Source organism: Mycolicibacterium sp. XJ662 (assembly GCF_053484035.1).
The window spans coordinates 282,115-338,825 of the sequence record NZ_JBEFTL010000004.1; the positions used below are offsets into that span (position 1 = coordinate 282,115).

57 protein-coding genes (2 of these 57 only partly in view) are annotated in these 56,711 nt (G+C 68.4%); 44 read left to right on the forward strand and 13 right to left on the reverse strand.

The window, feature by feature from the left end; genetic code table 11:
- Nucleotides 1-1,050, forward strand: partial view of an AfsR/SARP family transcriptional regulator gene (locus tag ABQE93_RS14840; protein ID WP_448408289.1) — the 3' portion only. 1,806 nt of this gene lie to the left of the window's left edge; 1,050 of the gene's 2,856 nt are visible here — the last part of the coding sequence; its start codon lies off the left edge, out of view; it ends in the stop codon at nt 1,048-1,050.
- Nucleotides 1,051-1,106: 56 nt separating this feature from the next.
- Here the strand turns inward: ABQE93_RS14840 and ABQE93_RS14845 are convergent, their stop codons facing one another.
- Nucleotides 1,107-1,634 (reverse strand): hypothetical protein, encoded by a 528-nt coding sequence (locus tag ABQE93_RS14845; RefSeq protein WP_448438066.1) that lies wholly within the window; start codon nt 1,632-1,634, stop codon nt 1,107-1,109.
- 203 nt (nt 1,635-1,837) lie between these two features.
- On the opposite strand from ABQE93_RS14845, the gene ABQE93_RS14850 reads away from it, so the two are divergent.
- Genes ABQE93_RS14850 through ABQE93_RS14870 form a run of 5 tightly spaced genes read left to right on the forward strand, consistent with a single transcriptional unit; the run spans nt 1,838 to nt 5,269 of the window.
- The gene (locus ABQE93_RS14850; RefSeq protein WP_448408286.1) at nt 1,838-2,689 is read left to right on the forward strand and encodes a class I SAM-dependent methyltransferase; all 852 of its coding nucleotides are present in this window, start codon (nt 1,838-1,840) and stop codon (nt 2,687-2,689) included.
- 48 nt (nt 2,690-2,737) lie between these two features.
- The gene (locus tag ABQE93_RS14855; RefSeq protein ID WP_448408285.1) at nt 2,738-3,436 is read left to right on the forward strand and encodes an energy-coupling factor ABC transporter permease; all 699 of its coding nucleotides are present in this window, start codon (nt 2,738-2,740) and stop codon (nt 3,434-3,436) included.
- Nucleotides 3,433-3,765 carry a PDGLE domain-containing protein gene (locus ABQE93_RS14860; protein WP_448408284.1) on the forward strand — a complete coding sequence of 111 codons (333 nt, stop codon included), beginning with the start codon at nt 3,433-3,435 and terminating at the stop codon, nt 3,763-3,765. Before ABQE93_RS14855 ends, ABQE93_RS14860 begins: the two co-directional genes overlap by 4 nt.
- 2 nt (nt 3,766-3,767) lie before the next feature.
- Nucleotides 3,768-4,541, forward strand: coding sequence for a cobalt ECF transporter T component CbiQ (cbiQ, locus tag ABQE93_RS14865; protein WP_448408282.1), 774 nt, complete (start codon nt 3,768-3,770; stop codon nt 4,539-4,541).
- The gene (locus tag ABQE93_RS14870; protein WP_448408281.1) at nt 4,526-5,269 is read left to right on the forward strand and encodes an energy-coupling factor ABC transporter ATP-binding protein; all 744 of its coding nucleotides are present in this window, start codon (nt 4,526-4,528) and stop codon (nt 5,267-5,269) included. The genes cbiQ and ABQE93_RS14870 overlap by 16 nt, the downstream gene beginning before the upstream one ends.
- 82 nt (nt 5,270-5,351) lie before the next feature.
- On the opposite strand, the gene mtr is transcribed toward ABQE93_RS14870, so the two are convergent.
- Nucleotides 5,352-6,767: a mycothione reductase gene (mtr, locus tag ABQE93_RS14875; protein ID WP_448408280.1), complete on the reverse strand. Its 1,416-nt coding sequence runs from the start codon at nt 6,765-6,767 to the stop codon at nt 5,352-5,354.
- Nucleotides 6,764-7,789 (reverse strand): alpha/beta hydrolase, encoded by a 1,026-nt coding sequence (locus ABQE93_RS14880; RefSeq protein WP_448408279.1) that lies wholly within the window; start codon nt 7,787-7,789, stop codon nt 6,764-6,766. Before ABQE93_RS14880 ends, mtr begins: the two co-directional genes overlap by 4 nt.
- Before the next feature lie 142 nt (nt 7,790-7,931).
- On the opposite strand from ABQE93_RS14880, the gene ABQE93_RS14885 reads away from it, so the two are divergent.
- The 6 genes from ABQE93_RS14885 (at nt 7,932) to ABQE93_RS14910 (ending at nt 15,169) form a co-directional block, all read left to right on the forward strand.
- Nucleotides 7,932-8,378 (forward strand): GNAT family N-acetyltransferase, encoded by a 447-nt coding sequence (locus tag ABQE93_RS14885; protein ID WP_448408277.1) that lies wholly within the window; start codon nt 7,932-7,934, stop codon nt 8,376-8,378.
- Nucleotides 8,375-10,213, forward strand: coding sequence for a magnesium chelatase subunit D family protein (locus ABQE93_RS14890; protein WP_448408275.1), 1,839 nt, complete (start codon nt 8,375-8,377; stop codon nt 10,211-10,213). The genes ABQE93_RS14885 and ABQE93_RS14890 overlap by 4 nt, the downstream gene beginning before the upstream one ends.
- 33 nt (nt 10,214-10,246) lie before the next feature.
- Nucleotides 10,247-10,861 (forward strand): cob(I)yrinic acid a,c-diamide adenosyltransferase, encoded by a 615-nt coding sequence (gene cobO / locus ABQE93_RS14895; RefSeq protein ID WP_448408274.1) that lies wholly within the window; start codon nt 10,247-10,249, stop codon nt 10,859-10,861.
- 109 nt (nt 10,862-10,970) lie between these two features.
- Nucleotides 10,971-12,347, forward strand: coding sequence for a cobyrinic acid a,c-diamide synthase CobB (locus ABQE93_RS14900; protein WP_448408272.1), 1,377 nt, complete (start codon nt 10,971-10,973; stop codon nt 12,345-12,347).
- Nucleotides 12,344-13,555, forward strand: a complete 1,212-nt coding sequence (cobA, locus tag ABQE93_RS14905) for a uroporphyrinogen-III C-methyltransferase (RefSeq protein ID WP_448408271.1) — start codon at nt 12,344-12,346, stop codon at nt 13,553-13,555. The genes ABQE93_RS14900 and cobA overlap by 4 nt, the downstream gene beginning before the upstream one ends.
- 33 nt (nt 13,556-13,588) lie before the next feature.
- The gene (locus ABQE93_RS14910; RefSeq protein WP_448408269.1) at nt 13,589-15,169 is read left to right on the forward strand and encodes an MFS transporter; all 1,581 of its coding nucleotides are present in this window, start codon (nt 13,589-13,591) and stop codon (nt 15,167-15,169) included.
- 23 nt (nt 15,170-15,192) lie between these two features.
- Here ABQE93_RS14910 and ABQE93_RS14915 read toward each other — a convergent pair whose 3' ends face one another.
- Nucleotides 15,193-16,101 (reverse strand): LysR family transcriptional regulator, encoded by a 909-nt coding sequence (locus ABQE93_RS14915; RefSeq protein ID WP_448408267.1) that lies wholly within the window; start codon nt 16,099-16,101, stop codon nt 15,193-15,195.
- Nucleotides 16,102-16,221: 120 nt separating this feature from the next.
- On the opposite strand from ABQE93_RS14915, the gene ABQE93_RS14920 reads away from it, so the two are divergent.
- From ABQE93_RS14920 to ABQE93_RS14945, 6 genes are read left to right on the forward strand one after another with little or no spacing between them, the layout of a single operon-like run.
- The gene (locus ABQE93_RS14920) at nt 16,222-17,034 is read left to right on the forward strand and encodes an SDR family oxidoreductase (protein WP_448408265.1); all 813 of its coding nucleotides are present in this window, start codon (nt 16,222-16,224) and stop codon (nt 17,032-17,034) included.
- A 59-nt stretch (nt 17,035-17,093) separates the two neighbouring features.
- Nucleotides 17,094-18,593, forward strand: a complete 1,500-nt coding sequence (locus ABQE93_RS14925) for an MFS transporter (RefSeq protein WP_448408263.1) — start codon at nt 17,094-17,096, stop codon at nt 18,591-18,593.
- A 50-nt stretch (nt 18,594-18,643) separates the two neighbouring features.
- Nucleotides 18,644-20,383 (forward strand): proline--tRNA ligase, encoded by a 1,740-nt coding sequence (locus tag ABQE93_RS14930; RefSeq protein ID WP_448408262.1) that lies wholly within the window; start codon nt 18,644-18,646, stop codon nt 20,381-20,383.
- Nucleotides 20,384-20,395: 12 nt separating this feature from the next.
- On the forward strand, nt 20,396-21,040 hold the full coding sequence (locus tag ABQE93_RS14935) for a TetR/AcrR family transcriptional regulator (protein ID WP_448408260.1): 645 nt from the start codon (nt 20,396-20,398) through the stop codon (nt 21,038-21,040).
- A 46-nt stretch (nt 21,041-21,086) separates the two neighbouring features.
- Nucleotides 21,087-22,118, forward strand: a complete 1,032-nt coding sequence (locus tag ABQE93_RS14940) for a zinc-binding dehydrogenase (RefSeq protein ID WP_448408259.1) — start codon at nt 21,087-21,089, stop codon at nt 22,116-22,118.
- 8 nt (nt 22,119-22,126) lie between these two features.
- Nucleotides 22,127-23,278: a sulfotransferase family protein gene (locus tag ABQE93_RS14945; protein ID WP_448408257.1), complete on the forward strand. Its 1,152-nt coding sequence runs from the start codon at nt 22,127-22,129 to the stop codon at nt 23,276-23,278.
- Between the two features lie 79 nt (nt 23,279-23,357).
- On the opposite strand, the gene ABQE93_RS14950 is transcribed toward ABQE93_RS14945, so the two are convergent.
- Entirely contained in the window at nt 23,358-23,822 is a 465-nt protein-coding gene (locus ABQE93_RS14950; RefSeq protein WP_448408256.1) for a ferritin-like domain-containing protein, read from the reverse strand.
- Nucleotides 23,819-24,331 (reverse strand): hypothetical protein, encoded by a 513-nt coding sequence (locus ABQE93_RS14955; RefSeq protein WP_448408255.1) that lies wholly within the window; start codon nt 24,329-24,331, stop codon nt 23,819-23,821. Before ABQE93_RS14955 ends, ABQE93_RS14950 begins: the two co-directional genes overlap by 4 nt.
- A gap of 142 nt (nt 24,332-24,473) precedes the next feature.
- Here ABQE93_RS14955 and rimP point away from each other — a divergent pair, with 142 nt between their 5' ends.
- The 7 genes from rimP (at nt 24,474) to ABQE93_RS14990 (ending at nt 32,041) form a co-directional block, all read left to right on the forward strand.
- Nucleotides 24,474-25,013: a ribosome maturation factor RimP gene (rimP, locus tag ABQE93_RS14960; RefSeq protein WP_448408253.1), complete on the forward strand. Its 540-nt coding sequence runs from the start codon at nt 24,474-24,476 to the stop codon at nt 25,011-25,013.
- On the forward strand, nt 25,010-26,053 hold the full coding sequence (gene nusA / locus ABQE93_RS14965; RefSeq protein ID WP_448408251.1) for a transcription termination factor NusA: 1,044 nt from the start codon (nt 25,010-25,012) through the stop codon (nt 26,051-26,053). Before rimP ends, nusA begins: the two co-directional genes overlap by 4 nt.
- Nucleotides 26,054-26,241: 188 nt before the next feature.
- Nucleotides 26,242-26,502 carry a YlxR family protein gene (locus ABQE93_RS14970; protein WP_448438067.1) on the forward strand — a complete coding sequence of 87 codons (261 nt, stop codon included), beginning with the start codon at nt 26,242-26,244 and terminating at the stop codon, nt 26,500-26,502.
- 78 nt (nt 26,503-26,580) lie between these two features.
- Nucleotides 26,581-29,253, forward strand: coding sequence for a translation initiation factor IF-2 (infB, locus tag ABQE93_RS14975; protein ID WP_448408248.1), 2,673 nt, complete (start codon nt 26,581-26,583; stop codon nt 29,251-29,253).
- Nucleotides 29,250-29,726, forward strand: coding sequence for a 30S ribosome-binding factor RbfA (rbfA, locus tag ABQE93_RS14980; RefSeq protein WP_448408247.1), 477 nt, complete (start codon nt 29,250-29,252; stop codon nt 29,724-29,726). The genes infB and rbfA overlap by 4 nt, the downstream gene beginning before the upstream one ends.
- Entirely contained in the window at nt 29,701-30,702 is a 1,002-nt protein-coding gene (locus tag ABQE93_RS14985) for a DHH family phosphoesterase (protein ID WP_448408246.1), read from the forward strand. The genes rbfA and ABQE93_RS14985 overlap by 26 nt, the downstream gene beginning before the upstream one ends.
- Nucleotides 30,695-32,041 carry an MATE family efflux transporter gene (locus ABQE93_RS14990; RefSeq protein WP_448408245.1) on the forward strand — a complete coding sequence of 449 codons (1,347 nt, stop codon included), beginning with the start codon at nt 30,695-30,697 and terminating at the stop codon, nt 32,039-32,041. The genes ABQE93_RS14985 and ABQE93_RS14990 overlap by 8 nt, the downstream gene beginning before the upstream one ends.
- 66 nt (nt 32,042-32,107) lie before the next feature.
- Here the strand turns inward: ABQE93_RS14990 and ABQE93_RS14995 are convergent, their stop codons facing one another.
- Both ABQE93_RS14995 and ABQE93_RS15000 read right to left on the reverse strand, forming a co-directional pair.
- Complete coding sequence (locus ABQE93_RS14995) at nt 32,108-32,671, reverse strand: class I SAM-dependent methyltransferase (RefSeq protein WP_448408244.1); 564 nt, start codon at nt 32,669-32,671, stop codon at nt 32,108-32,110.
- An 82-nt stretch (nt 32,672-32,753) separates the two neighbouring features.
- Complete coding sequence (locus ABQE93_RS15000; RefSeq protein ID WP_448408242.1) at nt 32,754-33,521, reverse strand: enoyl-CoA hydratase; 768 nt, start codon at nt 33,519-33,521, stop codon at nt 32,754-32,756.
- A 23-nt stretch (nt 33,522-33,544) separates the two neighbouring features.
- On the opposite strand from ABQE93_RS15000, the gene ABQE93_RS15005 reads away from it, so the two are divergent.
- Entirely contained in the window at nt 33,545-33,817 is a 273-nt protein-coding gene (locus ABQE93_RS15005) for a DUF2277 domain-containing protein (protein ID WP_448408241.1), read from the forward strand.
- Nucleotides 33,814-34,362 (forward strand): DUF1802 family protein, encoded by a 549-nt coding sequence (locus tag ABQE93_RS15010; protein ID WP_448408239.1) that lies wholly within the window; start codon nt 33,814-33,816, stop codon nt 34,360-34,362. Before ABQE93_RS15005 ends, ABQE93_RS15010 begins: the two co-directional genes overlap by 4 nt.
- On the opposite strand, the gene ABQE93_RS15015 is transcribed toward ABQE93_RS15010, so the two are convergent.
- On the reverse strand, nt 34,351-36,024 hold the full coding sequence (locus ABQE93_RS15015) for a CocE/NonD family hydrolase (protein WP_448408237.1): 1,674 nt from the start codon (nt 36,022-36,024) through the stop codon (nt 34,351-34,353). The two genes, ABQE93_RS15010 and ABQE93_RS15015, sit on opposite strands and share 12 nt — an antisense overlap.
- Complete coding sequence (locus ABQE93_RS15020; protein ID WP_448408236.1) at nt 36,021-36,653, reverse strand: TetR/AcrR family transcriptional regulator; 633 nt, start codon at nt 36,651-36,653, stop codon at nt 36,021-36,023. The genes ABQE93_RS15015 and ABQE93_RS15020 overlap by 4 nt, the downstream gene beginning before the upstream one ends.
- Nucleotides 36,654-36,797: 144 nt before the next feature.
- Here ABQE93_RS15020 and ABQE93_RS15025 point away from each other — a divergent pair, with 144 nt between their 5' ends.
- Nucleotides 36,798-37,934, forward strand: a complete 1,137-nt coding sequence (locus ABQE93_RS15025) for a sulfotransferase family protein (protein ID WP_448408234.1) — start codon at nt 36,798-36,800, stop codon at nt 37,932-37,934.
- Nucleotides 37,931-39,016, forward strand: a complete 1,086-nt coding sequence (locus ABQE93_RS15030) for a DUF7064 domain-containing protein (protein ID WP_448408232.1) — start codon at nt 37,931-37,933, stop codon at nt 39,014-39,016. Before ABQE93_RS15025 ends, ABQE93_RS15030 begins: the two co-directional genes overlap by 4 nt.
- Here ABQE93_RS15030 and ABQE93_RS15035 read toward each other — a convergent pair.
- Entirely contained in the window at nt 39,004-39,576 is a 573-nt protein-coding gene (locus ABQE93_RS15035) for a DUF3558 domain-containing protein (protein ID WP_448408230.1), read from the reverse strand. The genes ABQE93_RS15030 and ABQE93_RS15035 overlap by 13 nt on opposite strands.
- 164 nt (nt 39,577-39,740) lie before the next feature.
- Here ABQE93_RS15035 and ABQE93_RS15040 point away from each other — a divergent pair, with 164 nt between their 5' ends.
- Genes ABQE93_RS15040 through ABQE93_RS15055 form a run of 4 tightly spaced genes read left to right on the forward strand, consistent with a single transcriptional unit; the run spans nt 39,741 to nt 42,705 of the window.
- The gene (locus ABQE93_RS15040) at nt 39,741-40,691 is read left to right on the forward strand and encodes an ACP phosphodiesterase PptH (RefSeq protein ID WP_448408228.1); all 951 of its coding nucleotides are present in this window, start codon (nt 39,741-39,743) and stop codon (nt 40,689-40,691) included.
- 2 nt (nt 40,692-40,693) lie between these two features.
- Nucleotides 40,694-41,368: a 4'-phosphopantetheinyl transferase PptT gene (gene pptT, locus ABQE93_RS15045; protein WP_448408227.1), complete on the forward strand. Its 675-nt coding sequence runs from the start codon at nt 40,694-40,696 to the stop codon at nt 41,366-41,368.
- Complete coding sequence (truB, locus tag ABQE93_RS15050; protein WP_448408225.1) at nt 41,365-42,249, forward strand: tRNA pseudouridine(55) synthase TruB; 885 nt, start codon at nt 41,365-41,367, stop codon at nt 42,247-42,249. The genes pptT and truB overlap by 4 nt, the downstream gene beginning before the upstream one ends.
- 48 nt (nt 42,250-42,297) lie before the next feature.
- Nucleotides 42,298-42,705: a DUF6632 domain-containing protein gene (locus tag ABQE93_RS15055; protein ID WP_448408223.1), complete on the forward strand. Its 408-nt coding sequence runs from the start codon at nt 42,298-42,300 to the stop codon at nt 42,703-42,705.
- Here the strand turns inward: ABQE93_RS15055 and mntR are convergent.
- Nucleotides 42,702-43,406, reverse strand: a complete 705-nt coding sequence (gene mntR / locus ABQE93_RS15060) for a manganese-binding transcriptional regulator MntR (protein ID WP_448408222.1) — start codon at nt 43,404-43,406, stop codon at nt 42,702-42,704. The genes ABQE93_RS15055 and mntR overlap by 4 nt on opposite strands.
- 80 nt (nt 43,407-43,486) lie before the next feature.
- Here mntR and ABQE93_RS15065 point away from each other — a divergent pair, with 80 nt between their 5' ends.
- The 11 genes from ABQE93_RS15065 to ABQE93_RS15115 all read left to right on the forward strand — a co-directional run bounded on the left by ABQE93_RS15065 (nt 43,487) and on the right by ABQE93_RS15115 (nt 55,659).
- Nucleotides 43,487-44,467 carry a bifunctional riboflavin kinase/FAD synthetase gene (locus ABQE93_RS15065; RefSeq protein ID WP_448408220.1) on the forward strand — a complete coding sequence of 327 codons (981 nt, stop codon included), beginning with the start codon at nt 43,487-43,489 and terminating at the stop codon, nt 44,465-44,467.
- Nucleotides 44,468-44,679: 212 nt separating this feature from the next.
- Nucleotides 44,680-44,949 carry a 30S ribosomal protein S15 gene (gene rpsO / locus ABQE93_RS15070; protein ID WP_448390980.1) on the forward strand — a complete coding sequence of 90 codons (270 nt, stop codon included), beginning with the start codon at nt 44,680-44,682 and terminating at the stop codon, nt 44,947-44,949.
- Nucleotides 44,950-45,248: 299 nt separating this feature from the next.
- Nucleotides 45,249-47,519, forward strand: a complete 2,271-nt coding sequence (locus ABQE93_RS15075; protein ID WP_448408219.1) for a polyribonucleotide nucleotidyltransferase — start codon at nt 45,249-45,251, stop codon at nt 47,517-47,519.
- Complete coding sequence (locus tag ABQE93_RS15080; RefSeq protein ID WP_448408217.1) at nt 47,497-48,849, forward strand: M16 family metallopeptidase; 1,353 nt, start codon at nt 47,497-47,499, stop codon at nt 48,847-48,849. Before ABQE93_RS15075 ends, ABQE93_RS15080 begins: the two co-directional genes overlap by 23 nt.
- A 179-nt stretch (nt 48,850-49,028) precedes the next feature.
- Nucleotides 49,029-50,213, forward strand: a complete 1,185-nt coding sequence (locus tag ABQE93_RS15085; RefSeq protein ID WP_448408215.1) for a lipid-transfer protein — start codon at nt 49,029-49,031, stop codon at nt 50,211-50,213.
- A gap of 1 nt (nt 50,214) precedes the next feature.
- Entirely contained in the window at nt 50,215-50,673 is a 459-nt protein-coding gene (locus ABQE93_RS15090) for a MaoC family dehydratase N-terminal domain-containing protein (RefSeq protein WP_448408213.1), read from the forward strand.
- On the forward strand, nt 50,670-51,083 hold the full coding sequence (locus ABQE93_RS15095; protein WP_448408212.1) for a MaoC/PaaZ C-terminal domain-containing protein: 414 nt from the start codon (nt 50,670-50,672) through the stop codon (nt 51,081-51,083). Before ABQE93_RS15090 ends, ABQE93_RS15095 begins: the two co-directional genes overlap by 4 nt.
- 15 nt (nt 51,084-51,098) lie before the next feature.
- On the forward strand, nt 51,099-51,929 hold the full coding sequence (locus ABQE93_RS15100; protein ID WP_448408211.1) for an SDR family NAD(P)-dependent oxidoreductase: 831 nt from the start codon (nt 51,099-51,101) through the stop codon (nt 51,927-51,929).
- A 2-nt stretch (nt 51,930-51,931) separates the two neighbouring features.
- Nucleotides 51,932-52,690, forward strand: a complete 759-nt coding sequence (locus ABQE93_RS15105) for an enoyl-CoA hydratase/isomerase family protein (protein WP_448408209.1) — start codon at nt 51,932-51,934, stop codon at nt 52,688-52,690.
- A 122-nt stretch (nt 52,691-52,812) separates the two neighbouring features.
- On the forward strand, nt 52,813-53,970 hold the full coding sequence (locus tag ABQE93_RS15110; RefSeq protein WP_448408207.1) for a TetR/AcrR family transcriptional regulator: 1,158 nt from the start codon (nt 52,813-52,815) through the stop codon (nt 53,968-53,970).
- Between the two features lie 135 nt (nt 53,971-54,105).
- Nucleotides 54,106-55,659 (forward strand): acyl-CoA synthetase, encoded by a 1,554-nt coding sequence (locus ABQE93_RS15115; protein ID WP_448408206.1) that lies wholly within the window; start codon nt 54,106-54,108, stop codon nt 55,657-55,659.
- On the opposite strand, the gene ABQE93_RS15120 is transcribed toward ABQE93_RS15115, so the two are convergent.
- Nucleotides 55,653-56,711 carry the 3' portion of a PucR family transcriptional regulator gene (locus ABQE93_RS15120; RefSeq protein WP_448408205.1) on the reverse strand. 198 nt of this gene lie beyond the right edge of the window, so 1,059 of the gene's 1,257 nt are visible here — the last part of the coding sequence; its start codon lies off the right edge, out of view; it ends in the stop codon at nt 55,653-55,655. The two genes, ABQE93_RS15115 and ABQE93_RS15120, sit on opposite strands and share 7 nt — an antisense overlap.

The following is a 56,711-nucleotide window of genomic DNA, read 5'->3' on the forward strand; positions in this document are numbered from 1 at the left end:
GAGCTCGGCGAGCGCGCGGCTGTCGGAATGCATGGCGCCGACGAGAAAGCGTGGGTGGAGCGGACGCTGCCGGACTACGACAACTTTCGCGTGGCCTTCGAGCGCGCGATGCACGACGGCGACGTCGACCTCGCGCTCCGGCTCATCGCGTCGTCGGCCGAACTCATACATCTGCGGGTCGGTTACGAGGCGGCGGCCTGGGCCCAACGGGTTCTCCCACTGGCCAAACCCGACCACCGCCTCTACGCCGCTGCGGTGGGCCTAGCCGCCCGGGGCGCCTGGAACCGCGGCGATTACCCGCGGGCGCGAGCGCTGGCGGCGCTTGCGGAGGGGCGTGTCCCCGGTGCAGGAAGCGGTCGGGTGGCGTACCCAGCCGACGTGCTCGCCGACGTCGCCATGTACGAGGGGGACGTCGCCTCGGTGCTGGCGTACTACACGTCAGAATTGGAACGAGCCCGTGGTGATAGCGATCCGATCCGCTTGGTGTGGACCCTGTACTACGTAGCGATATGCCACGCGCTGTTGCATACCCCGCACGCCGGCCTGCCTTTCGCCGAGGAATCAGCACGGGTCGCGGACGCCACGGCGAATCCGACGGCACAGTCGATGGCTCGCTACGCGCTGGGCCAAGTGCTCAAGAAGGCCGACCCCCACCGGGCGCAAGCGCTGTTTGATGAGGCGGCAGAACTTGCCGCATCGGTGCAGAACTTCGGGTGGCACGGCCTCGCGTTGAGGGAGGCCGCCGCCATCCGTGCCGTGCACGCTGATCCAGCGACCGCTGCGCGGATGTTCGTTGAAGTGCTGGATATTTGGGACCGGGTTGGCGACTGGAGCAATCAGTGGCCAAGCCTGCAGTACGTGGCAAAGTTGCTGGTCCGCCTCGGTGCCGAAGATGATGTGCGAGCACTGCACCGTGTTCTCGTCGACGCCGGCAAGGCGTCGCCGACGATCCTCGCGCAGATGGCCACCGTGTCCCAGGACCCCGGCGATGTGCTGACCGCCGCCGCAGCGGTCACACGCGCGCGTACCGCACTGCTGCGCTACTTCTGAAACAACACCCTTCGCTGCAACGGATTTCGCGGTACGGCGGCCCGTCGTACGTCGGATCAGAAGAGGCGGGTGATGACCTGCGAGGTCTGAATCCTGATGTTGCAGTCGGAGTCCTTGAAGTGCGCTTGGGCATAGATCTCGTCGTTGTCGTCGAGAACGCCGCTGTCCTCGTTCAAGAAACTCTTCCTCAGCTGGATCTGGGTTCGGTACTCCAAGCCTTGCGAAGTCGCCTTCAGGTAGCCATCGGGATTGTTGTGGGCACCGAGGACCGGCTTGAAGTGTATGTATCGGGCGTCTTCATTTCCCTCGTCGTCGCCGAAGACGTAGTAGTTCATACCGCCTTGGCAGTCACCGTTGTTGATGTTGTTGAGGAAGCCGACCGCGTCGGCTTGCGGCATCGCAAAGCGTCCAAGAATGGCCAGCAGGTAGTTTCCCTGGTTCTGAGGGTCCTGGATGATGTGCAGCGTCGCGCCCGTCGGGCCGGGCGCCGCTAGGGCCGGCGCCGGACCGCTCATCAGCCCGAAAGCGGTGCCGACCGCGGCCGCACCACTCGTCATCCATGCCACTGTTTTTCGTGCGTTCATTTCACTTCTCCTGTTCTGATGAGCCGGATTACGGCTTGGGATAGACGGTTCAACGGTGCGCGGAGACGTTTCGGTAACGCTGACGCGTTCCTGAAATGTGCTCGTGGCAGCGGATGATCAGGTGATTTCACAGCGGCCGAATCAGTGCCCAAGCCCGAAGGGGCAGCCTGATCGGGTCACTGACAACGCCGAAGGAGATCGACATGACCACTCTGGATGAGAACGCCGACCGAGCACTGAAGGTTAAGCACCGCGCGCTGTGGGCGTCCGGCGACTACCCGGCGTTGGCCTCGCAGATGATCGCGGAGTTGGGCCGAGAACTCGTGCGCGCCTGCGGTGTTCGACCGGGCGACCGGGTCCTCGACGTGGCAGCCGGCTCCGGCAACGCGTCGATTCCAGCCGCGGCCGCCGGCGGGATCGTCACCGCCAGCGATCTCACACCGGAACTCTTCGCGCCCGGAAAGACATCCGCCGACCAGCACGGTGTGGAGTTGGAATGGGTCGAAGCCGACGCCGAGGCGTTGCCGTTCGCCGACAACAGCTTCGACGTCGTGATGTCCTGTGTCGGGGTGATGTTCGCTCCGCATCATCAGGCCGCTGCCGACGAGATGGTTCGGGTAGTGCGTCCCGGCGGGACGGTCGCGATGATCAACTGGACGCCGCAGGGTTTCATCGGAAACCTGTTCGCGACCATGAAGCCGTACGCCCCGCCGTCCCCGCCGGGTGCCGCCGCGCCGCCGCTGTGGGGCGACGAGGCGTACGTCTCGGCGCTGTTCGGTGACCGGGTCAGCGACCTGACGATGCGACGGCAGACCGTCGTACTCGACGGGTGTGCCGACCCGACAGAGTTCCGCGAGTACTGGAAACGCAACTACGGCCCCACCATCGCGACGTACGCGTTCAACGCCGGTCGGCCCGATCAGGTCCAGGCGCTCGACTGTGACTTCCTCGGCTTCCTCACCGAGTGGAACCGCGGCCGGCAGGGGCAGGCGTACTGGGAGGCGGAGTACCTGCTGGTCACCGCGACAAAGCGGGGAGCCGCTACGTTCAGATGAACACCTGTTCATCTAGACATATATAGGTGCCGGTCTTAGGCTCGGGTGGTGACTGTCCAACACGTCGCCATGCATATGAGCGACGGCATCGTCAACGCGCCGACATCGGCGGTGTGCGGCCTCATCGCGGTGGTAGCCGTCGGGTTCAGCGCGATGAAGGCTCGCACCGAACTCGACGAGCGCACCGTGCCGTTGGCCGGGCTCGTCGCCGCATTCATCTTCGCGGTGCAGATGATCAACTTCCCGATCCTGCCCGGCGTCAGCGGCCACCTGCTGGGCGGCGCGCTGGCGGCGATCCTGGTCGGCCCGTACACCGGGGCGCTGTGCATCGCGATCGTGCTGGTGGTGCAGTCGCTGCTGTTCGCCGATGGCGGCGTCACCGCGCTGGGCACCAACATCATCAACATGGCGGTCATCGGGGTCGCGGCCGGCTACGCGACGGCGGTGGCGCTGTACAGTCTGGCTCGCAGGCGCGCCGAGGTGCCGGTCGCCGGCCTGGGCATCGTTGCGTTCATCGCTGCGCTGATCGGCACAGTCTGCGCGGCAATGGGATTCGTCATCGAGTACGCGATCGGCGGGGCTGCAGCGACGTCGATGGCGGCGGTGACCGGATACATGCTGGGCACCCACGCCCTGATCGGAGTCGGTGAGGGGCTGATCACCGCGGTGACCGTGATGGCCGTCGCGCGGGCGCGTCCCGATCTGGTTTACCTTCTGCGCCGGGCACGCACCGAGGTGTCCGCATGAAATCGCGGTGGCAGTTCTGGGTCGGGTTCGCGGTCGTCACGCTGCTGATCGCGGGGGTGGTGTCGTACTTCGCCAGCTCCAGCCCGGACGGTCTGGACTCCGCGACGCTGCGCGGCTGTGAAGTCGTCGAAACCACCGACGGCGAAGAGTTGCGCGGCGACTGCATCGCCCAGCACGCCGACGCGCACGGTCTCGCCTCGTCACCGTTGGCCGACTACGCGATCGGTGGGCGCGACGGCACCGGTGGACTGGCCGGGATCGTCGGGGTGCTGGCCACGGTCGTGGTCGCGGGTTCGGCGTTCTGGTTGATCAGCCGGAGCCGACGCTAGCCATGGGCGCCGGTGCCCACCCGCTCTACCGCCACGACGATTCGGCGGTGCACCGGGCACCCGCCGAGGTCAAGATCGTCTGCCTGCTGGTGTTCGTGCTCGCCGTCGTGGCCACTCCGCGGGAGATGTTCTGGCCGTTCGCCGTTTACGCGACGGTCATCGTCGCGGTGTGGCGGCTGGCGCGGATCCCGCTGCGGTGGGTGCTGCCGCGGATGCTGATCGAGGCGCCGTTTCTGGTGCTGGCGGTGCTGCTACCGTTCGCCGAGGGGGGCACCCGCGTCGAGGTTGCCGGACTGCAGCTTTCGGTGAGCGGGTTGTGGGCTGCGTGGGGCATCGTCATCAAGGGCACGCTCGGCGTGGCCGCCGCGCTGACCGTCGCGGCCACCACCTCGACGACCGAGTTACCCGCCGCGCTGGGCCGGCTGGGTGTGCCCGCCGTGGCGACGTCGGTGCTGGTGTTGATGATCCGATACGTCGACCTGCTGGCCGCGGAGGCCGGCCGGATGCGGATGGCCCGGATCTCGCGCGGCGACTCCCCGCGGGCACTGCATCAGGCCGGTGCGATCGCCAGGGGTATCGGTGCGTTGTTCCTGCGGTCCTACGAGCGTGGTGAGCGGGTGTACGTCGCGATGCTGTCCCGCGGATTCGACGGCAGGGCACCGGATCTGGCGGTCATCGGCGCGCCACCGCGGGCGGCCGCCGCGCAGTGGGCCGTCGCGCTGATCCCGGCGTACGCCGCCGTCACGGTATCGGTGCTGGCATGGGTGACGCGATGACGGCGATCGGCATCGAGGCGTTGCGCTACGTCTACCCCGACGGGCAGGTCGCGCTCGACCATGTCGACCTCACCGTCGCACCCGGCGAGCGGATCGCCGTCCTGGGCCCCAACGGCGCGGGTAAGACCACGCTGATGCTGCACCTCAACGGTGTGCTCACCGCCACGTCCGGTTCGGTCGAGATCTGCGGTATCCCGTTGAACCGCAAGACAGTTCAAGATATCCGCCGACGGGTCGGGTTGGTCTTCCAGGACCCCGACGACCAGCTGTTCATGCCGACCGTCGCGCAGGACGTCGCGTTCGGCCCGGCTAACTTCGGTGTGCGCGGTGACGCGCTGGCCACCCGCGTGACCCGGGCATTGGACGCGGTGTCGCTGGCCAACCACGCCGACCGCAGCCCGACGCATCTGTCCGCCGGACAGCGCAGGCGCGCCGCGCTGGCCACCGTGTTGGCCTGCGAGCCCGATATTCTCGTTCTCGACGAGCCGTCGGCCAACCTCGACCCGGTCGCGCGCCGGGAGCTTGCCGAGGCGCTGGCCGGACTCGACGCCACGATGCTGATCGTCACCCACGACCTGCCCTATGCGGCCCAACTGTGCGAGCGGGCGGTCGTGATGGACAGCGGTGTCATCGTCGCCGACGGCGCGATCAACGAGATCCTCGCCGACACCGACCTGCTCGCCGCGCACCGCCTCGAGCTGCCGTGGGGTTTCTCGGTCACCACCTAGCCGCCTTACCCGCGAGCAGACGCAGAAGGTCCCATTTGCAGCCAGAAAAAGGGCCTTCTGCGTCTGCTCGGCAGGCGGCAAGCTAGTGGCGCTTGGACGGCGGCCACGGCGGTTCACCGCACAACGCCAGCAACGCGTTTTCGACGACCTCGGGCAGGGCGGGATGAATCCAGTACTGCCCGCGCGCCATTTCCTGGGCGGGCAGACCGAAGCTCATGGCCTGGATGAGGGGCTGGATGAGCGAGGACGCCTGATGGCCCATGATGTGCGCGCCGAGCAACAGGCCGGTGTCGCCGTCGACGATCACCTTGGCGACACCGGTGCTGTCTTCCATCGCCCACCCGTAGGCGACGTCGCCGTAATCCTGCACCTTGACCCGGACATCGAAACCCTGTGCCCGGGCCTGGTTTTCGGTCAGTCCCACGCTGGCGATCTGCGGATCGGTGAACACCGCAGAGGGCACGTAGCGGTGATCCGACGGCCACAACGCGTCGGTGTCGTCCCAGTCCTGCAACAGGTTGTTGCGCACCACCCGCGCTTCGTGGTTGGCGACATGCTTGAGCTGGTACTCCGACGACACGTCGCCGAGCGCGAAAACACCACGCGCGGTGGTCCGCTGATAGTCGTCGACGACGACGCGACCGTAATCGGTCACCTTGATCCCGGCCTGCTCGGCGTCGAGCAGGTCACCGTTGGGCACCCGGCCGGTCGCGACCAGCAGCGCGTCGCCGCGCATCTTCGTGCCGTCCTGGCAGGTGACCTCGACACCGTCGCCGACTTGGCGCGCGTCGACGACCTCGAGATGGTCGCGGATCGCCCACTTCTTCGCGGCCAGATCGGTGAAACGCATGACGATTTCGTCGTCGTGGCCGCGAAGCAGCGTACTGCCGCGCAGGATCATGGTGACCTGAGCGCCCAGCGCGGAGAAGATATGGGCGAACTCGCAACCCACAAAGCCGCCGCCGATGATGATCAGATGCTCGGGCACCTCGGCGATGCGCATGACGTTGTCGCTGGTGTAGTAGGGCACGCCGCATTCGGCGATGGGGTCGGGGACCACCGCACGGGACCCGGCCGCGATGACCACCTGGTCGGCGGTCAACTCGTCGCCCTCCTCGGTGCGCAACGTGTAGCGGCCGTCGGGTCGGGTCGGCCCGAACCGGGTGTGGCTGGCGAACACCTCGACGTTGGGTGAGGCACGCCGGTAGTTCTCGCCGCTGAGCGCGATCGGGTCGATGCGCCCGAACACCCGCGAGACGATATCGGGCCACCGCACCCCGTCGATGTGGGCATCGACTCCGTAACGCGCTGACTCCGTCACGTTTTGAGCGATGTCGGCGGCGTAGACGAACATCTTCGTCGGGATGCAGCCGACGTTGAGGCAGGTGCCGCCGAACACTCCCTTCTCACAGATCGCCACCTTCTTGTCGGTGTAGCGCTCATCGAGAATCGAGTTGCCCGAACCGGTGCCGATGATCGCGATGTCGAAATGGGTCATGGTGTTCGTCCTCGTTCGGAATGCGGGGCGGCTTGGCCGATCTCGCTGATGTAGGAGTCCAGCCACCCGTCGAGTTCACGGTAGGCCTGCCGGCGTACGTCGGGCACCGACAGAAACACGTCGTGTTTGGCGTCGGTGACCGGCACGATCGTGCTTCGGTTACCGATACACCCTGCCCATCGGGCGATCTGCTCGACATCCAGCACCGCGTCGCCGCGCTGGATGTCCTCGACCCGCTCGGAGGCCTCCCGCACGCTGCGGTCCGAGCGCAGGATCAGGTTGGGCACGCCGACGTCGAGGCCGCGGTGCAGCTGGGCATGTCCGCGCCGGATGGCGTGCAGCCAGCCCAGCTTGACCGGAAAGCCGCCGACCGGTTTCCATTTCAGGTCGTAGTCGAACTCGCCGTGGTAGTCGCGGTGCAGGGTGGTGCCGTAGCCGACCTGCGTGGGACGGCGCACCACCCAGCGTTTGCATATCCGCGACGCCGCCCTGATCGCCGCGGTGGTCGGCAACGCACGCAGCAGCGCCGGACCCTGCAGATCCAGCCACGGGCTGTTCAATATCAGGCCGGTCACCCGTTTGCGCGCGGTCAGCCCCCGTCGGCGCAACCCGTCCAGCCACAGCGACACGATCAGCCCGCCGGCCGAATGTCCGTAGACCAGCACATCGGGCTGCTGTAGCTCTTCGCCGATCACGTCGAGGGCGCGGTCGAGTTCGGTGAAGTAGCGAGACAGGTCCGTGGTGAAGTGCGGGGTCTGTCCCTCACGCCGGGAGCGGCCGCATTTGTGCAGGTCCACCGCGTAGAAGACGAAGCCGCACGCGGCGAAATGGTCGGCGAGCTCGGTGTTGAAGAAATAGTCGGTGTAGCCGTGCACCAGCAGCACCGCCCGACTCGCCGACGGGTCGACATCACCGCGACGCACCAGGGTGGCGACCAGCTCACCTTCCCCGTCAGGGTCCGGTCCGAGCGCCATCGAATGCTGCCGGTAACCAGGCAGCACATCGGCCTGCCATTCGGGCACGGTTGCAACCTTAGTCGGCGACACACCGTCGGCGGTTTCCCGTTAACGCGTCGGGCTAACCTGAGGTGACCACGCCCAACGGCCATGCGACGACGGAGGACCGACCACCAGTGCCTGACCATGTACCGACAGCGGCGGCGGAATGACCGTTGCGCTCCGTCGCAGTTGGGCCAAGGATCTCGACGCCGCGACGCTCTACGAGCTGTTGAAGCTGCGGGTCGAGGTGTTCGTCGTCGAACAGGCCACCCCCTATCCCGAGCTCGACGGACGCGATCTGCTCGCCGAGACCCGCCATTTCTGGTTGGAAGCCGCCGACAACGAGGTCATCTGCACACTGCGGCTGATGGAGGAACATCCCGGCGGGCAGAAAGGATTTCGGGTCGGCCGGGTGTGCACCAAACGCCAAGCGCGCGGGCGCGGCCACGCCACCCGGCTGCTTTCGGCCGCCTTGGCCGAAGTAGGCGACTACCCGTGCCGGGTCGATGCGCAGATATACCTGGAGGCCATGTATGCCCACCACGGGTTCGTCCGTGATGGTGAAGAGTTTGTCGACGACGGAATCCCCCACGTACCGATGGTGAAATCATGACCTATCCCTTCAGCGCGATCGTCGGCCACGACCGGTTACGGCTGGCCTTGGTGCTGTGCGCGATTCGACCGGACATCGGCGGCGTGTTGATCCGCGGGGAGAAGGGGACCGCGAAGTCGACCGCGGTGCGCGGGCTGGCCGCGGTGCTGGCCGCCGTGGACGACGACGCCTCGCTGGTCGAGTTACCGATCGGCGCCACCGAGGACCGCGTGGTCGGATCGCTGGACCTGCAGAAGGTGCTGCGCGATGGCGAGCATGCGTTCTCACCGGGCCTGCTGGCCCGCGCGCACGGCGGTGTGCTCTACGTCGACGAGGTGAACCTGCTGCACGACCACCTGGTCGACGTGCTGCTCGACGCCGCCGCGATGGGCCGGGTGCACATCGAACGCGACGGCGTCTCGCACAGCCACGACGCCCGGTTCGTGCTCATCGGCACCATGAATCCCGAAGAGGGCGAACTTCGCCCACAGCTGCTGGACCGGTTCGGGCTGACCGTCGACGTGCGCGCGTCCCGCGACGTCGACGTCCGCGTCGACGTGATCCGGCAGCGGATGGCCTATGAGGCCGACCCCGCCGGGTTCGCCGCGGCCTACGCCGACGACGACGCCGAGCTTGCCCGCCGGATCGCCGAAGCCCGCAAGACCGTCGAATCAGTGACGTTGCCGGACAGCGAGTTACGGCGTATCGCGGCGCTGTGCGCGGCCTTCGACGTCGACGGTATGCGCGCCGACCTCGTCGTCGCGCGCACCGCGGTGGCACACGCCGCCTGGCGCGGCGCCGAAACCGTTGGCGAAGCAGATATTCGGGTCGCCGCCGAGTTGGCGCTGCCACACCGTCGGCGCCGCGACCCGTTCGACGACCCCGGGCTGGATCCCGAACAGCTCGACCAGGCGATGGAAGAGGCAGGCGAATCCGCCGAGCAGGAACCGGAACCCGAACCGGATCCCGATCCCGATCCGGATCCGTCCGGCGGTGGGGGCGAGACAGCACCGGATAGCACCGGGCCACAAAGCAACACCGGTGGTTCCTCGCGGCCGAGCGCACCGCCGTCGGCGGTGTACCGCACCCGCTCACTGGTGGTCCCGGGAGTCGGGGAGGGCGCGCCCGGGCGCCGGTCTCGGGCGCGTAACCGGACTGGTAAGACCATCGCCGCCTCGGCCGACCGCAACGCCGGCCACGGCGTGCACGTGTTCGGAACACTGCTGGCCGCCGCGGAACACCAACGCGGCGCGGGGCGACCGCGCCCGGGACCCGACGACGTGCGCCGCGCCATCCGCGAAGGCCGCGAAGGCAATCTGGTGATCTTCGTGGTCGACGCGTCGGGGTCGATGGCCGCGCGCGACCGGATGGCGGCGGTCGGCGGCGCCGCGCTGTCGCTGCTGCGCGACGCCTACCAACGCCGCGACAAGGTCGCTGTGATCACGTTCCGTCAGCAGTCCGCGCAGGTGCTGCTGCCGCCGACGTCGTCGGTGCACATCGCCAGCCGCCGGCTGGCCCGCTTCGATACCGGCGGTAAAACCCCACTGGCACAAGGCTTGTTGACCGCTCGCGACGTGGTGGTCCGGGAGAAGGCACGCGACCGCGCGCGGCGCAGCCTGGTGGTGGTGCTCACCGACGGACGCGCGACCGGGGGGGCCGACCCGCTGGGGCGGGCCCGCGAAGCCGCCGCCCGGCTGGTGGCCGAGGGCGCGGCCGCCGTCGTGGTCGACTGCGAAACCTCCTATGTGCGACTGGGTCTCGCCGAACAGCTGGCCCAGCAGCTGGGCGCGCCTGCGGTACGGTTGGCCCAGCTGCGTGCCGACAACCTCACCGACGTGATCCGCAGCGCCGCCTGATGTGGGCCCACACGAAGTAGGGGAGAGTCCGACATGCCGCAGGGCCAACCGCTCACCGTCCCCGATGACGGGTTGACGACACGGAAACGCCGCAACGCCCCACTGCTCGCGGTGCACACCGGCGCGGGTAAAGGTAAGTCCACCGCGGCGTTCGGGATGGCGTTGCGGGCCTGGAACCAGGGTTTTGACATCGCGGTGTTCCAGTTCGTCAAGAGCGCCAAGTGGAAGGTCGGCGAGGAGGCGGCGTTTCGACAGTTGGGCCGACTGCACGAGGAGCAAGGCGTGGGCGGGCCCGTCGAGTGGCACAAGATGGGCTCGGGCTGGTCGTGGACGCGTAAGCAGGGCAGCGACGAGGATCACGCGTCGGCGGCACGCGACGGCTGGGCCGAGATCGCGCGCCGCCTCGCCGACGAGCGCCACGACTTCTACGTGCTCGACGAATTCACCTACCCGCTGAAGTGGGGCTGGGTCGACGTCGACGAGGTGGTCGCCACGTTGGCCGCGCGGCCCGGCACCCAACACGTCGTCATTACCGGCCGCGACGCCCCCGCCGCGTTGCTCGACGCCGCCGACCTGGTCACCGAGATGACCAAGGTCAAGCACCCGATGGACGTCGGCCGCAAGGGTCAGAAGGGCATCGAGTGGTGACCCTCGCGCCGCGACCCTTACCCCTCGCGCGAGCGTGCGTGAACTCGCGCTATTCACGGGCGTGTCGCCCGCAAACACGCACGCTCGCCGAACAAGCCGAGGATCGAGCGTGAGCTGGTCGACGCCCGCGCTGGTCATCGCCGCGCCGGCATCCGGCAGCGGAAAGACCACCGTGGCAACCGGTTTGATCGGTGCGCTGCGACAGGCGGGACGCGCCGTCGCGCCGTTCAAGGTCGGGCCGGACTACATCGACCCCGGCTATCACACCCTGGCCGCGCAGCGCCCCGGGCGCAACCTCGATCCGGTACTGGTCGGCGAACACTTGATCGGACCGCTGTACCGGCACGGCAGCGCCGCTGCCGACATCGCGGTCGTCGAAGGAGTCATGGGCCTCTTCGACGGGCAGATCGACAGCAGCAACCCGTCGAACGCCGCGGCCGGGTCCACGGCCCAGGTCGCGGGCATGCTCGGTGCGCCGGTGATCCTCGTCGTCGACGCGCGCGGTCAGAGTCACAGCATCGCCGCACTGCTGCACGGGTTTTCGACGTTCGACCATTCCGTGCGCATCGCGGGGGTGATCCTCAACCGCGTCGGCTCCGCCCGCCACGAACAGGTGTTGCGCCAGGCGTGTGAACACGCGGGCGTCCCGGTGTTCGGCGTCATCCCGCGCACAGACGAACTAGCCGTTCCGTCACGGCATCTCGGGCTCGTCACGGCCGTCGAGTACGGCGCGCGGGCGCGGGCCGCCGTCGAGGCGATGGTCGCGCTGGTGGCTCGCCATGTCGACCTGGCGGCTCTGACCGCGGTGGCCGGCAGCCATGTCAGCGCCGCACCGTGGGATCCGGCCGCGGCCGCGCCCGCCGCAGACCACGTCACCGTCGCGTTGGCGGCCGGCAAGGCGTTCAGCTTCGGCTACGCCGAACACCGCGAACTGCTTTGCGCCGCCGGCGCCGAGGTGGTCGAATTCGATCCGCTCACCGATCCGCTGCCGCCCGACACCGCCGCACTGGTCATCCCCGGCGGGTTCCCCGAGCAGTTCAGCACCGAGCTGTCGGCCAACGACCCTGTGCGCCAGCAGATCAAGGCGCTCGCGGACGCCGGCGCGCCGGTACACGCCGAGTGCGCAGGGCTGACCTATCTGGTCGACGAACTCGACGGGTACCCGATGTGCGGGGTGCTGTCCGGCGCCGCACGCTTCACCGACCGGCTCACGCTCGGTTACCGGCAGGGCGTCGCCGTGGCCGGCTCAGCGCTGCACACGGTCGGGCAGCGGGTGATGGGACACGAATTTCACCGCACCGCAGTGCAGTTCGCTGACAGCTATCCACCGGCGTGGGTCTATGAGGGAAACACGGGTACCCCGGTGCGCGACGGCGCCGTCGACGCCGGAGTACACGCCGGCTACCTACACACCCACCCCGCCGCGCACCCGGGCGCGATCACCCGTTTCGTCACCGCAGCCGCAACCTCTAGGCTGCCACGGTGACTGAGAACGCCTACCTCGTCGGCCTGCGCCTGACCGGTAAGAAAGTCGTGGTCGTCGGGGGCGGCACGGTCGCGCAGCGCAGGCTGCCGCTGTTGGTGGCCAACGGCGCCGACGTGCACGTCATCACCCCCGCAGCCACCCCGGCGGTCGAAGCCCTGAGCAAGCAGAATCCCGGAATCACGCTGGAGCTCAGAACATTTCGGGAAGGTGACCTCGAGGACGCCTGGTACGTCATCGCCGCAACCAACGATCCGGCCGTCAACGCCGCCGTCGTCGCCGAAGCCGAACGCCACCGCATCTTCTGCGTGCGCGCCGACGTGGCCCGCGAGGGCACGGCCGTCACGCCGGCGTCGTTCGAATACGAAGGCCTATCCGTCGGCGTGCTGGCCGGCGGCGACCATCGAAGGTCGGCGGCCATTCGCTCGGCGATCCACGAGGCGATGCAGAGCGGGCTGATCGCGCCCGGCGACACCCCCGGCGTCGTGGCGGGCGGCATCGCGCTGGTCGGTGGGGGCCCCGGTGACCCCGAACTGATCACCGTCCGCGGCCGGCGGCTGCTGTCGCACGCCGACGTCGTCGTCGCCGACCGGCTCGCCCCACAGGAAATGCTCGCCGAACTGGCACCGCACGTCGAGGTGATCGACGCTTCCAAGATCCCCTACGGCCGGGCGATGGCCCAGGACGCGATCAACGCGGTGCTCATCGAGCGGGCCCGCGCCGGCAAGTTCGTCGTGCGGCTCAAGGGCGGCGATCCGTTCGTGTTCGCGCGCGGCTACGAGGAGGTGCTCGCGTGCGTCGACGCCGGAATCCCGGTCACCGTCGTGCCCGGAGTGACCAGCGCCATAGGCGTGCCCGCGTTGGCGGGCGTTCCGGTCACCCATCGCGGCGTCACGCACGAATTCGTGGTGGTCAGCGGCCATGTTGCGCCCGGACACCCCGAATCGTTAGTCAATTGGGATGCCCTGGCCGCGCTTTCGGGCACCATCGTTTTGCTGATGGCTGTCGAACGCATCGAATTATTCAGCAAGGTGCTGATGGCAGGCGGTCGACCTGCGGATACGCCGGTGCTGGTGGTGCAGCACGGCACCACCGCGTCGCAGCGGACGTTGCGGGCGACGCTCGCCGATGCGGCGGAACGGATCCGGGAGGACGGGATTCGACCGCCGGCGATCATCGTGATCGGCTCGGTGGCAGCGTTCGGCGGTTAAAGGATTTCTAAGATTACTGTAAGGTAACCCGTTATGACGGCTCTCAATGACGCAGCGCGAGCAGCGATGCGCCGTGACGCCGAGGGCGGGGCAAATCGGTCACAACCCGTACGCGGGGGCCGCGCCGCTGCCCAGCGAACGGGTCAGGTACCGGTATGGCAACCGTCGCGACGGTTCTTCGCGGCGGTTATCGCCATCGGCGGCATGCAGTTGCTGGCCACCATGGACAGCACCATCGCCATCGTCGCGCTGCCGAAGATTCAAGACGAGCTCAGCCTGTCCGATGCGGGCCGCAGCTGGGTCATCACCGCCTACGTGCTGGCGTTCGGCGGGCTGATGCTGCTGGGCGGCCGGCTCGGCGACACCATCGGCCGCAAGCGCACCTTCATCGTCGGTGTCACGCTGTTCACGATCGCCTCGATCCTGTGCGGCATCGCATGGGACGAGACCACGCTGGTGGTCGCCCGGCTGCTGCAGGGTGTGGGCGCCGCGATCGCCTCACCGACCGGGTTGGCGCTGATCGCCACGACGTTCCCCAAGGGACCGTCGCGCAACGCCGCCACCGCGGTGTTCGCCGCGATGACCGGCGTCGGCTCGGTGATGGGTCTGGTCGTCGGCGGTGCGCTGACCGAGGTGTCTTGGCGGCTGGCGTTCCTGGTGAACGTCCCGATCGGGTTGCTGGTGGTCTACCTGGCCCGCACCACCCTGCGTGAGACACACCGCGAGCGGCTCAAGCTCGACGCTGCGGGCGCGATCCTGGCCACGCTGGGCTGCACGGCCGCGGTGTTCGCGTTCTCGATGGGGCCCGAGCAGGGCTGGCTGTCCCCGGTGACGCTGGGCTCCGGGACCGCCGCACTGGCCTTCCTGGTCGCGTTCCTCTACGTCGAACGCAGCGCGGAGAACCCCGTCGTGCCGTTCGAGCTGTTCAAGGACCGCAACCGGGTCGCCACCTTCGCCGCGATCTTCTTGGCCGGCGGCGTGATGTTCACGCTGACCGTGCTGATCGGGCTCTACGTGCAAGACATCATGGGCTACACACCGCTGCGCGCGGGCATCGGCTTCATCCCGTTCGTCATCGCGCTCGGTATCGGGCTGGGCCTGTCGTCGCACCTGGTGTCGCTGTTCCCGCCGCGCCTGCTGGTGATCGCCGGCGGCGTGCTGGTGCTCGGCGCGATGATCTACGGCTCCACGCTGCACGGCGACATCCCGTACTTCCCGAACCTGGTCATCCCCATCACCGTCGGCGGGTTCGGCATCGGCATGATCGTGGTGCCGCTGACCGTGTCGGCCATCGCCGGTGTCGGCTTCGACCAGATCGGCCCGGTGTCGGCGATCGCGCTGATGCTGCAGAACCTGGGCGGCCCGCTGGTACTGGCGGTCATCCAGGCCGTGATCACCTCGCGCACGCTGTACCTGGGCGGCACCACCGGCCCGGTGCACAACATGGACAGCGCGCAGTTGCACGCGCTGGACCAGGGCTACACCTACGGCCTGCTGTGGGTGGCCGCGGTCGCGGTGATCGTCGGCGTCGCGGCGCTGTTCATCGGCTACACCGCAGCGCAGGTCGCGCACGCGCAGGAAGTCAAGGACGCGATCGACCAGGGAGAGCTTTAGCTCGACATTCGACCAGGAGAGCTTTAGCTCGACCGCTGCAGTTCCGAGGCGACCGTCCGCAGGGCGGCGACGACGGCCAGCACCTCGTCGCTCGGCGTGCGCGCGGTCAGTGCCACCGTGGTGCGTCCCTCCCAACTCGGATCCTCAACGCGCACGATCGCGACCCCGTCGGGGACCGACAGGGCCGCCAGCTCCGGCATCAGGCAGACTCCGAGGCCGGCGGCCACCATCCCCAGCCGGGCGGGCCAGCCCTTAACCCGATAGCCGATGATGGGCTCGGTGAGCGTCGGCCATGCGGTGAACTGCGGGTCACCGGGGGCCCCGACGCCGATGATCCACGCTTCGGTGACCAGTTCCCGCACCGGGACCCGGCCGGCCCCCGCGAGTCGATGGCTGTCGGGGACCGCCACACACATGTCCCCGGCGTACACCCGGTGCCGGCGTAACCCGTCGAAGTCGTAGTCGGGCAGGCCCGTACCCGTCGCCGTCACGGCCACGTCGAGCCGGCCGGCGCGCAGATCCCGCAGCAGCGTCGACGTCGACGCCTCGCGCAGCGCGACGACCAGCCCCGGGTGTTCGACGGCCAGCCGGGCCACCGTGCGCGGCACCAGCACCGCCATCGCGGCGGGGAAGGCGCCGACCCCCACCCGCCCCGCGAGCCGGTCACCGAGGCTGTCGAGGTCGTGTCGGAGGGCGCTGACCGCCCCGAGGATGCGGGCCGCGTGCTCCACGACTGCGGTACCGGCGGGGGTGACGCTGACGCCGCGCACCTCACGGACAAACAGCCGGTATCCCATGGCCGACTCCATCGCCGCCACCTGGCGGGAAATCGCCGGCTGGGAGTAGCCGAGCGCACGGGCCGCAGCGGTGAACGATCCGGCCAGGGCGATTTCGCGGCACACCCGCAGTCCCTCCAGCGTCACGTCCGCCATCCGCTCACCTTAGGCATACGCGTTCCGTATGGCTATTCGCCGATCTACTCATCGTCGGCATGGATTTGTGGGCGACCCGCACCGGTTGCACCGGACGAAGGCCAACGAGAGGACAACGACATGAGCAGGACCTGGTTCATTACCGGCGCCTCGCGCGGCATGGGCCGCGCGCTCGTCGAGCAAGCGCTCGAGCGTGGTGACACCGTGGCCGCCACGCTGCGGCAGCCCGCGCTGCTCGACGACCTGGCCGACCAGTACGGCGGGCGGCTGTGGCGCCGAGCGCTGGACGTCACCGACACCGAGGCGCTGCGCGCGGTGGTCGCCGACGCGTTCGCCACCTTCGGCCGCATCGACGTGGTCGTGTCCAACGCCGGCTACGGCGTGTTCGGGGCGGCCGAAGACCTCACCGACCAGCACTTCGAACAGATCATCGCGACCAATCTGACCGCATCGATCCATTTGGCCCGGGCGGCAATAGCGCCGCTGCGCGCCCAAGGGGGTGGGCTCTTGATGCAGATGTCGAGCATGGGTGGGCACATGGCTTTCCCCGCGTTTTCGGCCTATCACGCGACCAAATGGGGAATCGAGGGCTTCTACGAGTCACTGGCCCGCGAGGTCGAACCGTTCGGCATCCGCACCACCCTCGTCGCGCCCGGTGTGGTGCGCACCGGCTTCTTCGACGCGGCGCCCCAGATCGCGGTCAGCGCGCCCTACCGCGGCGGCCCCGCCGATCGGCCACCCGTCAGCGTCGACGGCATGCCCGACAGCCCGGAGAAGGCGGCCGCCGCGATCCTCCGCGCCGCCGACTCCGAGGCCCCGCCACGGCGCCTGGTCCTGGGTTCCGACGCGTGGATCCAGATCACCGGCGCGTTGCAGGACCGGCTGGCCGCGGTCGCCGAACAGCGCGTGAACGCGGCCACCGTCGATTTCTAGCGGGTCGGGCGGACTTCGGTACTCAACGCCGACATCCCCTGTGGGTAGGGTGGCTATCCATGTCTGCCGGGTCGACGGACCACACGCCGCCCTCGGCGGCTCCGCTGGCGTCGAAGGTGTTGGGACCGGCGATCTTCGCGATCACCGGCATGCAGCTGATGGCGACGCTCGACGGCACCATCGTGATCGTCGCGCTACCGCGGATGCAGGCCGACCTCGGGCTCACCGATGCGAGCAAGAGCTGGGTGATCACCGCCTACGTGCTGGCGTTCGGCGGCCTGCTGCTGCTCGGCGGGCGCGTCGGCGACGCCATCGGCCACAAACGTGCGTTTCTGTCCGGCGTCGGGGTGTTCACGATCGCCTCGCTGGCCTGCGGTCTGGCCAACGACCCGACCACGCTGATCGTGGCGCGCGCGGTACAGGGCACCGGCGCGGCGGTGGCCGCGCCCACCGGGCTGGCGCTGATCGCGACGACGTACGCCGTCGGTCAGGCCCGTAACCGGGCCCTGGCGATCTCGGCGGCCATGCAGGGCATCGGCTCGGTGCTGGGGCTGGTGCTCGGCGGCGCGCTGACGGTGATCTCGTGGCGGCTGGCGTTTCTGATCAACGTGCCGATCGGCATCGTGATCGTCGCGGTAGCGGTGTACTACCTCGCCGAAACTCACCACGAACGGCTCAAACTCGACGTCGCCGGTGCGCTGCTGGCCACGCTCGGCTGCACGTCGGCGGTGCTCGTCTTCACCCAGGGCCCGCCGCGCGGGTGGGTCGATCCGCTGGTGATCGGCGCCGCGGTGGCCGCGGCGGTGTTCTTCATCGGCTTCCTGCTCGTCGAGCGCACCGCCGCGCATCCGATCGTGCCGTTCTCGGTGTTCGACAACCGCAACCGGGTGATGACGTTCGTGGCGCTGTTTCTGGCCGGCGGGGTGCTGCTGACGCTGACGGTGATGATCGGTCTGCTCGTGCAGGACGTGCTCGGTTACACGGCGCTGGAGGCCGGCGTCGGCTTCATCCCGTTCGCGCTCGCGTTCGGCATCGGCAGCGCGGTCGCCGCCAAGCTGGCGCCGCGGATCGCCCCACGCTGGCTGATCATCGGCGGCGGCGTGTTCGTCCTCGGGGCGATGCTGTACGGCTCGACGCTGGACCGCAGCATCCCGTACTTCCCGGACCTGTTCGCCCCGATCGTCGTCGGCGGGTTCGGCATCGGGATGATCGCGGTGATCCTGCCGCTGTGCGCCATCGCCGGAGTGGGCCCCGGTGAGATCGGCCCGGTGTCGTCGATCACGCTGATGGTGCAGAACCTGGGCGGTCCGCTGGTGCTCGTGGTCATCCAGGCCGTGCAGACCTCGCGCACGCTGTACCTGGGCGGCACCACCGGGCCCGTCAAGGACATGACGCCCGCCGAGCTCGACGCGTTGGGATACGGCTACACGTACTCGCTGCTGTGGGTGGCCGGTGTCGCGGTGATCGTCGGCGTCGCTGCATTCTTCATCCGGTTCTCGTCCCGCCAGATCGCCACCGCACAGCACACCCGCGAAGCGGTGGAGGCCGGCGAGCTGTAACCCAGGACGACCGTGAGCGACAAGGACGCGGATCAGTAAGGTTGTCGGCTGTGATCACCCGCATGTCGGAGCTGTTTCTACGGACCCTGCGCGACGACCCGGCCGACGCCGAGGTTCCCAGCCACAAGCTGCTGATCCGGGCGGGCTACATCCGCCCGGTCGGGCCGGGGCTGTACAGCTGGCTGCCGCTGGGGCTGAAGGTGCTGCGCAAGGTCGAACGCATCGTGCGCGAGGAGATGACCGCCATCGGCGGCCAGGAGATCCTGTTTCCGGCGCTGCTGCCCAAGGCGCCCTACGAGACCACCAACCGCTGGACCGAGTACGGCGACAGCGTGTTTCGGCTGCAGGACCGGCGTGGCAACGACTACATGCTCGGACCGACCCACGAAGAGTTCTTCACGATGACGGTCAAGGGTGAGTACAGCAGCTACAAGGACTTCCCGCTGCTGCTGTTCCAGATCCAGACCAAATACCGCGACGAGGCCCGGCCCCGGGCGGGGATTCTGCGCGGGCGCGAGTTCGTCATGAAGGACTCGTACTCCTTCGACGTCGACGACGACGGCCTGCGCGCGGCCTACGCGCGCCATCGCGACGCCTACCAACGCATCTTCGACCGCCTCGGTCTGCGCTACGTCATCGTCTCGGCGACGTCGGGGGCGATGGGCGGCAGCGCCTCCGAGGAGTTCCTGGCCGAAAGCGACATCGGCGAAGACACGTTCGTGCGCTGCCTGGAATCCGGCTACGCCGCCAACGTCGAGGCGGTCACCACCGTCGCGCCGCCGGCGCCGGCGATCGACGGCCAACCCGAAGCCAAGGTGTACAACACCCCCGGCACCCCGACCATCGCCACGCTGGTCGAATGGGCCAACGCCACGCTGGACCGTGAGGTCACCGCCGCCGACACGCTCAAGAACGTCATGCTCAAGGTGCGCCAACCCGGCGGCGAGTGGGAACTGCTGGCGGTCGGGGTGCCCGGCGACCGCGAGGTCGACGACAAACGCCTCGACGCGGCGCTCGAACCCGCCGAGTACGCGCTGCTCGACGACGCCGACTTCGCCAAGTACCCGTTTCTGGTCAAGGGCTATATCGGCCCGAAGGCATTGGGGGCCAACGGTGTTCGCTATCTGGTGGACCCGCGGGTGGTGGACGGCACGGCGTGGATCACCGGGGCCGACGAGCCCGGCAAGCATGTGGTCGGGCTGGTCGCAGGCCGTGACTTCGTCGCCGACGGCACCATCGAGGCCGCCGAGGTGCGCGACGGCGACCCGTCCCCGGACGGGGCCGGGCCGCTGGTGTCCGCGCGCGGTATCGAGATCGGCCACATCTTCCAGCTGGGCCGCAAGTACACCGAGGCGTTCGAGGTCGACGTGCTCGGCGAGGACGGTAAGCCGGTGCGGCTGACGATGGGCTCCTACGGCATCGGGGTGTCGCGGCTGGTCGCCGTGATCGCCGAGCAAAACCACGACGAGATCGGGCTGCGTTGGCCGGCAACGGTTTCACCGTTCGACGCCCACGTGGTGATCGCCAACAAGGACGCCGCCGCGCGTGCCGGCGCCGAGGAGTTGGCCGCCGAACTGGACCGGCTCGGCGTCGAGGTGCTGCTCGACGACCGCACCGCATCGCCGGGGGTCAAGTTCAAAGACGCCGAACTGCTCGGCGTGCCATGGATTGTCGTCGTCGGGCGCGGCTGGGCCGGCGGCGTGGTGGAGCTGCGCAACCGGTTCACCGGTGAGACACGGGAGATCGCCGTCGCGAACGCGGCCGCCGACGTCGCCGCGGCGCTCGGATAGCGGACCGGACCCGTGCCGCCGGATGCGTCGAAGACCAGGGACCAACTGCTCGACGCCGCGGCCCGCGCCTTCGCCGCCGACGGCGTCTTCAACGCGTCGCTGATCGACATCACACGCAAGGCCGGGCAGCGCAACCGGGCGGCGTTGCGCTACCACTTCGGCTCCCGCGACGGCATCCTGTGCGCGGTCATCGACCGGCACGCGGACTTCCTCGCGCGGCGCGAACGCGACCTGCTCGACGTCGCGCTGACCACACCCCACGAGCAGCTCGCCCCGGTTCTGGAGGCCATCGTGCGGCCCGCGGCCGAGTTGGCCGACAGCGGCTGGCGCGGGCGCTGCTGCCTGCTGATCATCGCCGAGCTGACCGGTGAGGACCGGGCGGCCTACAGCGCAGAGCTGCAGGCGGTGCTGGCCCGCACCGGCGGCAACGAAGTCTACGAACTGCTCACGGCCCGAACGCAATTCCTCACCGACGAGCTGCGGATCGAGCGGTTCTCGCTTGTCGCGATGTTCGTGCTGCGCGCGATCGCCGACCGCGCCCGCCTGCTGGAGCGCACGGGTCGGCGCGGCCGCCCGCAGCTGGCCTACGAGCCGTTCGTCGCCAACCTGATCGCCATGGCGACCGCGGCCATGACCGCGCCCGTGCCGTTGACATAAGCACCGCTGCTTACTACGGTTGCCCCGTGCGGTCGGGGAGGTGTGGGTGAGGGCAGTTCAAGTGATGCGCCACGGTGATCCGGTGGAAGTGCTTGCCGTGCAGGATGTTCCAGAACCCGAACCCGGGCCGGGTGAGGTGCGGATCGCAGTCTCTGCGGCATCGCTGAACTTCGGTGACATCGCACGCTGCCGCGGCACCGTCGCCAGCGTGACCGGCGAGCCGCCGTTCACGATCGGGATGGACGTCTGCGGTGTCGTCGACCGCGCCGGCGAAGGCGCCGCCGAATGGCTGGGGCGGCGGGTGGTGGCGATGACCAAACAGTCGCTGGGTGGCATCGCCGAGTCCGCGATCGCCCCGGCGGCGACGGTGTTCGACGCCCCACCCGAACTCGACGATGCCCACGCCGCGGCGTTCACGCTGCCGTTTCACGTCAGCTATCTCGCGCTGCACCGGCGCGCGCACCTGGCGGCGGGGGAGCGGCTGCTGGTCGTGGGCGGGGCGAGCGCGGTCGGCACCGCGGCGATCCAGCTCGGTGTCGCCGCGGGCGCCCAGGTGCTCGCCGTGGCCGGTGGGCCCGAGAAGGTCAAGGTGTGCGAAGCGCTGGGCGCCACCGGCGTCGACCACACGGCCGCGGACCTGTTCGACGCGGTCATCGCCCACACCGGCGGCCACGGCGCCGATGTCGCGTTCGACGTGGTCGGCGGCCAGCGCACCGAGGAGATCTGGACGTGTCTGGCCCGGGAGGCCCGCTACCTGCCGGTCGGCTTCAACGACGACCCGCAGGCCGGGTTGACCGGCCGGCCGTTGCGTAAGGTCTGCATGGGCAACTTCTCGGTGCTCGGTGTCATCCTCGCTTACGGCGAATTACCCACGGAATTCCGCAGATTCGGGCTCAACTTTTTTTCTGCCGAAGTCGGCAGGGAGGTCCACCGCGCGCTGCTCGAACTCGTCGCGACCCGCGCGGTGCGACCGGTGGTCGGGCGCCGGGTGACGATGGATGAGGTGGCGGGCGCCCTGCAGGACCACGAGCAGCGCCGCACCACCGGGCGCACCGTCGTCGTCCTCGGACGCGGATAGGGCGGGTCGTGGCGACCTTCGACCCCGACGACATCATGGCCAGCGCCGTCGAGCTTGCAGGCTGCGACGACTTCGGACCCGACGACTTCCGCGAGGGGCTGGCCGTGCTGTGCGCATCGGCGGGCGACGAGGCCCAGCTCAATGAGCTCGGCGTAATGGCCATGCAGCAGAACATGATCGGCGGCCTGGTCAACCGGCTGAAGGTGCTCGACTGGGTCCGTCAGCACCCCGACGTCACCGCCGAACCGGTAACGGCGCCGCTGGTGGTCGTCGGACTGTTCCGTGCCGGGACGACGTTCCTCAGCGAACTGCTCGACCAGGACCGGGCCAACCGGTCGCTGCTGCGCTGGGAAGCCGCCGACAGCGTCCCGCCGCCGTCGCCCGAGACGTTGCGGTCGGGCCCGCGCGTCGCGGCCGCCGCCGCGGCCATCGACATGCTCGAATCTCTGAACCCGAAGATCAAAGTGGTGCACCACGAGGACGCCGCGGGCCCCACCGAGTGCCTCACCCTGCTGGGCCAGGACTTCAAAAGCCTGACCTGGGAGGCGATCGCGAACGTGCCCGGCTACAGCCGCTGGCTACTGGGCGCCGACCACCGCGCGGCCTACGAGTACCACCGCACCGCGCTGCAGGTGTTGCAGAGCAACGGCGCGCGGGGCCGGTGGACGCTGAAGAGCCCGCACCACGCGATTGCCCTCGACGCGCTGGGCGCCGTCTACCCCGATGCGCAACTCGTGGTTCTGCACCGCGACCCGACCGTTTTGTGCGCGTCGGCGTGCAGCCTGTTGTCCACGCTCACCGGAACTTTCAGCGACGCCGACCACATCGCCTACATCGCCGAGCATTGGACCCGGATGCTGGAGGTGTCGATCGAGCGGATCGAGGCGTTTCGCCGCGCGAACCCCGGGCACACGGTTCTCGACGTGCAGTACGGCGACCTCGTCGTCGACCCGGTGGGCACCGTCGAGGCGATCTACGCCGGTTGCGGTCGCGAGCTGTCCGCGCAAGCGCGAGAGGCGATCAGCGCCCACGTCCGCGCCCATCCGAGGGGCCGGTTCGGCGCCCACGGCTATCGACTCGAGGACTACGGATTGGATGCGGGGCAGATCCGTGAGCGCTTCGCCGACTACATCGCCCGCTACGACGTGCCCGCCGTTTGAGCGCGAGCAGACGTAGAAGGCCCCTTTTCGGGGTGAAAATGGGGGCTTTTGCGACTGCTCGCCGGAAGAGGTGGGCCCGCTACTCGTTGCCGCCGGGAAAAGCGACAGTGACCGGGACGACGCCGAGCACCGTGCGCCACCGCGCGGCCATCACCGCGCACTGCGTCAGCGCGGTCACTGCGAACCCGCGCTCCTGCTGATCGGTGGCCTGTTCGACGACCGCACGCCAGGCGACCGCGGCGTCCTCCTCCATGCGCACGGCCAAGGTCGCGGCGGCGGTCGGGGTGTCGACGTCGATCGGCAGCGAATATCCGGCGGCGGGCAGTGGCGCGTCCGCCGATCGGGCGTCGAGCATGGCTAGCGCGGCATCGCGGCGTTCGCGGTGCTCGGTGATCGCCTCCGACACCAGATAGTTGCGTTCGGGAAGCGAGTGCGCCGACACCACCCCGTAGCCGTAGATGGTCGCGTGCTCGGTCGCCACGGCGTCGAACAATGCGCCGGCGGCGGGATCGGACGGGCGGGCGGGCTGCTGCGGCGCGGTCATGGCGCATCCTCCGGGAACACGAGCGCGATGCGGTAGGCCGTGATGCAGGCGGCGGCGATCGACGCCACCAACCCGGCGCGGTAACCCGACAAGGTCGCCGCCAGTTCGGCAGCGCTCTGCGCGGAGACCCGTAGCGCGCCGACGACGTCCTTGGCGGTCGGCGGTCGGGTCGGCTCGGCGGTGGTGCTGGTCGGCGTCGCGGTCGGCGCGTCCTCGCCGCGCATCCGGACCAGTTCGTCCGTCAGCGCCTCGGCATGGGCCGCACGCTCGGCGGCGACGGCGTTGAGCGCCTGCGCGACGGGCTTCTCGGCGTGGGCGGCGGCATCCGAGGCCAGCTGGCTGTCGGTGCGGGCCCGGTTGAGCTGGGCGAGCAGTTCGTCGACCTCCGGCGGCGGCGGTGAGGACCCGCACCCGCTGGCGGCCGCCCCGAGCAGCGACAGCGCCGCGGCCCCGATCAGGACACGTCGCCTGCTGAAGGTCGGCGGTGGGCTGCTCGGCACGTGCCACATCTTGCCATCGCCGGCTGCGGGGGTCGCAGCGCGTTTGGCGCTTACCCCGGCAGCGCTGGCGTATCGTGGGTAATCGGTTTCAGTGTCTTAAGAAGCAGTGCGCCGAACCTGTGTCCGGACAATTCAAGATGAGGAGCTCGCCGTGTCGGAGCGTTCTGCGGAGTTGCCGTCGCAGAAACAGGTGATCGAGCTGCTCGACGGCGAGTTCGCGCGCGCGGGTTACGAAATCGAGGACGTGGTCACCGCCGCCAACGCGCGTCCGCCGCGCATCACCGTGGTCGTCGACGCCGACGACGGCCTGGATCTGGACTCGCTCGCGCAACTGTCCCGCACGGCATCGCAACTGCTGGACCGCCTCGACGCCGAGTCGGCGCCCTACATTCTCGAAGTCACCTCACCGGGGGTGGAGCGGCCGCTGACCGCCGAGAGGCACTACCGGCGCGCCCACGGCCGCAAGGTGGTGTTGACGCTGTCCGACGGCTCCCAGCTCACCGGCCGCCTCGGCGAAACCGAAGGCGGCGCCGTGCGACTGGTGGTCCGCGAAGGCCGCAGACCCGACTTCACGGTGCGCGAACTTCCGCTGGAATCCATCGTCAAAGCCGTTGTCCAAGTGGATTTTTCGCCTCCAAATCCGCGTGAGCTGGAGCTGGTCGGCCGATCTGGGAAGGAGGCCGGGACGTGAACATCGACATGGCGGCGCTGCATGCGATCGAGGTGGACCGCGGCATCCCGGTGGGTGAACTCGTCGAGACGATCAAGTCGGCGCTGTTGACCGCCTACCGGCACACCGACGGGCACGCCGACGAGGCCCGCATCGAGATCGACCGCAAGACCGGCGAGGTCAAGGTGATCGCCACCGAACACGACGCCGACGGCAACCCGATCACCGAGTGGGACGACACCCCGGAGGGCTTCGGCCGGGTGGCCGCCACCACCGCGCGTCAGGTGATGCTGCAGCGGTTCCGCGACGCCGAGAACGAAAAGACCTTCGGCGAGTTCTCCGCGCGTGAGGGCGACATCGTCGCCGGCGTCATCCAGCGCGACGCCCGCGCCAACGCCCGCGGCCTGGTCGTCGTGCGGATGGGCAGCGAAACCAAGGGCTCCGAGGGCGTCATCCCCGTCGCCGAGCAGGTGCCCGGTGAGCGCTACGAGCACGGCGACCGGCTGCGCTGCTACGTCGTCGGCGTCACCCGCGGCGCCCGCGAACCGCTGATCACGCTGTCGCGCACCCACCCCAACCTGGTGCGCAAACTGTTCTCCCTGGAGGTCCCCGAGATCGCCGAGGGGTCCGTGGAGATCGTGGCCGTCGCGCGCGAGGCGGGCCACCGCTCGAAGATCGCGGTGACCTCGCGGGTATCCGGGCTCAACGCCAAGGGCGCCTGCATCGGCCCGATGGGCCAGCGCGTCCGCAACGTGATGAGCGAGTTGTCCGGCGAGAAGATCGACATCATCGACTACGACCCCGACCCGGCGAAGTTCGTGGCCAACGCGCTGTCGCCGGCCAAGGTGGTGTCGGTGAGCGTCATCGACGAAGCGGGCCGGGCGGCACGCGTCGTCGTCCCCGACTTCCAGCTGTCGCTGGCCATCGGCAAGGAAGGCCAAAACGCCCGGCTGGCCGCCCGGCTGACGGGGTGGCGCATCGACATCCGAAGCGACGCCACCGTCGCCGACAACCCCGAACCCGATCCCGGCGCGGCGCGTGGCGCGGTCCGCGACCGCTAAGCCGGCCACGCCGACCAGCACAGCCGTTGCGAATCGCACCCGACGGGACGGTAGACTCACCTGTGATCCAGCGCGAGACTTCGGCTTCGACGCATCGACGCAGCTCCGACGCCATAGTCGGGCCGGTGCGGACGTGCGTGGGCTGCCGAAAGCGAGAGCTGGCCGTCGAACTGCTTCGAGTAGTCGCTGTGGTCGATGGCACTGGGAACGGTCCCAGCGCCGTGACCGTTGACTCAGCGAGAAAGCTGCCGGGGCGGGGTGCGTGGCTGCATCCCGATCCGCAGTGCCTTGAGGCGGCCATTCGCCGGCGAGCATTCGGTCGAGCGCTGCGCATCACCGGTTCACCGGACCTAACTGCGGTGATCGAGTACGTTGACGCTGCCAGCAGCGCCGACCTGGCGATCCACCCGGCAACAGAACAGGTAGCGAAGAACATGAGCACACCGTGAAGTCCCGATGACAATGCGTCATAGCTAAACCGAGGCGCGGCGCCTACCACCGCTGACGCCTCTAGAGATGGAGATGTAGTGGCAAAGGCCCGTGTACACGAGTTGGCAAAGGAACTCGGTGTCACCAGCAAGGAAGTACTCGCCCGGCTGAGCGAACAGGGCGAATTCGTCAAATCAGCATCCTCCACCGTGGAGGCCCCCGTTGCGCGCCGGCTGCGCGAATCGTTCGGCGGCGGTAAGGCCGCGCCGGACAAGGTCAAGGCCGACGGCAACGGTGCTTCGGCGGCCGCTCCCGCCAAGTCCGCCGCTAAGGCGCCGGCCAAGTCGGCTGCGCCCAAGCCCGCGGCGCCGGTCGAGCCTCCGGCCGCCGCACCGCCACAGGCGACCCCGGCACCGCCGCCCGCAGCGGCCGCACCCCCCGAGGCCCCACCGGCCCGGCCAGGCCCGACACCGGGTCCACGGCCCGGCCCGCCGTCCGCACCCAAACCGGCCCCGCGCACCCCGCGCGTCGGCAACAATCCGTTCTCCACCCAGCAGCCCGTCGACCGGCCGATCCCGCGTCCGCAGGCACCGCGCCCGGGTGCACCCCGTCCGGGTGCGCCGCGACCGGGCATGTCTCCGGGCAATATGCCGCCGCGCCCGGCCGGACCGCGTCCGGGCGCCACGGGCCGCCCCGGCGGTCCACGCCCAGGCCCGGGCGGTCGTCCGGCTCCCGGCGGCGGCGGTCGTCCCGGCGGCGGCGGCGGTGGCGGTGGTTACCGCGGTGGCGGCGCGCCCCCTGCTGGTGGCTTCCGCGGTCGTCCCGGCGGAGGCCGTCCCGGGCAGCGCGGCGGTGCGGCCGGCGCCTTCGGCCGTCCCGGCGGTGCGCCCAAGCGCGGTCGCAAGTCCAAGCGGCAGAAGCGTCAGGAATACGACTCGATGCAGGCGCCGGTCGTCGGTGGCGTGCGGTTGCCGCACGGCAACGGCGAAACCATCCGGCTGGCCCGCGGCGCGTCGCTGTCTGACTTCGCCGAGAAGATCAACGCCAACCCGGCGTCGCTGGTACAGGCGCTGTTCAATCTCGGTGAGATGGTCACCGCCACGCAGTCGGTCGGTGACGACATCCTCGAGCTACTCGGCGGCGAGATGAACTACAAGGTTCAGGTCGTCAGCCCCGAGGACGAGGACCGCGAGCTGCTGGAATCCTTCGACCTCACCTACGGCGAGGACGAGGGCGACGAATCGGATCTGGAGAGCCGCCCGCCGGTGGTGACCGTGATGGGTCACGTCGACCACGGCAAGACCCGACTGCTCGACACCGTCCGCCAGGCCAACGTCGGTGAGGGTGAGGCCGGTGGCATCACCCAGCACATCGGCGCGTACCAGGTGAGCGTGGAGCACGAGGGTGACGAGCGGCTGATCACCTTCATCGACACCCCCGGTCACGAGGCGTTCACCGCGATGCGTGCCCGCGGTGCGAAGGCCACCGACATCGCGATCCTGGTGGTCGCCGCCGACGACGGCGTCATGCCGCAGACGGTGGAGGCCATCAACCACGCGCAGGCCGCCGACGTGCCGATCGTGGTGGCGGTCAACAAGATCGACAAGGAAGGTGCCGACCCGGCCAAGATCCGCGGACAGCTGACCGAATACGGTTTGGTGGCAGAGGATTTCGGCGGCGACACGATGTTCGTCGACATCTCGGCGAAGAACAACACGAACATCGATGCGTTGCTCGAGGCCGTGTTGCTGACCGCCGACGCCGCGTTGGACCTACGGGCCAACCCCGACATGGAGGCTCAGGGTGTGGCCATCGAGGCGCACCTGGACCGCGGCCGGGGCCCGGTGGCGACCGTGCTGGTGCAGCGCGGCACGCTGCGCGTCGGCGACTCGATCGTGGCCGGCGACGCCTACGGGCGCGTCCGACGCATGGTCGACGAGCACGGCGACGACGTCACCGAGGCGCTTCCGTCGCGGCCGGTGCAGGTCATCGGCTTCACGTCGGTGCCAGGTGCCGGCGACAACCTGCTGGTTGTCGACGAGGACCGGATCGCCCGGCAGATCGCCGACCGGCGCAACGCGCGCAAGCGCAACGCGTTGGCGGCGCGTTCGCGCAAGCGCATCAGCCTGGAGGATCTGGATTCGGCGCTGAAGGAAACCAGCCAGCTCAACCTCATCCTCAAGGGCGACAACTCCGGCACCGTCGAGGCGCTGGAGGAGGCCCTGCTGGGCATCCAGATCGACGACGAGGTGCAGTTGCGCGTCATCGACCGCGGTGTCGGCGGCGTCACCGAGACCAACGTCAACCTGGCGTCGGCCTCGGACGCGATCATCATCGGGTTCAACGTGCGCGCGGAAGGTAAGGCCACCGAACTGGCCAACCGCGATGGTGTGGAGATCCGCTACTACTCGGTGATCTACCAGGCCATCGACGACATCGAGAAGGCCCTCAAGGGCATGCTCAAGCCGGTGTACGAGGAGCGCGAGCTCGGTCGCGCCGAGATCCGCGCGATCTTCCGGTCGTCGAAGGTCGGCAACATCGCGGGCTGCATGGTCTCCTCGGGTGTCATGCGCCGCAACGCCAAGGCCCGGTTGTTGCGTGACAACGTCGTCGTCGCCGAGAACCTCACGGTGTCCTCGTTGCGGCGGGAGAAGGACGACGTCACCGAGGTCCGCGAGGGCTTCGAATGCGGTTTGACGTTGACCTACAACGACATCAAAGAAGGCGATGTCATCGAGACGTACGAGCTGGTCGAGAAAGAGCGGTCGTGAGCGATCCGGCACGCGCACGCCGGCTGGCCAAACGAATCCTGACCGTCGTCGCTTCGGCGATCGAGTACGAGATCAAGGATCCACGGCTGGCCGGCGTCACGATCACCGACGCCAAGGTCACCAACGACCTGCATGACGCCACGCTGTTCTACACGGTGATGGGCAACAGCCTCGACGAGGAGCCCGACTATGCCGGCGCCGAGGCGGCGCTGGACAAGGCCAGGGGAGTGCTGCGCAGCAAGGTCGGCGCGGCCACCGGAGTGCGATTCACCCCGACACTGGCCTTCGAGCGCGATACGGTGCCAGACACGGCGGTGCGGATGGCCGAGCTGCTCGACCGGGCCCGCGCGGCCGATGAAGATCTGGCCAGGGTTCGGGAAGGCGCCAAGCACGCGGGTGACGCGGACCCGTACCGTAGTGCTGGGGGGCCTGACTCTGAGGACACCGGTGACCGCGACCGACAAGATGACTGACGCCGCTGTTGCGACCCGTCCGGTCGTCGATGCGCGCGAGGCGGCCGACCTGCTGTCGGCTGCCGACAGCGTCAGCGTGGTGTGTCACGTCTACCCCGATGCCGACACGATCGGCGCGGGGTTGGCGCTGGCGCTCGTGTTGGACCAGGCAGGCAAGGACGTCGAAGTCAGCTTCGCAGCGCCTGCTGACCTGCCGGATTCGCTGCAGACGCTGCCCGGTGGCTACCTGCTGGTCGAACCCGATGCGATGCGCCGCGACGCCGATCTGGTGGTGACCGTCGACATCCCCAGCGTCAACCGGTTGGGGGCGTTGTCCCCGCTGGCCGATGCGGGCCGCGAGGTGCTGGTCATCGACCATCACGCCTCCAATCAGTTGTTCGGCTCCGCCAACTACGTCGATGCGACGGCCGACTCCACCACGATGCTGGTGGCCGACCTGCTCGACGCGTGGGGCAAGCCGATCGACATCGGCGTCGCGCACTGCCTGTACGCGGGGCTGACCACCGACACCGGTTCGTTCCGCTGGGCCACCCCGCGCGCGCACCGGTTGGCCGCGCGACTGGTGGAGTTGGGCGTCGACAACGCGGGGATCAGCCGCGCGCTGCTCGACAGCCATCCTTTCGCGTGGCTGCCGATGCTGTCGCGGGTGCTGGGCTCCGCGCGCCTGGTTCCCGAGGCGCTTGGCGGCCAAGGCTTCGTGTATGCCGTTGTGCCGCACCAGGAGTGGGCCAACGCGCGTCCGGAGGAGGTGGAGAGCATCGTCGACATCGTGCGCACCACCCAGGAAGCCGAGATCGCCGCGGTGTTCAAAGAGATCGAACCCGCGCACTGGTCGGTGTCGATGCGCGCGAAGACCTATGACCTTTCTCCCGTCGCTGCCGCGTTCGGCGGGGGCGGGCACCGGTTCGCCGCGGGGTACTCGGCCACCGGCACCGTCGACGAGGTCGTCGCGGCGCTGCGCGCGACAATTGGCTGAACCCGAAGGCGATCTGCCGGTCGCCGACGCCTCCGGTCGCCGGATCGCGGCGCTGGCGTTACCCGCCCTCGGGGTGCTGGCCGCCGAACCCATCTACCTTCTGTTCGACATCGCGATCGTCGGCCGGCTAGGCGCGCTGTCGCTGGCTGGGCTGGCCATCGGCGGGCTGATCCTGACCACGCTCAGCTCGCAGATGACGTCTCTGTCCTACGGCACGACCGCGCGCTCCGCCCGGTTCTTCGGAGCAGGCAACCGTGCGGCGGCGGTGGCCGAGGGGGTGCAGGCGACGTGGTTGGCGCTCGGCGTCGGCGCCGTGGTGGTGCTGGCGGTGCAGGCGTTCACCGTGCCGCTGGTCTCGGTGCTCGCCGGAGACGCCGACGGCGGCGAGATCGCCGACGCGGCGACGCCGTGGGTGCGGATCGCGATCTTCGGGGTGCCGGCGATCCTTGTCTCGGCCGCGGGCAACGGCTGGATGCGCGGCGTGCAGGACACCGTGCGCCCGTTGCATTACGTCGTTGTGGGGTTCGGGTTTTCGGCGGTGCTGTGCCCGCTGCTGGTCTACGGCTGGCTGGGCATGCCGCGGCTGGAACTGGCGGGCTCCGCGGTCGCCAACGTGGTGGGGCAGTGGTTGGCGGCGCTGTTCTTCTTCCGCGCGCTGCTGGTGGAGAAGGCGTCGCTGCGGATCCAGCCCGCGGTGCTGCGCGCGCAGGTCGTGATGGGCCGCGACCTCATCCTGCGCACGATGGCGTTTCAGGCCTGCTTCGTCTCCGCGGGCGCCGTGGCCGCCCGGTTCGGCGCCGCCGCGGTGGCCGCCCATCAGGTGGTGCTGCAGCTGTGGAATTTCCTTGCCCTGGTGCTGGATTCACTGGCGATCGCGGCGCAGTCGCTGGTGGGCGCCGCGCTGGGGGCGGGTCACCTCGCGCACGCCAAATCGGTGGCGTGGCGGGTGACGATCTTTTCCACGCTGGCCGCGTCGGTGCTGGCGATCGTGTTCGCCGTCGGATCGTCGGTGTTTCCCGCCGTGTTCACCGACGACCGTTCGGTGCTCGACGCCATCGGGGTGCCGTGGTGGTTCATGGTGGCCCAATTACCGGTCGCGGGAATCGTGTTCGCGCTCGACGGGGTGCTGTTGGGCGCCGGTGACGCGAAGTTCATGCGCAATGCGACGCTGATCAGCGCGCTGATCGGGTTCTTACCGTTGATCTGGCTGTCGCTGGCGTTCGACTGGGGCCTGCTGGGCATCTGGGCGGGCCTGTCGACGTTCATGGTGCTGCGGTTGGTGTTCGTCGGCTTGCGCGCGTTCTCCGGGCGCTGGCTGATCCCCGGCACCACCACCTAATTGCCGCGAGCGTGCGTGTCAGAGCCCGACACGCCGTGTCCGATCGCGAGTTTGCGCACGCTCGCACTACGTTGCCCGGGCGATCGCGGCCCAACCGTAGTCGGTGGTCTTCACCTCGATGTCGCCGAAACCGGCCGCCGCCAACCGGTCCGGCAGCGACGTCGGGTCGACGGGGTTGTAGGTGTCACCCTCGTGGGCTTCGGCCAACTCGTCGCTGCCGAGGCTGTCGCTGGCGACCAGCGCCGCGCCGGGCCGCAGCACCCGCGCCACCTCGGCGAACAGCCGGTCCTGCAGCTCGACGGTCGGCACATGGTGCAGCATCGTGAAACACGCTGCGCCGGTGAAGGTTCGGTCGGCAAACGCCAACTGTGTGGCGTCGCCGTTGACGATCTGAACCGACGGCGTGTCGGCGAAGCGCGAGGTGAGCATTGCGGCGAGCTCGCGGTCGATCTCCACCGACGTCACACGTGTCGCCACCGCGCCCAGCACATCGGTGGTGGCGCCGTAACCCGGGCCGACCTCGAGCACGTTGTCGCCGAGGTCGGTTTCACCGAGCGCCCACGGCAGGATCACCTCGCGGATCAGCTGTCGCCATTCGTCGCTGCCGCAGTACTCGTGCAGTTCGTTCACGATCGCAGCCTACGAGCGTGCGCAAACTTCGGCCAAGTGGCGGCGTGTCGCCCGCAAACACGCACCCTCGCGCCAGAGTTGCTCAGCGCACCTGGGAGCGGCCGCGCTGCAGCACGGCGTCGCGGTTGGCGGCGATGTCGTTGCCGCTGGCCGAGCGCATCCACTCCCGCGCCGAGGCCGCTTCGATCCACAGCCCCTCGTTGGTGGTGGCCTCGTCGATGCGGTGATACGACGCCAGCAGCGCTTGCACCGCCCGCTGGTTGTTGCCCACGATGGCGGCCGCGATCCGGCGCGCGGTCGGCAGCAACTCGTCGTGCGCCACCACCTCGGTGACCAGCCCCGCGCGCAGCGCATCGGCGGCCGACAGGTAGTCACCGGTCAGGCTCATCCGCCGGGCCATCCCGATGCCCACCTTTTGCGGCAACCGCACCGACAGCCCCCAGGTGGGTAGCAGCCCGACGCGGGCGTGGGTGTCGGCGAAGCGCGCCTGCTCGGAGGCGATCAGGATGTCGCAGTACAACGCGAGCTCCAGGCCGCCCGTCACCGCGGCGCCGTTGATGGCGCCGATCACCGGCTTGTTCATCGCCGGCCACTTCGGCGAGATATCGGGCAGCTCCGTGGTGTCGCCGAGCTCCTTGAGGTCAAGCCCGGCGCAGAACACCGGGTCGGCGCCCGTGACGATCACGACGTCGACGTCCCCGTCGGCCTCGGCGTCGGCCAGCGCGGCGAAGAACCGTTTGCGCAGCTCGGCCGACAACGCGTTGCGTGACTGCGGTCGGTTGAGCGTCAACGTGCGCACGCGGTCGGTGGTGTCGATGAGCAAGATGTCCGGTGTTTCTGAGCTGACCATGCCGCTGAACATATCGTGGAGCCATGTGCCGAAACATCACCGAGCTCCGCGGGCTGGAACCAGCCGCCACCGACGAGGAGATCGAGGCGGCCGCGCGCCAGTACATCCGCAAGGTCAGCGGCATCACGCGGCCCACGGCGGCCAACGTCGACGCCTTCGAAGCCGCCGTCGCCGAGGTCACCGCCACCACCGCGCGGCTGTTGACCGAGCTGCCTGCCCGACGGCAACCGCCCAAGACCGTGCCGCCGCTGCGCCGCCCCGAGGTGCGGGCCCGGATCGCCGCTAAGGCGCCGTGACGGCGCCTGCACTCAAGGAGTGGAGCGCGGCCGTGCACGCGCTGCTCGACGGCAGGCAGACCGTGCTGCTGCGCAAGGGCGGTATCCACGAGAAGCGGTTCGCCGTGACCGCGTCGCGGTTCCTGCTTTTCCCGACCGTCGCGCACAGCCACGCCGAACGGGTCCGGCCAGCACACCGCGATCTGCTCGACCCCGCGGCCGCCGACAGCACCGAGGACTCCGTGGTGATCCGTGCCGGTGCCCGCGTCGTCGCCGCCGTCGAAGTCCACCGGCCAGAGGCGCTGACAGACATTGCGCCGCTGCATATCTGGACCGACGAATCCGTGCGCGGCGACCGGGTCGACTTTCGTCCCAAACACCGCCTGACCGTCCTGGTGGTGCAGGCCTGCCCGCTGACCGAGCCGCTGCGGCTCACCCGCACTCCCGACTACGCCGGCTGCACCAGTTGGGTCCAGGTGCCCGCCGACCCCGGCTGGGCCGATCCGGTGCACGACGACGTCGCCCTCACCGAGGTCGCCGAGCGGGTGCGCCGCTCAGTTGGTTGACGGCGCACCCGCACCGGCGGGCAGCACCAGCCGTGACGCGCCGTCGCCGAGATGCACCGTGTGGGTGGCGGTCTCCGTGCGCCGACCCGACACGATCGGTTCGCCGGTGCCCAGATTGCGGGCGAACCGCGGATGCGATCCGCCCGCCACCAACACCCGGATGCGCCACCCGGCGCGGAACCGGTGCGCCACCGGGTCGAGTTCGATGCGCACCGTTCCGGAATCCAGTGCGCCTCTGAGGTATCCGTCGCTGACGTTTCGCGACCGCCCCTTCGGGTCGACCTCGCTGATCCGCACGAACAGGTCGTTGTGCGGGTTGTCACAGCTGTGCGCCAGTTCCAGGACCGGTGTGCCGACGACGTAGAGGTCGGCGGGCAGCCGGTCGCCGGTGAAGCTGAGCACGTCGGCGCGCTGCGCCAGACGGTCGTCCCGGCGGTAGCCGCCTTCGGGCGCGAGCAGTCGACCGCCGACCGTGGGGGTCGGATCGGTCGGGTCGTAGGTGAACAGCGACGGCGACGCCGTCTCGGGTGGCACCGCGTCGCCGAGCCGGCCGCCGGGCTGCAGATACCGCACCACCTCGGGCATCGTCGGCGGCCACTCCGGCAGATCGGTCCAGCCGGAGCCGTTGACGTACACCCGCACCGGTTGGCGCCGGCTGCTGCGGCGCCCCGCCAGATGGCTGTCGAGCCAGTCCAGGGATTCGCGGATGACGGTCGGGGCCGCCTTGGTCGTCAGGTGTGTGTGCGTCCACGGCCCGACGGTCAGGCCGACCTCGACGCCGCGCCGGTGCAGCCGCTCGTACTGGGTCATCGTCTGCTCGAAAAACACGTCCTGCCAGCCGCTGACGAGCAGCACCGGAACCTCGGAGCGCTCCAACGCGTGGTGAAGCCGCATGGGCGCCCAGTACGGATCGCTGGGTTCGGTGTGCTCCAACCACGATTCGAACCACGGCGCGCCCGTGCCGAGCAGCCTGCGTCCGGCTTCGCCGAGCGGCAGCTCACCCGTCGCGCGCGACAACGCCCGGCGGGCGCCGAGTTGCCGCAGAAGCAGGCGGATTCGGCCCGGCTGCTCCTGCCGGGAGACCAGATCACTCCAGCCCAGGAAGTCGTGGATGCCGAACGATCCTGCGCCCCAACGTGGCCCGCTGGTGTCGTGGGGCCCGACGATGACGACGGCGGCCTTCATCTCCGGCGGCGGGTCGACCAGCAGCGCCCACTGCGTGAATCCCAGGTAGGACAACCCGACGGTGCCGAACGTGCCGGTGAACCAAGGCTGTTCGCGCAGCCACGCCACGGTGTCGGCGCCGTCGGAGATCTCGTCGGACATCGGGGTGAACTGGCCGCCGGAGCCGTAGGTGCCCCGCACACTCTGCAGCACGACGTGATAACCGCGCGCGGCGTACGTCGCGGCGTACAGCGTCGAGAACGGGAAACCCCGGCCGTAGGGGCAGCGCACCAGCAGGGTGCCGGTCGGGTTCGGGGTCGTGGGCCGGTAGTGATCGGCCGCCAACCGCACACCGTCGCGCATCGGCACAGCCATGCTGCTGACGGTGAAGTCCGTCGTGTGCGGCGGCAGGCGCAGCAGGCGTGCTGCCGTTCGTCCGGCGATACGCCTGGATTTGGAGCGGGAATTGACGGTTGATGCGGAGGAAACTGCGGTCACGGCACCGAGGTTACGCACGGAACCTGATCGTCACGCTCGATTGCGGCCAGCACCTGCGCCATCAGCCACTCGATCGCGCGGGTCGCGTCGGCGCCGGACAGCGCCCAGCCGCCGACGAGGCGTTCGTAGGACGCGGGGCTCCACAGCACATCCAGCAGGCCGGCGAGCGGGTGGCGGTGCGCGTCCGGCAGGTCGGGGTACGCCGCGGAGAGCGCACGCAGCAGCGCGGCCCGGCGGCGTTGATCGGAGCCGACGAACGCCGAATCGCCGGGGGTGGGCACCGTTTCGCGCACCGCGAACCGCTGCAGGGACGCGAAGACGCGTGCGGTCACCGCGCCGAGGTTGTCGAGGTCGACGTCCTCGTAGGACACCCCCGCCTCGGCCTCCAGTTGCGCCATCACCGCGTCGTGCAGGTGGCGTTCGGTGGGGAAGTGCCGGTACACCGTGCGCTCGCCGACGCCTGCGCGCTCGGCGACCGCGCGGAACGTCAGCCCGCGCCAATCCCAGCTCTCGAACTCGTGCACGAGCGCACTGCCTGCCTCGATGATGCGCTTGCGCGTCTGGGCGGCCTTCTGCCGACGTGCGCGGTTGTCGTAGGAGCGGCGCGGCGCCGTTGACGAGTCGGCCATAATAGTGACAGTGTACTGTCACGAAAGCGGCTCCCTTCGCGACGAACGTGGGTTACCGCTACGGAAAAAGCCGAAATATGTGCGGGTAACCCACGTTCGCGCGGGAAAGCGGCGGGAAAGCGGCGGGAAAGCGGGAGGTGCACTGTGGCGTCGGCGCAGGAGTTGATGGCCGCAGCCGTCCGTCGGACCGGGTGCGAGGACTTCGGTGACGACGCTTTCCGCGACGGGCTGGAGGTGCTGACCCGGGCGCTGGAGAACGAGGCCCGGCTCAACGCCCGCGGTGAGGCCTTCCTCTACCAGCGCATCGAGTTGCACCTGTGTCAGCGCCTGCAGGTCGAGGACTGGTATCGCCGCCATCCCGAGATCGGCGACGAGCAGATCGTCGCACCGCTGTTCGGGCTGGGGCTGCCGCGCACCGGCTCGACCGCGCTGTCGTTCCTGCTCGCCCAGGACCCGCACGTGCGCTACCTGCGCAGTTGGGAGTCCGCCCAGCCGTGCCCGCCGCCTGCGACCGTCCGCGGTGAGGATCCGCGCATCCCGCCCGATGAGCGCACGCTGATCGCCGGCAGCCGCCATCACGTGCCCAACGACATCCGCGGCCCGATGGAGTGCCTGGAGTTGATGGCGCTCGACTTCAAAAGCCAGATCTTTCAGGCCTACGCCCAGATCCCGTCGTATTCCGAATGGCTGGTTGAGCGAGCCGATTTCACGTCGACCTACCGCTACCAGCAACGGGTGCTCAAGCTGCTGCAGTGGGGTGAGCAGGCCCGGCGGTGGCGGCTGAAATCGCCCGCGCACGTGCTCTCGCTGCAGTACCTGGACCGGGTGTTTCCCGACGCCCGCTTCGTGATGACCCATCGCGACCCGGCCGACGTGATGCTGTCGGTCGCCGATGTCTACGCCGATATCGCCGGCGGGTTCACCGACCACCTCGACACCCGCTACCTCGGCCGGCTCAACGTCGCTCAGTGGTCGACCGGGATGCAGCGGGTGATGGACTTTCGCGGTGGCGGCGCCGATGATCGCTTCTACGACATCGACTTTCGCTCGATGCAGACCGACCCCGTCGGCGAAGTGACCCGCCTCTACGCATGGCTCGGCGAACCCGTCACCGAGGAGTTCATCGGCCGTATGCGGGCGTGGTGGGCCGAGAACGCCGAGAAACGCGAACCGCACCCCAAAGCGGACGCGGCAACATTCGGTCTGGACGCCAACGCGATTCGGCCGTTGTTCGCCGACTACCTCAACGCCTACATACCCGCAGGGGGACAGCGCCCATGACCAGTGCCCTGACCGGCGGCATCGACCCCGCCCGCGAGTTCGTGTTCGCCACCCGGCCCGACAACCCCGAGATGCGGGATTCGGTGAGCTTCTGGGTGCTCGACGACCGCGGCGCGGTGGGGCTGCCCCGGATCGGCATCGAGGCGGTCGCGTCGAGTTGGGAAGCGCACAGCATCCAAGTCAACGTCGCGTTCGCCGACGGCCGGGTCTACCGGTTGCGCGACGACGTGCCGAGCAGACCGGTCGAGGGCGCGAACGGGCATCCGAGCGTGCTGGGTGCCGGGCCGCTGGCCTTCGAATGCGTGACGCCGTTCGACGTGTGGACCATGACGTTCGACGGGCAGGCCGTGCAGACGTCGTCGGCAGACCTGGCCGCCGGGCACAAGGACGGCCCGCTCATGGACCTGCAGTTCGATGTCGAGGCGAAAATGGCTGTGCCGCCGTGGATTCAGGGCGCCATGCAACCCGCGGCCGATGAGCAGCTGAAGACCACGGTCGTCGGTGACCTGATGGGCGGGCCGCGCTACGAACAGCTGTTCCGCGCCACCGGCTCCGTCGCCGCCGGCGGACAGCGCCACGCCTTCTCCGGCAGCGGGCTACGGATTCGGCGCCAGGGCGTGCGACGGCTGGAGGGATTCTGGGGGCACTGCTGGCAGTCGGCGCTGTTTCCCAGCGGGCGGGCGTTCGGCTACATCGCCTATCCGCCGCGCCCCGACGGCCAGCCCAACTACAACGAGGGCTACCTCTACCTCGGCGACGCGGCGGGTGACCGCGCGCTGATTCCTGCCCGCGTGGTCGAGGCGCCCTGGCTGCGCCGGCTGCGCGCCCGCGGCGAGGACGTCTCCGTCGTGCTGGAGACCGAGCGCGGCACCGTGCGCATCGAAGGCGAAACCGTGCTGTCCACCCATGACATCACCGATCCCGCCGACATCCCCGCCGAGCAACTCGCCAAGCTGGCCGACTGGAGTTTTCCGGCCCTGCAGCAGGCGGGCGTGCGCTACCGCTGGGACGGCGAGGAGACGATCGGCATGTTGGAGCGCTCCAGCCCCACCGACCAGCTGGAGGAGCGTCAGAATACGTAGTGCGGTACCAGCTCGTGGGCGCGCTGCAGGTTGGTCTGCATGCAGTCGGGGTCGGGTTCGGAGTAGATCGGTGAATAGAACAGCGACTGCTGAAGGACGCCGTAGCTGGTGTCGAACGCCACCATGCAGGTGATCCACCAGCGGTTGTTCCAGTCGGTCGGCTTCATGATCCACCACTGCGCGGCGCGGTGACCGGCGATGTCGAGCTGCACGGCGTCGGGCGGCAGCGTCTCCTCGTAGGTGCGCCAGACGATCGCCTCGACGGCCATCTGGTAGTTGCCGGCGTCGTATCTGCAGCGCAGCTGGTCCTCGGGGACCGGCGGGGTGAACGCCAGCCCGAGGCTCTCGATTACGCCGAGCGGGATCTCTTGGCACGGATCGAACGGCGACGGATCGACCGTTTCGACCACCGGCCACTTGATGGTGGTCGTGACGTTCGTCATCGGCAGGTCGGCGGCACGCACCTGGACCGGCTGACCGGAGGGGTTGGTCTGCCACACCACGATCACCGCCGCGACCAGCGCACACGCCGCTGCGACGAGGCGCAGTTTGGCGACCATCAGACCTCCTGCTGTCGTGGCGGGCACGCCGCCGCGGGTTGTCCGACCCTGCGGGGGAGTGTAGCGGTGCCGTCTGCCCCCCGGACGGTTAAATAAGAACATGTTCTAGTTGCCGGGTGAGCGGGGACCCGGCGACCACAACCGCGCAAGTAGGCTGGTCGGCTGTGACCCGAGATGGCCGACGACCCACCCTGTGGGCGATCAGCGACCTTCACACCGGTCACACAGGCAACAAACCGGTGACCGAGGCGCTGCACCCAGCGACCCCTGACGACTGGCTGATCGTCGCAGGGGACGTCGCTGAGCGCACCGACGAGATCTACTGGGCGCTGGATCTGCTGCGCAAACGGTTCGCCAAGGTGATCTGGATCCCGGGCAACCACGAGCTGTGGACCACCAACCGCGACCCGATGCAGATCTTCGGCAAGGCCCGCTACGACTACCTCGTCAACATGTGCGACGAGATGGGCGTCATCACCCCCGAGCACCCCTATCCGGTGTGGACGGAGGAGGGCGGGCCGGCGACCATCGTGCCGATGTTTTTGCTGTACGACTACACGTTCCTGCCGGCGGGGGCGGCCACCAAGGCCGAAGGCCTGGCGATCGCGCGGGAGCGCAACGTCGTCGGCACCGACGAGTTCCTGTTGTCCTCGGAGCCCTACGCCACCCGCGACGCGTGGTGCCGAGAGCGGCTGGCCTATACCCGCAAGCGGCTCGAGGACCTCGACTGGATGATGCCGACCGTGCAGGTGAACCACTTCCCGATGGTCCGCGAACCGTGCGAGGCGATGTTCTATCCGGAGTTCTCGCTGTGGTGCGGTACGACGGCCACCGCCGACTGGCACACCCGCTATAACGCCGTCTGCTCGGTGTACGGGCACCTGCACATTCCGCGCACCACTTGGTATGACGGCGTGCGGTTCGAGGAGGTGTCGGTGGGCTATCCGCGGGAGTGGCGCCGGCGCAAGCCGTACCGCTGGCTGCGCCAGATCCTGCCCGACCCCGCCTATCCGCCCGGTTACCTCAACGAGTTCGGCGGCCACTTCGAGATCACCCAGGAGATGCGCGAAAACGCCGCCAAGGTGCAGCAGCGCATCCGGTCAAGGCGGTCGTGACGATGGCCGCCGACTTGCTGTCCGGTGTTCTGCCGGCGGCCGTCCCAGAGCTTGCCGCCGCAGAACGGTACGACGATCCGATCGAGATTGCGCCGCTGCCCGAAGAGGAGCCGCTGATCGCGCGTTCGGTGGCCAAGCGGCGCAACGAGTTCGTCACCGTGCGCCACTGCGCGCGTGAGGCGCTGCGCCAGATCGGCGTGCCGCCCGCACCGATTCTCAAGGGGGACAATGGTGAACCGTGCTGGCCCGACGGCGTCGTGGGCAGCCTGACCCATTGTGAGGGGTTCCGCGGCGCGGCCGTCGCCAGAACGGGTGCGGTGCGGTCGGTCGGTATCGACGCCGAACCGCACGGTGTGCTGCCCGACGGTGTGCTCGACGCGATCAGCCTGCCCGCCGAGCGAACCGAGCTGCGCGGGCTGCCCGCCGGTCTGCACTGGGACCGAATCCTGTTCTGCGCCAAGGAGGCGACGTACAAGGCGTGGTATCCGCTGACCCGGCGCTGGCTGGGGTTCGAGGACGCCCACATCGTGTTCGACGTCGACGAGACCGGCAGCGCAGGCCGGTTCGTGTCCCGCATCCTGATCGACCCGGCCGCGCGCAGCGGGCCACCGCTGGAGACGTTGTCGGGGCGCTGGTCGGTGCGCGACGGTCTGGCCCTGACCGCCATCGTCCTATGACCGAGGCGGGCCTGGTGATCGTCGACAAGCCGGCGGGAATGACCAGCCACGACGTGGTCGGTCGCTGCCGGCGCATCTTCGGCACCCGAAAAGTCGGCCACGCCGGCACCCTCGATCCGATGGCCACCGGGGTGCTGGTGGTCGGCATCGAACGCGCCACCAAGATCCTTGGGCTGCTGACGGCGACCGACAAGTCGTATGCCGCCACAATCCGGCTCGGCCAGACCACCTCCACCGAAGACGCCGAAGGCGAAGTGCTGCAGACGGTTTCGACGGCTGAGGTGGCCGACGCCCAGATCGAGGCGGCGGTGGCCGCGCTGCGCGGCGAGATCGACCAGGTGCCGTCGGCGGTCAGTGCGATCAAGGTCGGCGGGCAGCGGGCCTACAAGCTCGCCCGTGAGGGGCGGCCCGTCGAGTTGGCGCCGCGGCGGGTGCGGATCGACCGGTTCGACGTCCTCGCGGTGCGTCGTCACCCCGATGGCCCGATCGACGTGGACGTCGAGGTGGACTGCTCCAGCGGCACCTACATTCGCGCGCTGGCCCGTGACGTCGGCGCCGCGCTGGGCGTCGGCGGGCACCTCACCGCGCTGCGCCGCACCCGCGTCGGCGCGTTCGGGCTGGACGAGGCGCACACCCTCGACACCCTGGCCGACCAACCGCGCCTTTCGTATTCGCTCGACGCCGCCTGCCTGCTGTCGTTTCCGCGCCGTGAGCTGACGGCCGAGGAGGCCGAGTCCGCCAGTCACGGCCGCGCGCTGGCCCCCGCCGGGATCGCGGGCGTCTACTCCGCCACCGCCCCCGACGGACGCGTCATCGCGTTATTGCACGACGAGCCGAAGCGCACGAAATCCGTCGTCGTGCTGCGTCCAGCGACCCTGTAACCCCTGTTCGGCGCATACTGAGAGCCCCGTTCAGATGGGAGCCACAACATGTCTCCGTACAAAGCTCTCCAGATCGTCCTCGCCGTGTTCGGCGTCGTCGCCATCTGCCTGTATCCGCTGGCCGCGGTGTGGCCCTCGGGGTGGGCCTGGCATGCCGGGCCACCGCATCACTCCGACTACTTCATGATGATCGTCGGGCTCTACGCGACGCTGGGCGTTTTTCTGATCTACGCGGCGCGTGACCCCCGCGCGCATCTGAGCCTGATCTGGTTCGCCGTGTGGTCCAGCGTCGTGCACGCGGTGATCATGGCGGTGCAGTCGTTTACCAGCGAGCACCAGATGGGCCATCTGGTCGGCGACGTGCCCGCCCTGTTGGTGGCGGCCATCGTCGTCGCGGTGCTGATGCGGGCGTCCGGGCTCACCCGGTCCGAGCCCGCAGCCCTGAGTCCCGGCTAGCCGATCACCCAGATCGCTTCTGCGGCAGGGCTGCCCAGCTCCACTGTGGCGCCCGGATCGTTCTCGGCGGCGTCGGCGGACTTGACCGCCACCGAGATCATGCCCGCGAAGTCGCGGCGGGCCAGCACCTGCAACCGCGAGTCCAGCGCGATGCCCACGCTGTCGAAGTACCGCAGCATTTCGGGGTCGGCGTCGGAGATCCGCGCGATCGTGCCGGTGTCACCGTCGCTGCACTCCGACAGCTGCCGCGCATCCGGCGTGGGCACCCGGCCGTCGGGAGCGGGAATCGGGTCGCCGTGCGGGTCGCGGGTGGGATAGCCGAGCTTGGCGTCGATGCGGTCGAGCATCCGGTCCGAGACCGCATGCTCGAGCACCTCGGCCTCGTCGTGCACCTCGTCCCAGCTGTAGCCGAGTTCGCGCACTAGGAAGGTCTCCATCAGCCGGTGCCTGCGCACCATCGCCAGCGCGGCGGCCCGGCCGGAGTCGGTCAACGTCACCCCGCCGTACTTCTCGTGGTTGACCAGCCCCTGATCGGCCAGCTTGCGGATGGACTCCGAGGCGGTGCTGGCCGACACCCCGATCCGCTCGGCCAACACCTTGGTGCTGACCTTTTCCAGCGACCACTCCTGGACGGTCCAGATGACTTTCAGGTAGTCCTGGGCAACCGTCGTCAGGTCTTGCGCATCGCCGGCAACGCTCACAGCTCAAAGTTTAGGCAATCATCACCTAAACGGGGGATCTCGCGGAGCCGGGCCGCGCGCCGCGCCGTAGGCTTGCCACTGTGCAGCGCTGGCGCGGACAGGAGGAGATCCCCACCGATTGGGGCCGATGCGTCATCACGATCGGTGTGTTCGACGGTGTGCATCGCGGTCACCAGGAGCTGATCAGCCGGGCCGTGAAGGCCGGCCGCGCCCGCGGCGTGCCGACGGTGGTGATGACGTTCGATCCCCATCCGATGGAGGTCGTGTTCCCCGGCAGCCATCCCGCCCAGCTGACCACGCTGACCCGGCGCGCCGAGCTGGTCGAGGAACTCGGCGTCGACGTGTTCCTGGTGATGCCGTTCACCGCCGACTTCATGAAGCTGACGCCGGAGCGCTACGTCCACGAACTGCTCGTCGAACGCCTGCATGTCGTCGAGGTCGTGGTGGGGGAGAACTTCACGTTCGGCAAGAAGGCCGCGGGCAACGTCGAGCTGCTGCGTAAGGCCGGCGAACGGTTCGGTTTTTCCGTCGAGAGCATGTCGCTGGTCTCCGAGGTGACCGAACACTCCCACGACGAGGCCGTCACGTACTCGTCGACCTACATCCGGTCCTGTGTGGACGCCGGCGACGTGGTGGCGGCCGCCGAGGCGCTCGGCAGGCCGCACCGCGTCGAGGGGGTGGTGGTCCGGGGCGACGGCCGCGGCAAGGTGCTCGGCTTTCCGACGGCCAACGTCGCGCCGCCGATGTATGCGGCGATCCCCGCCGACGGGGTGTACGCGGCGTGGTTCACCGTCCTGGGCTACGGCCCGATCGCTGGCTCGGTCGTTCCGGGGGAGCGCTATCAGGCCGCGGTGTCGGTGGGCACCAACCCGACGTTCTCCGGGCGCACCCGCACGGTGGAGGCGTTCGTCCTCGACACCGAGGCCGATCTGTACGGCCAGCACGTCGCCCTGGACTTCGTCGCACGCATCCGCGGGCAGGAGAAGTTCGCCGACGTCGACGACCTGGTCGAGGCGATGGGCGCCGACACCGAGCGGGCGCGGTCGATACTGGCGCACTGAGCGCGTGTCGCTGTCGCACCCACTTTTGCGTCGCGAGATGTACACCAGGGTCGTGATCTGGCGCTGATAGCAGCCCTGTTGTACGTTTCGCGAGCAAATTTCGCCGGTGCACCCACGCGCTGCTAGACTGCCTGCCGACCCGGCGTGTGCTGCAGTTCGCGGTGGCCACCCGTCAGAAATTTTGTCGCGGACCGATGAATTGGAGTTACTTCGTGGCGCTCACCGCCGAAGAGAAGAAAGAAATCCTGGCCTCCTACGGCCTGCATGAGACCGACACCGGCTCGCCGGAGGCCCAGGTCGCGCTGCTGACCAAGCGGATTATCGACCTGACCGAGCACCTGAAGGTGCACAAGCACGACCACCACTCGCGGCGCGGGCTGCTGCTGCTGGTCGGCCGCAGGCGCCGGCTGCTCAAGTACGTCGCACAGGTCGACGTGGAACGCTACCGCTCGTTGATCGAACGTCTGGGCCTGCGGCGCTGACGTCGTCTGCAGTGGGGTCGGTGCCGTACCTGCTGCAATGTACGATGGATGAGTTCACCAGCCATTCCGGCTCGAACGTCCGGGTGCGGTTTTCGCAGTTCCGCAAGAACCGCTCCCGCGCGTCATATCGGGAACCCGCCTAGATCGGGCGGTCTTCGGTAGTGGCTGCCGGGTTTCCCCTTCCGGGACCGAACCGGCAGCTTCGATCGATGGCCGTAGCCGCATCCAGGCCGGTGGTTCTTACGCTGTGACGACGCGAAACAGCAGAAAACAAATCCAGAGAGGCCATACGGACGCATATGTCTGTAGTTGAAATCGAAGACGGCGTATTCGAATCCACCGCCGTGATCGACAACGGGAGCTTCGGCACCCGCACTATCCGTTTTGAAACCGGTCGGCTGGCCCAGCAGGCCGCCGGCTCCGCCGTCGCCTACCTCGACGACGAGACCATGCTGCTGTCGGCGACCAGCGCCAGCAAGAACCCGAAGGACCACTTCGACTTCTTCCCGCTGACCGTCGACGTCGAAGAGCGCATGTATGCCGCCGGCCGCATCCCCGGCTCGTTCTTCCGCCGCGAGGGCCGTCCGTCCACCGACGCGATCCTGACCTGCCGGCTGATCGACCGTCCGCTGCGGCCGTCGTTCGTCGACGGTCTGCGCAACGAGATCCAGGTCGTCGTCACGGTGATGTCGCTGGACCCCAACCAGCTCTACGACGTCGTGGCGATCAACGCCGCATCGATCTCCACCCAGCTGGCCGGGCTGCCGTTCTCCGGCCCCATCGGCGCTGTGCGGGTGGCGCTGATCGACGGCACCTGGGTGGCGTTCCCGTCCGTCGAGCAACTCGAGCGTGCGGTGTTCGACATGGTCGTCGCCGGCCGCGTCGTCGCCGGTGGCGACGGGCAGGACGACGAGGTCGCGATCATGATGGTCGAAGCCGAAGCCACCGACAACGTCATCGAGCTCGTCGAGGGCGGCGCGCAGGCGCCGACGGAAACCGTTGTCGCCGAAGGGCTCGAGGCCGCCAAACCGTTCATCAGTACGCTGGTGCGCGCCCAGCAGGAGCTGGCCGAACGCGCCGCCAAGCCGGTCGCTGAATACCCGGTGTTCCCCGAGTACGAGGACGACGTCTACTACGCGGTCGCTTCGGTGGCCAACGACGCGCTCGCCGAAGCGCTGACCATCCCCGGTAAGCAGGAGCGCAACGACCGCACCGACGAGATCAAGGTCGAGGTGCTCGAGCGGCTGGCCGAACAGTACGCCGGCCGCGAGAAGGAGATCGGCGCGGCGTTCCGGTCGCTGACCAAGAAGCTTGTGCGCCAACGGATTCTGACCGACCACTTCCGTATCGACGGCCGCGGCATCTCCGATATCCGCGCGTTGAGCGCCGAGGTGGCCGTGGTGCCCCGCGCGCACGGCAGCGCGCTGTTCGAGCGCGGTGAGACGCAGATCCTGGGCATCACCACGCTGGACATGATGAAGATGGCCCAGCAGATCGACTCGCTGGGACCCGAAACCAGCAAGCGCTACATGCACCACTACAACTTCCCGCCGTACTCGACCGGTGAGACCGGCCGCGTCGGCTCGCCCAAGCGCCGCGAGATCGGCCACGGCGCGCTGGCCGAGCGGGCGCTGATGCCGGTGCTGCCCAGCATCGAGGAGTTCCCGTACTCGATCCGCCAGGTTTCAGAGGCGTTGAGCTCCAACGGCTCCACGTCGATGGGGTCGGTGTGCGCGTCGACGCTGGCGCTGCTCAACGCCGGTGTGCCGCTGAAGGCGCCGGTCGCCGGCATCGCGATGGGCCTGGTGTCCGACGACATCGAGGTCGACGGCAAAGTCGAACGCCGCTTCGTCGCGCTGACCGACATCCTCGGCGCCGAGGACGCGTTCGGCGACATGGACTTCAAGGTGGCAGGCACCAAGGAGTTCGTCACCGCGCTGCAACTCGACACCAAGCTCGACGGCATCCCGTCGCAGGTGCTCGCCGGTGCGCTGGCGCAGGCCAAGGACGCGCGGCTGACCATCCTCGAGGTGATGAACGAGGCGATCGACGGGCCCGACGAGATGAGCCCGTACGCGCCGCGGATCACCACGATCAAGGTGCCGGTGGACAAGATCGGCGAGGTGATCGGGCCCAAGGGCAAGGTCATCAACCAGATCACCGAGGACACCGGTGCGCAGATCTCCATCGAAGACGACGGCACCGTGTTCGTCGGGGCCACCGACGGCCCGTCGGCGCAGGCCGCGATCGACAAGATCAACGCGATCGCCAACCCGCAGCTGCCCAAGATCAACGAGCGTTTCCTCGGAACTGTCGTCAAGACAACCGACTTCGGCGCGTTCGTTTCCTTGTTGCCGGGCCGTGACGGGTTGGTGCACATCTCCAAGCTCGGTCGCGGTAAGCGCATCGGCAAGGTCGAAGATGTCGTCAAGGTCGGCGACAAGCTGCGCGTGGAGATCGCCGACATCGACAACCGCGGCAAGATCTCGCTGATCCTCGTCGACGACGACGCATCGGCTGATTCCGACTCGGAGACCGCGTCAGCAGATGCCGCCACAGGCAGCAGCTAGGGCGTTGCGCCGCGCCGGAGATGACGCGCAGTCATCGGCCCGGGACCTCTGCACGGTGCGCCGCACGCTGTTGCCGGGCGGCCTGCGGGTGGTCACCGAGTACCTCCCGTCGGTGCATTCAGCATCGGTCGGGGTGTGGGTCGACGTCGGCTCCCGAGACGAGGGACCGACCGTCGCCGGCGCCGCGCACTTCCTGGAGCACCTGCTGTTCAAGTCGACGCCGACGCGCACGGCGGTGGACATCGCCCAGGCCATGGACGCCGTCGGGGGCGAGCTGAACGCCTTCACCGCCCGCGAGCACACCTGCTATTACGCGCACGTGCTCAACACCGACCTGGAGTTGGCCGTGGACCTGGTCGCCGATGTGGTGCTGCGCGGCCGCTGCACGCACGACGACGTCGAGGTCGAACGCGACGTGGTGCTCGAGGAGATCGCGATGCGCGACGACGACCCGGAAGACACGCTCGGCGATGTGTTCCTCGCGGCGATGTTCGGTGCGCATCCGGTCGGACGCCCGGTCATCGGCAGCGTGGATTCCGTCTCGGCGATGACCCGCGCGCAGCTGCACTCGTTCCACGTGCGCCGCTACACCCCGCAACGCATGGTGGTCGCGGTCGCCGGAAACGTCGACCACGACGACGTCGTCGCGCTGGTACGGGAGTACTTCGGGCCGCGGCTGATCTCCGGGCGCAAACCGACACCGCCGCGCAAGGGCACCGGCCGGGTGGGCGGGCAGCCGAGCCTGCAACTGGTCAACCGTGACTCCGAGCAGACCCATTTGTCGCTGGGCGTGCGGACACCGGGACGTCACTGGGAGCACCGCTGGGCGCTGGCGGTGCTCAACAACGCGCTCGGCGGCGGCCTCAGTTCGCGGCTGTTCCAGGAGATTCGGGAGGCCCGCGGGCTCGCGTACTCGGTGTACTCGACCGTCGACACCTTCTCCGACAGCGGTGCGCTGTCCATCTACACCGCATGCTCACCTGAGCGTTTCGACGATGTGGTCACGGTGACCACCGACGTGCTGGCGAGCGTGGCGCGCGACGGCCTCACCGAAGCGGAGTGCCGTATCTCGAAGGGCTCGCTGCGGGGCGGACTGGTGCTGGGGCTGGAGGACTCGGGTTCGCGGATGAATCGTATCGGCCGCAGCGAGTTGAACTTCGGCGAACACCGCACCATCGAGCACACCCTCGCCAAGATCGACGCCGTGACCCTCGACGAGGTGAACGCGGTGGCACACCGCTTGCTGACCAGGCCCTACGGCGCCGCCGTGCTGGGCCCGCAACCGTCGAAAAGCTCTCTACCCCAGCCACTTCGGGCGATCGCAGGCTGACCCAGCCAACTCGCCCCTTCTCCGACGTCGCGCTGGAAGTGAATTTGGTATAGCCGTGTATCGACCAGAGTATTCCGCCTCCCCAAATTACCCCGTAGCTACTGGATAATTGACGCATGTTGCCGACTAAGTGAATTACCGCTAGCCTCTCCGGGGAAGATCCACGGTCAGGAGCCTTGATGGGAAATCGCGTACTTGTCGGCGGCGTCGGGATGATCCCGTTTCGCACACCGCGCACCACCGATACCTACGATGTGATGGCAGAACAGGCCACCCGCGCGGCGTTGGCCGACGCGGGAGTTGCCTACCAAGCGGTCCAGCAAGCCTACGTCGGGTACGTCTACGGCGACTCGACATCGGGACAAGCCGCGCTGTACCGGTTGGGCACCACCGGTATTCCCGTCGTCAACGTCAACAACAACTGCGCCACTGGTTCCTCGGCTTTGTTCCTGGCACGTCAAGCCATCGAACATGGCGTCGCCGATGTCGTCCTCGCGCTGGGGTTCGAGCAGATGCGCCACGGCGCGCTGGAGATGGCCTACACCGACAGGCCGACACCGTTCGACAGCTTTTCCGAGGTCGTGCACGAAATCCAAGGTGAAAGCGATGCCCCCTTCGCCGCACAGTATTTCGGCGGCGCCGGCCGAGAGTACTGTCAGCGACACGGCATGGACGCGGAGGTTTTCGCCCGAATAGCGGTCAAGGCGCGCAAGCACGCGGCGCACAACCCGTACGCCGTGTTTCGCGACCCGGTCACGGTCGAGGAGGTGCTGGCCGCACCGATGATCTACGGTCCGCTGACCCGTCTGCAGTGCTGTCCGCCGACATGCGGTGCCGCCGCAGCGGTTCTGGTGAGTGAGAGCCATGCGAAGAAGTACGGCATCGCCGCCACGGTCGCAGTGCGGGCCCAGGCGATGAGCACCGATTCAGACTCGAGCTTCGCGGAACGGTCGATGATCAAGATCGTCGGCTACGACATGACCAAAGCCGCGGCGCAGCAGGTATACGACGCGGCCGGCGTCGGACCCGAGGACATCGGGGTGGTCGAATTGCATGACTGCTTCACTACCAACGAACTGCTCAGCTATGAGGCCCTTGGCCTCACCCCGGAGGGCACCGCCGAGAAGTTCATCGCCGACGGCGACAACACCTATGGCGGCCGGGTCGTCACCAACCCGTCCGGAGGACTGCTGTCCAAGGGGCACCCGCTGGGTGCCACCGGGCTGGCGCAGTGCGCGGAGTTGGTGTGGCAGTTGCGTGGAACGGCAGGCGCACGGCAGGTCGACGGAGTCGGACTTGCGTTGCAACACAACATCGGTCTGGGTGGCGCGGCCGTCGTGAGCCTGTACGAGAAGGTGAGCTGACATGGCCGTCGACCCGGCCGCGTCCGGCACTGAACTGCCCCCAACCGAACTGGCTCTCGACGCCGGACGGCTGAAGTTCTTCGCCAAGGCGATCGGCGAAACCAACCCGATCTACATCGATGAACAGGCGGCAAAGGCCGCCGGGCATCCCGCGCTTCCGGTGCCACCGACGTTTCTGTTCGCGATCGAGCTCGAGCGGCCCGACCCGTTCGACTGGGTCAGCGAGCTGGGAATCGACCTTCGCCGCGTGCTGCACGGCGAACAGCGGTTCATCTACCACTCGCTCGCCTACGCCGGGGACGTCGTTTCGGCCAGGCCGAAGATCGTCGACGTCTACAGCAAGAAAGGTGGTGCCCTGGAGTTCGTGGTCAAGGACACCACCGTCGTCCGTCACGACGGCAGCACGGTAGCAGACCTCAAATCTGTTCTGGTCGTTCAGAATCCGGAGGTCATGAAATGACGGTCGAAACGTTCGTTCCTCAGGTCGGTGCCGAACTTCCTGCGTTGAAACTGGGAGCTGTCAGCCGGACGACGCTGGCCTTGTTCGCCGGGGCCTCCGGCGACCACAACCCGATGCACATCGACATCGACGTCGCGAAGTCGGCGGGCCTGCTGGACGTTTTCGCCCACGGCATGCTGTCGATGGCCTATCTGGCCCGGCTGCTGACCGGCTGGGTAGAGCCGGCAGCCATCCGGTCCTACGGCGTCCGGTTCTGCGCGATCACGCCGGTAAACGCCGAGCCGACCGCCCGCGGACGCGTCGTTTCCGTCGACATGGTCGACGGGGAACGCCGTCTCACCCTTGCGCTGTCGGTCACGCTGACCGATGGCACCGAGACTCTTTCCGGCGACGCCGTTGTGGCGATCTGAGAATAGGAGCACAAATTGGGAACCCTGAGCGGCAAGGTCGCGATCGTCTCCGGAGCCGGTCGCGGCATCGGCAATTGCATCGCACTGAAGCTGGCGACCGAGGGTGCCGCCGTCGTTGTCAACGACCTCGATGAAGGCCCCGCCGCCGAGACCGTCCGCGCGATCGAGCGCATAGGCGGTAGGGCTGTGCCGGTGCCAGGCAGCGTCACCGACGACGGTTTCGCCGAGACGTTCGTCAACGCCGCGGTGGACGCTTTCGGCGGCCTGGACATCATCATCAACAACGCGGGCTACACCTGGGATTCGGTTATTCAGAAGATGACCGACGAACAGTGGGACGCCGTCCTCGACGTTCATCTGAAGGCGCCGTTCCGGATTCTGCGGGCTGCCCAGCCCGTGATCTCGCAACTCGTGAAATCCGCGAAGGCGGAACGTATCGCGGTGCCCTGCCGCAAAGTCGTCAATATCTCCTCGGTCGCTGGTCTGGGCGGCAATCCCGGGCAGGCCAACTATGCCGCCGCCAAAGCCGGCGTCACCGGCCTGACCAAGACCATCGCCAAGGAGTGGGGCCGCTACAACGTCACGGTGAACACCGTTGCGTTCGGGCTGATCCGGACCAGGCTCACCGATACGCCTGCCCACGGTGACGGCAGCATCGACGTCGCAGGCCGGACGATCAAGGTCGGGGTCAATCCGGATCTGCTGGCCGTGATGGAGCAGTCGATCCCCCTGGGCCGCAGCGGCAGCCCGGAAGAGGCCGCCGGCGCGGTCTACCTGCTGTGCACACCTGAGTCCGACTACGTCAGCGGGCAGACGTTGGTCTGCGCGGGTGGGTTCAACATCTGACCGTGGTGCACACCGGTATTCACGGCGGCATCGCCACAATCACGTTGCAGCGACCGCACCGACTCAACGCGTTGACGTGGACGGTCATGGACGAGATCCGCACCGCCGTAGGCGACCTCACGGCCAGCGGCGAGGTGGGCGCGTTGGTGATCACCGGCGCGGGCCGAGGGTTCTCGGCCGGAATGGACCTGATCGATCTGGACGCCGATGCCGGTGAGCTCTCGGCAACCGTAGAGCGCGGGATGTCAGCGAGCCTGAACCCGATGTGTCGTGCCATCCGCGATGCACCCGTACCAGTACTGGCCGCCGTGAACGGACCGTGTGCAGGCGGCGGCGTTGGGCTGGCCCTGCTCGCCGACATCACGATCGCCGCGCAATCGGCGTACTTTCTGGTCCCGCAGGTGCATTCCCTGGGCATCGTGCCCGACGCCGGTTCGACCTGGATCCTGCCCCGGCTGGTGGGCCGGGCCCGGGCGCTCGGCATGTCGTTGACCGGCGGTCGAATCGATGCTGAACAGGCTGAGCGGTGGGGGTTGATCTGGCGGTGCGTACCCGACGATGAAGTCCTGAACCAGGTCTATACGCTCGCCGGTGATCTGGCCCGAAACCGCTATCCCGTCGTGGCAACCCGCGAGCTGATCGACAACGCCGTGGCATCGAACCTTGCCGATCAGTTGCTCGCCGAGACACGCGCCCAGTCGCTCGCCCTACGCGACCGCGGCGCCGTCGAGAAGATCAGGCGGTTTGCGACCGGCTCGTGACTGGTACGGGTCGACGGCGCGCGCACCGGATACGATCGGCCGCGGTGCGCCAAGGGGTGCCAGCCCAATGACGAGGTAGGTAAATGGTGACAGGGCCGGACGGACCACCGGCGGATCCTCCTGTGCGGGGCACCCGCCCGGCCAATCGTCGCCGCCTCATCATCGTTGCGGCCACAGACCTGTTCTACCGCAACGGGTATGCACAAGTGTCGATGAGGGAGATCGCCGAAAGGGTCGCGATCGGACCGTCGGCCCTGTATCGGCATTTCTCCAACAAAGAGGATCTGCTTTACGCCGTCGTGGCGGATGCGCTCGGCGTGGTTGATGCGCTCCTGGACCGCCTGCTGGCCGATCCGGCCACCGAGCCGATTGCCGCAATTGCCGAAACCATGTTGGAGCACCGCGCTATCGGGGCCCTCTGGCACGCTGAGGCCCGCCACCTGTCGCCTGAGGCCAACGCCGCGCTGCGGCACCGGTTACGCGATATCGGGACCCGGCTGGCGCAACTGGTGGCGCGGCAACGTCGCGGCGTCGACGACAGGGTCGCCGACCTGCTCGCATGGAGCATTCTGGCGGTGGCCACCAGCGTGTCCTTCCACAGCCTGAGTCTGCCGACGGATCGGTTCGCGCGGTTGATGACGGAGATGATGCAGTCGGTGGTTCGGGTGATCGTGCCCCGGTTGCAGCACGCGCCCGAGCGGACCGGTGACGGCGCAGACGCCTGGTCACCGAGCCGGCGCGAAGAGATACTGAACGCGGCGATGAAGCTGTTTGCGCGCAATGGTTTTGCCAGCGTCGGCGTCGACGACATCGGGGCCAGCGTCGGCATCGCCGGGCCCAGCGTCTACAACCATTTTGCCGCCAAGGAAGACATCCTCGCGACGGCGATAACGCGGGGACGCGAACTGCTGCACGCGGATATGCGTCGACAGGTCGCGCGGGCGGCCGGCCCACGCGATGCGCTGGAGCGATTGCTGGCCGGCTACGCCGACTACGTCTTCGAAACTCCTGAGGCCATTGCCCTGCTCATTTCGGAGGTAGGTCAGCTTCCGGCCGACGAACAACACCGGGCCCGTGCGGCGCAGCACGAATACATCGCCGAGTGGGTGCACATGCTGCGTCAAATCCAACCGGGGTGGGACCCGATCCAGTGCCGGATCCGGGTGCACGCGGCACTCGGGGTGATCAACGACGTGGCGGCCACACCGCACCTGCGCGTCTTCGCCAACATCGAAACCGCCGCCAGTACGGTCAGCGCCGCGGTGCTCGGTCTCGGCTGACCACCGTCGAACCGGTTGTGCCGCTGACCAAACTATTCGAGATTCGCTGGCAGGTTGCAACTTTGGGCTTTTGCGGCTTCGCCGGACTCCTATGCTCAACGGTGAACCCGGAGCCATCGGCTGGAAGGCCAAGCAATGTACCTGACCCAAGGATTGCATCGAGGGGTGCAACAAACCCCTGATGCGGTCATGACGATCTGTGGCGGGCGCGAGCAGACGTTTCGTACCGTTGCGGAGCGGGTGGCCAGACTGGCCGGTGGGCTTCGCAGCGTGGGCGTGGGTACCGGTGATCGAGTCGCCATGCTGTCGATGAACTCGGATCGCTACCACGAATACCTGCTCGCGGTGCCGTGGGCCGATGCCGTGCTCGCCCCATTGAACATCCGATGGAGCGCCAGCGAAATCAGCTACGCCCTGCGCGATTCCGGCGCTGTGGTGCTGATCGTGGACGAGGCGCACCGCGACATGCTTGCCGAGATCCGAAGGACCTGCGAGCAGATGCCGGCGGTCGTCTACACCGGTGACGGCCCACTGCCCGATGATGCGGTGGATTACGAGCAGCTGATCGCCAATGCGCAGGCCACATCCGATGTCCGGCGAGGCGGCGACGCGCTGGCGGGACTGTTCTACACGGGCGGGACCACCGGAGACCCCAAGGGAGTGATGCTGTCACACGCCGCGATGGTGACCTCCTGGCTGGGCGCCGTGGCCTCCGGCTATCTGTTCGAACCCCAGCGCGAGACCCGTTACCTGCATGCCGCGCCGATGTTTCACCTCGCCGACCTCGCGGCCTGGGGCGCGGCCACACTGCTCGGCGGAACGCATGTGATGGTCCCGCGCTTTGACCCGGCCACGGTGTTGGCCGCCATCGAGAACCGGCGCGTCACCGATGTCGCGCTGGTACCGACCATGCTGCAGGCGCTCATCGATCATCCCGACCTTGGTACCTACGATCTGTCGAGCCTGCGCGCCATTTTGTATGGTGCCTCGCCGATTCCGCAGGCATTGCTCGAACGCGCCGCGGCCGCGCTGCCCCAGACTTCGTTCACCCAGGCCTACGGTATGACAGAGCTGGCGCCGATCGCGACGATGCTGGGACCCGGTGACCACACCGACAGACGCCTGCTGCGTTCGGCCGGCCGCGCGGTGCCCAACTGTGAGGTGCGCATCGTCGATGACGAAGGCACGGAAGTGCCGCTGGGCACGGTCGGTGAAATCGTCGTGCGCGGCGGCAATGTGATGATCGGCTACTGGAACAAACCCGATCAGACGGCCGCAGCACTGCGTGACGGCTGGATGCGCACCGGCGACGGGGGATACATGGATGGTGAGGGCTACGTGTTCATTGTGGACCGAATGAAGGACATGATCGTCACAGGCGGCGAGAACGTGTACTCGGTCGAGGTGGAAGACGCCGTCGCACACAATCCGGCGGTGGCGCAGTGCGCGGTCATCGGCGTGCCCGACCCGGGTTGGGGTGAACGGGTCCACGCTGTGATCGTGCTGCAACCCGGCGTGCGCACGTCGGGCGACGAAATCCGCGAACACGCCAAGCGCCACATCGCCGGATACAAGGCGCCGCGCAGCGTCGAGTTCGTCGACGCGCTGCCCGTCTCCGGAGCCGGAAAAGTCCTCAAACGTGAGCTGCGCAAACGGTATTGGGCAGGGCACGATGTCCAGGTTCAGTAGCCGCCCGGCGGATCGGGCGGCAGCATTTCATCGCCGAATGTCGTGGTGAGCAGCAAGGCAACCTCGACATCGAGTCGTCGAGCTTCCAGCGGATGGCCCAAGAGCGCCTCGATCCGCTGCAACCGGTACAGCACGGTATTGCGGTGCATGAACAGTCGTTCGCTGGCCCGGCGGGTGTTTCCGCCCTCCTGCAAGAACACCCAAAGGGTTTCCCGCAACTGCTCGGCGGTGCTCGTCCGAGCCGCAAGTTCGCCGAGCGTCCTGGCCACGAACCGGCGGGCCTCATCTTGATCGTCGGCGAGCAGTGCGACCGTCGCGACGTCGGCGTGCAACGTGACTCGCGGGGGTGCCGGCATCCGGGACGCGACGCGGCGCGTGCGCAATGCCTGTTCGTGGCTGATCCGGAAGGCGTCGTCGCTGTGCGCGGTCTGACCGACCGCGATCAGCACGTCGGGATGTGGCAGCTTGTCTGCCCCGGCGGCAAGCCGATCGAGGTCCAGTTCGCCGGCGATCCACGCCCACATGGCGCAGGTGCCCACGGGCAGCATCAGCATCCGCGATGCACCGGCCGCGGACATGATCGAAGTGAGGCACACGTCCAGCGCCGCGAGTTGCTGCTCGACCTCACCGTGTGACGGCATCCACGCGATCAGGGCGGTCTGTGGTGCCCGCAGGTCGTGATCGAGTTGATGGCTGGCGTGGTCGACGGGTATCCGATCGCCGCGCAGCAGCCGCTCGACCAGTGCGGCGCGCCGCGCCGCCGCTCCCCGCAACCAACGATCACGTTCCCGTTCGTAATCGGAGACCAACTGTGTGACAACGCGGTCGAGATACACGTTCAGCTGATCGAAGCTGCGGTGGATCGCTTCGATGAAAACGTCCTGTTCGGTGAGCCGTTCGGCGAGAACGTCCATCCAGAGCCGGGAGAACAGGGTCTGGCCGACCCGGTAGGACTGGATCAGGGATTCGAGCGGCAATTGGCGACGCGCGACGGTGGAGGCGAACGCAATGACTTCCGGGCGGATCGCCACCTCTTCTGCCACGTTCTCCGA

Excerpts from the sequence above, each read along its gene's own strand:
- ABQE93_RS14845 (WP_448438066.1), bottom strand. The coding sequence starts at position 1,634 with ATGAACGCACGAAAAACAGTGGCATGGATGACGAGTGGTGCGGCCGCG.
- ABQE93_RS14850 (WP_448408286.1), top strand. The coding sequence starts at position 1,838 with ATGACCACTCTGGATGAGAACGCCGACCGAGCACTGAAGGTTAAGCAC.
- ABQE93_RS14860 (WP_448408284.1), top strand. The coding sequence starts at position 3,433 with ATGAAATCGCGGTGGCAGTTCTGGGTCGGGTTCGCGGTCGTCACGCTG.
- cbiQ (WP_448408282.1), top strand. The coding sequence starts at position 3,768 with ATGGGCGCCGGTGCCCACCCGCTCTACCGCCACGACGATTCGGCGGTG.
- ABQE93_RS14870 (WP_448408281.1), top strand. The coding sequence starts at position 4,526 with ATGGGTGACGCGATGACGGCGATCGGCATCGAGGCGTTGCGCTACGTC.
- mtr (WP_448408280.1), bottom strand. The coding sequence starts at position 6,767 with ATGACCCATTTCGACATCGCGATCATCGGCACCGGTTCGGGCAACTCG.
- ABQE93_RS14885 (WP_448408277.1), top strand. The coding sequence starts at position 7,932 with ATGACCGTTGCGCTCCGTCGCAGTTGGGCCAAGGATCTCGACGCCGCG.
- ABQE93_RS14890 (WP_448408275.1), top strand. The coding sequence starts at position 8,375 with ATGACCTATCCCTTCAGCGCGATCGTCGGCCACGACCGGTTACGGCTG.
- cobO (WP_448408274.1), top strand. The coding sequence starts at position 10,247 with ATGCCGCAGGGCCAACCGCTCACCGTCCCCGATGACGGGTTGACGACA.
- ABQE93_RS14910 (WP_448408269.1), top strand. The coding sequence starts at position 13,589 with ATGACGGCTCTCAATGACGCAGCGCGAGCAGCGATGCGCCGTGACGCC.
- ABQE93_RS14915 (WP_448408267.1), bottom strand. The coding sequence starts at position 16,101 with ATGGCGGACGTGACGCTGGAGGGACTGCGGGTGTGCCGCGAAATCGCC.
- ABQE93_RS14920 (WP_448408265.1), top strand. The coding sequence starts at position 16,222 with ATGAGCAGGACCTGGTTCATTACCGGCGCCTCGCGCGGCATGGGCCGC.
- ABQE93_RS14925 (WP_448408263.1), top strand. The coding sequence starts at position 17,094 with ATGTCTGCCGGGTCGACGGACCACACGCCGCCCTCGGCGGCTCCGCTG.
- ABQE93_RS14950 (WP_448408256.1), bottom strand. The coding sequence starts at position 23,822 with ATGACCGCGCCGCAGCAGCCCGCCCGCCCGTCCGATCCCGCCGCCGGC.
- ABQE93_RS14955 (WP_448408255.1), bottom strand. The coding sequence starts at position 24,331 with ATGTGGCACGTGCCGAGCAGCCCACCGCCGACCTTCAGCAGGCGACGT.
- ABQE93_RS15000 (WP_448408242.1), bottom strand. The coding sequence starts at position 33,521 with ATGGTCAGCTCAGAAACACCGGACATCTTGCTCATCGACACCACCGAC.
- ABQE93_RS15005 (WP_448408241.1), top strand. The coding sequence starts at position 33,545 with ATGTGCCGAAACATCACCGAGCTCCGCGGGCTGGAACCAGCCGCCACC.
- ABQE93_RS15020 (WP_448408236.1), bottom strand. The coding sequence starts at position 36,653 with ATGGCCGACTCGTCAACGGCGCCGCGCCGCTCCTACGACAACCGCGCA.
- ABQE93_RS15030 (WP_448408232.1), top strand. The coding sequence starts at position 37,931 with ATGACCAGTGCCCTGACCGGCGGCATCGACCCCGCCCGCGAGTTCGTG.
- ABQE93_RS15035 (WP_448408230.1), bottom strand. The coding sequence starts at position 39,576 with ATGGTCGCCAAACTGCGCCTCGTCGCAGCGGCGTGTGCGCTGGTCGCG.
- pptT (WP_448408227.1), top strand. The coding sequence starts at position 40,694 with ATGGCCGCCGACTTGCTGTCCGGTGTTCTGCCGGCGGCCGTCCCAGAG.
- truB (WP_448408225.1), top strand. The coding sequence starts at position 41,365 with ATGACCGAGGCGGGCCTGGTGATCGTCGACAAGCCGGCGGGAATGACC.
- ABQE93_RS15055 (WP_448408223.1), top strand. The coding sequence starts at position 42,298 with ATGTCTCCGTACAAAGCTCTCCAGATCGTCCTCGCCGTGTTCGGCGTC.
- ABQE93_RS15075 (WP_448408219.1), top strand. The coding sequence starts at position 45,249 with ATGTCTGTAGTTGAAATCGAAGACGGCGTATTCGAATCCACCGCCGTG.
- ABQE93_RS15080 (WP_448408217.1), top strand. The coding sequence starts at position 47,497 with ATGCCGCCACAGGCAGCAGCTAGGGCGTTGCGCCGCGCCGGAGATGAC.
- ABQE93_RS15085 (WP_448408215.1), top strand. The coding sequence starts at position 49,029 with ATGGGAAATCGCGTACTTGTCGGCGGCGTCGGGATGATCCCGTTTCGC.
- ABQE93_RS15090 (WP_448408213.1), top strand. The coding sequence starts at position 50,215 with ATGGCCGTCGACCCGGCCGCGTCCGGCACTGAACTGCCCCCAACCGAA.
- ABQE93_RS15095 (WP_448408212.1), top strand. The coding sequence starts at position 50,670 with ATGACGGTCGAAACGTTCGTTCCTCAGGTCGGTGCCGAACTTCCTGCG.
- ABQE93_RS15115 (WP_448408206.1), top strand. The coding sequence starts at position 54,106 with ATGTACCTGACCCAAGGATTGCATCGAGGGGTGCAACAAACCCCTGAT.